Here is a 55844-nt window from a genome sequence, read left to right as displayed (position 1 = left end):
TCCTACGTCCGTGCAGCGATCCCTTCCTCGTCGATCGCTGCAGGTTGAGGAGCAGGCCGTGGCCCGCCGCGAAATCAGCCGACCTTGTGCAACCACACCACCGGCGCGTCGTCGCCGGCGTGGCGGAAAGGTTCGAGTTCCTCGTCCCATGCTGCGCCGAGCGCGACGTCGAGCTCGCGCTGCAGCTCGCGCGGATCGCCGGCGGCGACGTCCATGGCGTAGCGGATCCGGTCCTCGGCCACGACGATATTGCCCGCAGAGTCGGTCTGAGCGTAGTGGATTCCGAGGCCCGGGGTATGCAGCCAACGCCCGCCGTCGCTTCGAGGAGAGGGGTCCTCGCTCACCTCGAAGCGCAGGTGCTCCCACCCGCGGATCGCCGTCGCCAGGGCTGCGCCGGTGCCGGCGGGTCCCTCCCAGTAGTGCTCGGTGCGGCGACTGCCGGCGAGGATGGGCTGATCCGCCCACTCGAAGGAGAGTGGGCGGCCGAACACTCGGCCCACCGCCCACTCCAGGTGCGGGCACAACGCCCGCGGCGCGGAGTGGACGTAGATCACTCCGCGCGTCTGTGCTGTCGCCATCTTTGCTCCGATCGTCAGGTGCGTCTTCCCCAACGACCTGACCGGACCACGGCGTGTGCTATTCGATTCTCCCGCCATTATTACTGAGGGGTCGGGGAATCACAAGGCTGTGATTCCCCGACCCCTCAGTGCGTGACGGATCGGTGCTCAGGCCTCGCTCATCGCCTGAACCTCGGCCTTGCCCTTCGCGGCGTAGTAGGCCGCCCGCGCGGCATCGCGCCGCGCCTGCTCGGCCTGGCCGGCGTCGAGCACGTCCTGAGGGACGTCGACGTACTCGGTCGTCGGTCGCCCGTGGTACTTCTCGATGAAGGCGTCGAGCTCGGGACCCGAGGTCCACGAGGTGATCAGGCAGTAGCGGGGCTCGTCGCCGTCGTGGTGGACCGCGTGCCACAGACGCTGCGTGTCCACGATGAGCTGAGCCCCCGCAGGCAGCGCCACTCGATACTCGATGCTCGGGTCGGTGCGGTTCTCGCGCAGCACGAAGTAGCTGGTCTTGTCGTCGGTGAGGTTGAAGAAGCCTCGGACGACCCACCCCGTGCCATCGGGGTTCAGGCGGTTGTTGTCATCCTGGTGAAGGTTGTAGAGAGCATCGGCGTACGAATTGGGCTGGAGTTCGATGATCCGGCAGCGTCCGACGTTGGCGCCCGGCTCCTGCGCGCGCGCCGTCAGAGTCGGGGCCTTCTCCATCTGAGAGGGGATCCAGACCCCGTCCTTGTCGGTACGCGGCGGCGTGTGATTCCAGAAGCCGTTGCACTCGATCTCGCCCTTCGCGGATGCGATCGGCGCGAAGCGCGTGTCGCCGGAGGACTTCCAGTCCACGTACTCGACTTCCAGCCACTCTTTCGGATCGATCTCGCGATCGTAGCTGTCGAGGACGACGAAGCCGGTCTCCTCGAGAGCGGCAGACTTGATGTAACCCATGGGGTGCCTTTCGTCAGCGGGCCAGCGAAGTTTTTACAGGCCCAACTGAGGCAAGCCTACTCCGGCCGTCGTCGGGGCCTCAGGGCGGGAGGGGCGCGCCGCGTAGAATTGTGCGGGTGCGCCGAGCGGCGCCACCGGTGCGGAAAGGGTGAGATTGAGCTGATGGTGACAGCCACCAATGTCGAGGCGACCGCGGTCAACACCATCGGATGGCTCTCCTCCGGCACGCGCTCGATCGTCGTTCCCGTCTACCAGCGGCAGTACCGCTGGGACATCGGGGCGTGCGAACAGCTGCTGGGCGACATCCGAGCCGTCGCGGATCTGGACGATTCCCGGATGCACTTCCTCGGGTCGGTGCTGTCCTCGGGCGGAACCGAGGACGGTGACCTGGTCCTCATCGACGGCCAGCAGAGACTCACCACGCTCATGCTGCTCGCCGCGGCGCTGCTGCACACGGTGCGCGAAGACGACGACTCCCTGGTCGCGGCCCTGACGACCCTGCTCGTCTCACCGTCCGATGCCCGCCGCACCCGCCTGCGACCGCACCGTGCGTGGGCGGAGAAGTTCGAAGCCGTCGTGTTCGACAAGGCGGAACGCGGCGCGGACTCACGCTTCGCCGACAACTACGCCTTCTTCCGCAGTCAGATCAGTCCGACCGAGGCGCCACGCATCTGGCGAGGACTGCAGAAGCTGGAGCACGTCGCGATTACGCTCGGCCGGGGTGCGAACGCCCAGCAGATCTTCGAGAGCCTCAACTCGACCGGTGAGCCGCTCCGCGATCACGAACTCATCCACAACTACGTGCTCATGGGACTCACGCACGCCGAGCAGCGCGAGATCGAAGAGCAGTTCTGGCTCCCGATCGAGGCGAACACCGGAGAGGCGATCGCCGCGTTCTGGCGGCACTACCTCGTTCAGCGCACCGGTCGCGAGATCGCCCCGGGGCAACGCGCCGTGTACGACGTCTTCCGCCAGCTGTTCCCACGCCTCGACATCCACGCGCTTCGCGACCTCGCCGAGGAATGGCGCGTGTACTCGGAGCTCTATCGCGCGCTGCTCTCGCCGCAGACGCACGCGCGTGCACCCCTCGCCTCCCGGCTGCGGGGCCTGTCGGTCTTCGGTTCCGCTCTGCATCCTCTGCTCCTGCGGGCCCTCTACGACCACCGACGCGGGGTGACCTCCGAGGAGGATCTGAGCGACACGCTGCAGCTCGCCGAGACGCTTTCGCTCCGTCGAGCCGTCGTCGGCGTGTCGATGGATCGCATCGTCCCGCGCCTGTGTCGCGCGCGCGAGGAAGGCCACGTGGCGCTGCGCACGGCGATCGCGCGCGTCACCCCGTCGGACGAGCGGGTCCGCGTGGCGTTGAAGTTCTCGCCCCTCCCCCACGCGGCCTTCGTCCTGGGGCGACTTGCGGGCCTTACCGCCCCCGAAGGGTACGACGTCGATCACATCGCCCCTGTCGTCCCGGGCGAGGCCTGGACGGGCGGGGACGGACGCATCTGGAGCACCTTCAGCGAGGACGAGCAGAACAGCCACCGTGCTCTGTCGGAGACGCTCGGCAACCTCGTCCTGCTCGAGGAGGAGCGAGCTGCGACGGCGTTCGACGCCGCATTCCCCGTCAAGCGCGACCTCTATGCCGGCAGCGCGGTTCCGCAGACACGCGACGTCGCAGACGCGCCGGTCTGGAACACCGCCGCGGTGTCCGCGCGGTCCACGCTGCTCGCGGACGCCTTCGTCCGCACCTGGGCGCGGCCCGACCTCGGTCCGATCGACGATGACGGGCTGACACCGATCCTCGACGCGGTGCGCCGTCGCGGGTGGCCGCGAGGCTGGCAGCGGGAGTGGTCCTACGTCGAGTACCGCGGAGAGCACTGGGAGGTGCCGGACGCCCGGTACCTGTTCAATCGGATCTTCAAGCGCCTCTGGGCAGACGCGCGATCGTCGGTGGTCTCCTTCAGCGAGCGCAACGGCGGACCGGTCTACACCGAAGCCTCCTGGACCGGCGACTGGGATTCCCTGGACCAGGACCACCACCTCTACATGGGGTGGGACTACAGCTACATGCTCGGCGCGGTGCAGGGCGTCCTGGAGGAAGCCGGGTTCGCCCCCGAGGTGTTCGTGAAGTACTCCTACATCGGTGAGGCCATGCAGGAGATCGCCGGGCGGTAGGCTCGACGGTGCAGGGGGCGGTGGCCAAGCTGGTCAAGGCAGCGGGCTCATAACCCGACGATCGTGGGTTCAAGTCCCACCCGCCCTACCGATCAGGTTCGGTCGGGGTCGTCCGCGGGATCCTTCACCGGCGGCTCCGGCCACACCTTCGACACGACCTCCGTGACGCGGATGGAACCGGTCGACGGCGCCGGTTCCCCGCCGCTCCCGCGCGGGATCGGCAGCTCCTGGGAATCGCTGATGATCTGCGGATGATGGCGTGCCAGCTGGATCACGCCCCAGACGGCGACGGCCCCGACGACGCCGAACCCGATGTAGGCCCACAGAGGCGCCCCGACGGCTTCGCGGAGCACGAACAGCCCGATGAGCACCGCGACGATCGGATCGATCACGGTGAGACCCGCGATCACGAGGTCCGGTGGGCCGGAGGAGTACGCGGTCTGCACGAAGTACGCGCCCACGGCGGTGCCGATCAGAAGGGCCGCGAGCGCGGTGAAGGTCAGCCACTCGACGTTCCCGGCCTGCAGCCGCGTGATGACCGTCTTGGCGAGGGTGGCGACGAAGCCGTAGATGATGCCCGCCGCCATGATGTAGAAGAGCGCTCCGATCCGGGCGCGCAACCACACCCACAGCGCCGCGAAGACGACGGTGACGACAGCCATGATCACCAGGATCGTGACGACCTGCCCGTCCGTGACCGGCTTCTCGGTGGCGAACAGCGCGGCGATCGTGACGAAGACGAAGATGCCGCCGACACAGGCGGCGATGGCCACGAGTGAGCGCCTGGTCGGTCGGTGCCCGCTGATCTGGGCGTTCAGGAGAGTCGTGATCACCAGCGCGATCGCCCCCAGAGGCTGGACCACGATCAGCGGGGCGAAGGACAGTGCCGCCAGCTGGCACACGATGGCGAGTCCGAGCATGACGGTGCCGAGCACCCATGACGGCCGCGCAAGGAGCTTCGCGACGTGTGATCCGGACAGCCCCTGACGGGCCGCCGTCCCGCTCAGCTGTTCGACCTTGGTCACGCCGCGGTGCTGGTACTGCGCGCCGAAGGACATGAACACGGCGCCGAGGAGCGCGAGCGGGATGCCGATCAGGATGCCGGGATTCTGGAACGCACCGACGAGGGTCTCGCCGTATTCCTCGAGTTCGTTCGCCGTCCAGATCACGTAACGACATTAGCCGCGCACCCCGCTCGGTAGGCTCAAGGCGTGGCCGTTCTGCCGATTCGCATCATGGGTGACCCCGTCCTCCACGCTCCCGCCGCGCCCGTCGAGAGCATCGACGACGGCGTCCGGGCTCTCGTGACGGACATGTACGAGACGATGGACGCGGCGCCCGGGGTGGGGCTTGCGGCGCCGCAGGTCGGCGTGGGCCTGCGCATCTTCACGTACTCGTACGAGGACGATGACGGCCATCCGTGGCGCGGCGTCCTGATCAACCCCGAACTGTGGATGACGCCGACCGAGCCGGGGCATCCGGATCCGGACGACGAATCCGAGGGATGTCTGTCGTTCCCGGGCGAGCGTTTCCCCCTGCGGCGCGCCGACCGGGCCGTGGCCACGGGCATCGACCTCGAGGGTGCGCCCGTCCGCATCGAGGTCGAGGGATGGCGCGCACGGATCCTCCAGCACGAGTTCGACCATCTTAACGGTGTGCTCTACGTCGACCGGCTCGACGACGGCGATGCGCGGATCGTGGCAAAGATCGCGCGCAAGCGCGGGTGGGGCCGCCCGGGCCGATCGTGGATGCCGGGTGTCGACGACCTCGACGCCTGAGAACGAGGAAAGCCCGGGGTGGAAGCCCGGGCCTTCGATGAGAGCCACGTCAGATCAACGTGGGATTCTCGCTCCCCGGCTTGGACTCGAACCAAGAACCTATCGGTTAACAGCCGATTGCTCTGCCAATTGAGCTACCGAGGAATATGCCCGCCGCAGCAGGCAACCCGACCATCCTAGCAACACTCGGAGGGTGGTCGTGAACTCAGGGCGAAACCGGACTCCGCGTGTCGCCCTCGTCGGGCGTCCACAGCAGTCCCTCGGAGCCGTGCCCGTACGCGACGGGGTGTCCCCCGCGAAGGACCAGGACGTCCGTGTCGAGGTCCTCGATGACGTCGGCGTCGTTGGAGACGATGATCGCCGAGAGCCCGTAGTCCTTCTGCCGGTCGAGGATGGCGTCCTTGGCCGCTCGCCGGACCTCGACGTCGAGGTTGGCGAACGGCTCGTCCGCGATGAGGACCTTGGGCTGGAGCACCAGTGCCCGGGCGAAGGCCACCCGCTGACGCATTCCCGCGCTCAGCTCGTACGGATACTTCGCGGCCGCGCCCAGCGGAAGCATGAGCTCGTCCAGGAGGGCCGCGACCCGCACGGCGAGCGCGCGCTGGTTCACGCGTCGATCCCGAGAGGTGATGGGTTCGCCGATGACCTCGGAGACGGTGAGCCGCGCGGGCAGTCGGGCACCCGCCGCCTGCGGCAGATGGGCGGCGACATAGGTGAGGACGCGCCGGGAGCGGCCGGGACGGCGCACCGAGATGCCCTCCACCTCGGCATCGCCGCCGTCGATCGACAGGCCCGACGTCTCGATCCCCGAGAGCGCAGTGGCCAGGCTCGACTTCCCCGATCCCGTCGGCCCCATGACGGTGAGGGAGGCCGCCCGTGGGAGGACGAACGAGACGCCGTCCACGACGCGCTGCGAGGGCACGCCCCGGGACGATCGCGCGACGGACAGGTCGGAGCAGCGGATCGCGGTGTCGGTCTCGCGGGGTCGGGCCATCGTGCCATCATGCCCGAGGCCGGTGAACCGGCCAAAGGCGCCCGTCACTCCTCCGCCTGCATACGCTCCCGCTCGGCGTCGATCTCTCGGAGACGGATGCGGATGCTGCGGCCACCGTCGGAGTCGGGGGCGACGCGCTGGATCGCACCGAGGAGCTCGTGCTTCTCCGCTTCCAGCGCGCGCATCACCAGCCGCCTGCTGAGGTCGGTGGCCGACGCCACAGCCTCATCGTCGTTCTGAGCCGGGAAGTTCGCCGCCAGGAGTTCGGCGCCGAGCCCCCGATAGGGCTCGCGGACGTTGCCGATCGCGTCGGCGGCCCACCCGGGCCGGGAGAGGTCCTCGGCGCCCGCGACGGCCTGGCGCACCGCGTCGAGTCCCGGATGCCGGAACGGCAGGCTGATCGCGCGCGAGACGATCGCGGCATCCATGCGATGACCGAACTGCAGGACGCCCATCAGCGCGTCTCGTTCCATCGCCACATCCCGCGTCCGCGGAAGCGTCGCGAGCGTCGGTCGCAGGACGTCCCCCGTCGGCTCGCCCGCCGGCGCGGATGCGGCATCCGTGCGGGGCGGGTCGCCCGCAGCGCGCCCCGCACGCGCCACTTCTCGGCGCACGTCCTCGGTGTCCATGCCCAGGCGTCGCGCGAGGACGCGGACGTACTCGGGTTGCAGGAGCGGGTCGCGCAGATCGGCGACCACCGGGGCGGCCACGCGGAGGGCGCCCACCCGGCCCTCGACCGACGCGAGATCGAAACCGTCGATCCGCTGCCCTATCACGAACTCGACCATGGGTGCTTTGGTCGTGACCATGGCGCGGACGGCGCCGTCGCCGCGCTGGAGTCGGAGGTCGCACGGATCGAGGCCCTCGGGCCCGGTCGCAACGTAGGTCTGGGCGTTGAACCGCTTCGCATCCGCGAAGGCGCGGAGGGCGGCCTTCTGTCCGGCGGCATCCGGGTCGAAGGTGAAGATCACCTCTCCCGCGGCGGAATCGTCACCCATCACGCGTCGGAGAACCGAGATGTGGTCGGCTCCGAAGGCGGTGCCGCAGGTCGCGATCGCGGTGGTGATGCCCGCGAGGTGGCAGGCCATCACATCCGTGTAGCCCTCCACCACCACCACTCGGTGCTCGCGGGAGATGTCCCGCTTGGCGAGGTCCAGTCCGTACAGGACGTTCGCCTTGCGGTACACAGCGGTCTCAGGGGTGTTCAGGTACTTCGGGCCGTTGTCGTCGTCGTGGAGGCGTCGCGCGCCGAAGCCGATGACCTGACCCGTGACGTCGCGGATCGGCCAGACGACGCGGCCGCGGAATCGGTCGTACACGCCCCGCTGGCCCTGGGAGACCAGCCCCGCGGCGGAGAGCTCGTCATCGCGGAAGCCCTTCTCCCGCAGGGCGGTGAGGACGCCGGACCAGCCTCGCGGGGCGTACCCGACGCCGAAATGCGCGGCGGCGCCGGCATCGAAGCCCCGCTCGCCCAGAAACCGGCGGGCGATCTCCGCCTCTCCCGTGGAGAGCTGCGCTCGGAAGTACTCCGCGGCGGCGGCGTTGGCGGCGTACAGTCGCGTCCGACCGGTCGTATCGGGAGCCGCTCCCCCGTCCTCGTAGTGCAGGGCGTAGCCGATGCGGCCGGCAAGCTTCTCGACCGCTTCCGAGAAGGAGAGATGGTCCATGCGGCGGAGGAAGGAGTACACATCGCCGGACTCGCCGCATCCGAAGCAATGGTAGAAGCCCGCCTGGGGGCGGACGTTGAAGCTGGGGCTCCGCTCGTCGTGGAAGGGACACAGGCCCTTCATCGATCCGACCCCGGCCGGGCGCAGGGCGACGCGCTCGCCGATGATGTCGGCGATGTCGGTGCGCGACTTGACCTCCTCGACATCGGCCTGCCGGATGCGGCCCGCCATCACCGTCCTCCGTCGAGCGCGGGGGTCGCGAGCGGAGACCACAGGCCGACCGATGCCGGATCCACGTCGCCCACGAGACGGGTATGCCAGGCGATCGCGAGCTGGTCGGTGAGGCTCGCGACCTGGTCGACGATGACGCGGCGACGCGCGTCATCCGTCTCCGCCGCGGCGAAGTCCTCCCGATGGACGGCGTCGAGCTCTCCGGGGGCATCCCACAGAGCGCCCGCCAGACGCTTCAGGAGCCGTCGCTGTTCCTTGTAGAGCTCCTTGCGTCCGTCGATCGACACGACAAACGCCCCGATGATGCCCTTGAGGACGGCCATCTCCGCTTCGACCACGCGGGGCACCACGACGTGCGCCCGGTAGCGGGTGAGTTCGCGCTCGGGCGCGGCGGTGCGGGTCGCCGCCGTCGCGGCGCGGGCGAATCGGCCGATGAGGTCGGACGTGAGGTTCTTCAGACGTGCGGAGGAGGCCCGCGTCCCGTCGAAATCCTGGACCCACTCCGGCAGGCGCATCAGGCGGAACAGCGCGTCCTCGAGCTCGTCGCGGGCGAAGTCGTACCCGACCCAGCTCTGCACGGCCGTCAGGAGCGCCTCGTGCTCAACGGGGTCCGCGAGTCGCGCGGGATCGAGATACCCGTTGACGATCGCGTCCTCGAAGTCGTGCACCGAGTAGGCGATGTCGTCGGAGAGGTCCATCACCTCCGCCTCGATGCACCGCACACGACCGGGTGCGCCCTCGCGCATCCAGCGGAACACCTCTTCGTCCTCGGGGTAGACGCCGAACTTGAGTCGACCGCCGGGGTCGGGCAGCGGCTGGTCCACCGTCCAGGGGTACTTGCAGGCGGCGTCCAGGCTCGCCCGGGTGAGGTTCAGGCCGTGGCTGCGGCCGTCCTCGGCGATGACCTTGGGCTCCAGCCGGGTGAGGATGCGGAGCGTCTGCGCGTTGCCCTCGAACCCGCCGAAGGGCTCGGCCCAGTCGTTGAGAGCGCGCTCGCCGTTGTGACCGAACGGCGGGTGGCCGAGGTCGTGGCTGAGGCACGCGGTGTCGACCACGTCGGGCGACAGCTGCAGGGCCGTGGCCAGTTCGCGACCGACCTGCGCGACCTCCAGCGAGTGTGTGAGGCGATTGCGTGCGAAGTCCACCGGACTCGCCGGGCTGAGCACCTGGGTCTTGGCGGCGAGGCGGCGGAGAGCTGCCGAGTGCAGCACGCGCGCGCGGTCGCGGGCGAAGCCGTCGCGCTGCGAGCGATGCCGCTCCGGGTGGAATCGTTCGGCGTCCGCGGCGATGTACCCGCTCGGCGGGCCTGCCGCCGTACCCGACTGCGCGTCACCCACCGCTGTGATCCGTCTCGGCTTCGGCGAGCGCCGTGGAGGCCGCGCCGGTCAGGTCGCGCGACTCCAGCCAGCCCTCCGGGAGGGCGGGGCGCTTCGGTGTGCCCGCTCGCCCCCGCTGGCCCTCCGCGGCGGCGCCCGGGTAGGGCGCCTCCAGATCGAGCAGCGCCAGCAGTTCGTCGATCTCGTCGAGCGAAGAGACGGTCGCGAGGCGTGCGCGGACGTCTCCGCCCACCGGATACCCCTTGAAGTACCAGGCGACGTGCTTGCGGATGTCGCGGCACCCGCGCTGCTCGTCCTCGAAGAACTCCGTGAGCAGCTCCGCGTGTCGACGGAAGGCGGCGGCGACGAAGCGCAGGTTCGCGTCCACCGGCGCACCGGCATCCGGCGCCCCCAGGGCGCGCGCGAGGTCGCCGAAGAGCCAGGGGCGACCGAGGCATCCGCGCCCGACCACGACACCGTCGCACCCGGTCTCCGCCATCATCCGCACGGCATCCTCGGCCGACCAGATGTCGCCGTTCCCGAGGACGGGGACGGAGGCGACGGCGGACTTCAGTTCGCGGATGGCCGTCCAGTCGGCGTGCCCGGAGTAGAACTCGGAGGCCGTGCGTGCGTGCAGGGCGATCGACGCGACCCCCGCGCCTTCGGCGATCCGGCCCGCCTCGAGGTAGGTGAGGTGGTCGGGATCGATCCCCTTGCGCATCTTCACCGTCAGGGGAACGGCGCCGGCCGCGCGCACAGCGCGCTCGACGATCTCACGGAACAGCCCCAGCTTCCAGGGGAGCGCCGCTCCCCCGCCCTTCCGGGTGACCTTGGGCACGGGGCATCCGAAGTTCAGATCGATGTGGTCGGCGCGATCCTCTTCGACGAGCAGTCGGACGGCTGCTTCCACGGTCGCGGGGTCCACGCCGTAGAGCTGGATCGAGCGCGGGGTCTCGGACTCGTGGTGCGTGATGAGACGCATCGTGGTGGCGTTGCGTTCGACGAGAGCCCGGGAGGTGATCATCTCGCTCACATACAGACCCGCGCCGTACTCGCGGCAGAGCCGTCGGAACGCTGTGTTGGTGATCCCCGCCATCGGAGCGAGGACGACGGGCGCATCCAGGGCGATCGGCCCGATGCGCAGCGTGCTCGGGGACGCGGTCGCAATACTCACGGGCCCCATTCTCCCAGGTCGGCGGAGGGTCGCGTCACCGGCTCGCGCCCCGTGTGGACACTCTCACGGAGTCGGGACGACCTCGTCGGAACGCTCATCCCGCACCCGACGGAGGATCTGGGCGAATCCGTCCGCGGGCTGTGCTCCGGCCACGCCGTACTTCTCGTCGATCACGAAGAACGGTACGGCGGTGATCCCGTAGGCGACCGCCTGTGCCTTGTCGGCGGCGACGGCGGGCGCGAATCGACCCGAGCGGAGCGCGTCCGCTGCGGCGGAGGCGTCCAGACCCGCTTCGCCGGCGAGGGCCGCGAGCTCGTCGATGCGGCCGAGATGACGCCCCTCGGTGAAGTAGGCAGCCATGAGACGCTCGGCAACCTCCCCCTGTCGCCCCTGTTCCCGTGCGAAGTGCAGCAGCTCGTGGGCTTTGAGGGTGTTCGTGTGGCGGAGGATGTCGAAGCGGTACTCGAGTCCGGCCTCGGCCGCCATCGCGCCGACACGGTCGAGCATCTGCTGGGCCTGCTCCTCGGACACGCCGCGGTGGGCGGTCAGGTACTCGACCTCACCCCCGTCGAAGTCCTCGGGGGTATCGGGTGAGAGCTCGTACGAATGGAACACGACCTCGACCGCGGGGGCATCCTGGTCTTCCGCGACCTGGGCGATGCCGGTCTCGAGGTTGCGCTTGCCGATGTAGCACCACGGGCAGGCGATGTCGCTCCACACGTCGATTCTGATGGGTTCCGTCACCCTCGTCCGAACGTCCGGACGGCATCGGACTATTCCCCGTCGACGGATATCGCGCGCCGGGACAGCAGCGCGGCCGCGAGGAAGCACAGCGCGCCCAGGAGCGTCCCCGCGTCCGCCGCGTGCGCGTCCAGAAGGGTTCGGGTGGACGGCACGACGAACGCGCCGACGGCGGACACCGCGAAGAACACCGACCCGGCGGCGTTCAGCCAGGTGCCGTGCCACGTGCGGGCCAGCGGGTCCCACAGCTCGTGGCGGCGCGCGGCGGCGACCAGGGCCAGGGCGCTCGAGACGAGGAAGAGGACAGAGCCCCCGGCATCCGGTCGCCACCCCGCTGCCGGATCGACCGTCCCGGTTGCCGCGGCGACGAGGACGGCGGTGGTGCTGATGTTGAAGAGGATCGTGCCGACGAACTGGGTCGCCGCCGACCACCAGTCGGCGGCGGGCGCACCGTGCAGGGCTTTCTCGGGGGGACGCCTCCCGCTGAGCGCGAGCTGGATGAAGGCGGCGGCGGTGAAGAACACCGAGCCGATGACGAATGTGAGGGCGCCGCCGGTCGGCCCGACCGCCTGCGCGTAGCCGGGCACGGCGCCGATGGCGAAGAAGAGCGACCCGACGGCGAACCCCCACGCCTCGCGCCGGAGCCGCTGCGAGCGCCTTCGCGGCGGGGCGGTCACGGTGACTCGCGGCCCGGGATGGTCACAGGGCCGGCGGCTCGGGTGTGTCGACGGCGCCGCCGAAGCGGCGATCGCGGTCCAGGTACAGCTCGATCGCGCGCCACAGGTCGGTGCGGGAGAAGTCGGGCCACAGCGTGTCGAGGAAGACGAATTCCGCGTACGCGGACTCCCACAGCAGGAAGTTCGAGGTGCGCTGCTCCCCGCTGGAACGGACGAAGAGGTCGACATCGGGCATGTCGGGCAGGTACAGCCGACGCGTGATCAGCTTCTCGCTGACCGCCGACGGACGCAGCCGGCCCGCCGCGACGTCGTCGGCGATGGAGCGCATCGCGTCGACGAGCTCGATGCGCCCGCCGTAGTTGACGCACATCGTCAACGTGAGGGTGGAGTTGTCGCGCGTGAGCTCCTCGGCGTATCGGAGCTCCTTGATGACGGATCCCCACAGTCGGGGCGTGCGCCCCGCCCACCGCACGCGGACGCCCCATTCGTTCAGCTGATCGCGGCGCCGGTGCAGCACGTCGCGGTTGAATCCCATCAGGAAACGGACCTCGTCGGGTGAGCGCGACCAGTTCTCCGTCGAGAAGGCGTAGACCGAGAGGTGACGGACCCCGGCCTGGATCGCCCCCGCCACGACATCCAGGAGCGCGGCCTCGCCCGCGCGGTGGCCCTCGACACGCGTGAGGCCGCGCCGGTTCGCCCAGCGGCCGTTGCCGTCCATGACGATCGCCACGTGCTGCGGCACCCCCTTCTTCGGGAAGGACGGAGGGCGGATGCCGGTCCAGTCGATCGGACGGTACGGGACGGCGTCGCGATGCGTGTAGGGCTTGGGTGTCATGAGACCGTTCCGCGAGAGGAGACATGGGACAGCGCGCGGATGCCGCGCTCGAGGTGCCACTGCGCGTAGGCCGACACCAGACCGGACGCGGCGTGGGTCGCACCCGATGTCGCCGTGTCGACGGCATCCCAGTCTCCCGACATGAGGGCGCGGAGGACCACGGCGGTGGAGCGTTCGATGCGCGCGGAACCGGTGGGTGCGCACTGTGCGCACACCATGCCGCCGAGCTGCGCGACGAAGGCGTCGTGGGGTCCCGGCGCGCCGCAGCGGGCGCACTCGTCCAGGCCGGGCGCCCAGCCCGAGAGTGCCATCGCGCGCAGGAGATAGGAGTCGAGGATCGCCCGGGACGCATGCTCGCCGCGGGAGAGCGCGCGCAGGCCGCCGACGAGGAGGAAGTACTGCTGCGTCGTCGCGTCGGCCTCGCTCAGGCGATCGGCCGCCTCCACCATCGCGTGGGCGGACGTGTATCGGTCGTAGTGCGCGACGATGTCGGCACCGTAGGAGCCGAGGGACTCGGCCTGTTGCACGATGTCGAGCGAGCGTCCCTTGTAGAGCTGCACGTCCGCGACCATGAACGGCTCCAGGCGCGCCCCGAACCGCGAAGACGTCCGCCGCACGCCCTTCGCCACGGCGCGGACCTTGCCATGGCGGCGGGAGAGGAGCGTGAGGATGCGGTCCGCCTCACCCAGCTTGTGGGTGCGCAGGATCACCACCTCGTCGCGATACGTGGGCACTGCTCGATTATCCCTGCGACCGCGCACAATAGAGGCGTGGACGAGCCGATCTTCGTGATCCCCCTCTGGGCGGATCTGCTCGCCGTCGGTCTCGGCGGCATCCAGGGGGCCCTGTTCGCTTCGGGGTTCCGCGGAGAGCGGCGACTCGATCTGCTCGGCGTGGCCATCATCGGGATCGTGATGGGCATGGGCGGCGGCCTCATCCGCGACCTGCTGCTCAACGTCCCGCCGGTGACCCTGCAGAGCAACTGGTACCTGCTCACCGCGACGGCCGCCGCGCTGGTCGGGATGCTGCTCGCCGGAGTCTTCCGACGCCTGAACGCGCTCATCGTCGGCCTCGATGCCGTCGTGATCGGGCTGTTCGGCGCCTTCGGTACGACGAAGGCGCTGGCGCTGGGTCTCCCGCCCGTCCCCGCGGTGTTCGTGGGCGTCTGCGCGGCGGTGGGCGGCGGCATCCTGCGCGACATCATCATGGGGCTGCCCGTGGCGATCATGCATGTCGGATCGCTGTACGCGGTGGCCGCCGCCGCCGGGTGCGCCACGCTTGCCGCCACCAGTGCGCTCGGCGGGGACACCGGTATCGCGGCCATCGCAGGAGTGGTGGTCACCGCCGTCATCCGGGTGCTGGCGGTCGTGTTCGACATCTCGCTCCCCGAACAGCGCGCGCTGTACCGACGCAAGGTGGCGGTGGAGACGTCGTCGATCGCCCTCCCCAAGCCCTGATCGCTCCCGTCCCGCCCTCTTCACAGGCCGCGAGACTGCATCCTCCCGACGAAACTGCGTGCGCGGCGTGCAGTCTCGACCGGAGGATGCAGTCTCGCGGTCAGGGTGAGGTCAGACGGTGGTCAGCTCTGCGGCGTGGGTCCGGGTGCGGATGGCGCGGTTCACGCCCGAGACGATCGCCTTGAGGGATGCCGTGGAGATGTCGTTGTCGATGCCCACGCCCCACAGCCGCTCGCCGTCCACCTGGAGCTCGACATACGCGGCGGCCTGCGCGTCCCCGCCGGAGCTCAGAGCGTGCTCGACGTAGTCGTAGAGGGTGACGTCGAAGCCCTGGGCGCGGACGATCTCCAGGAAGGCCGCGACCGGGCCGTTGCCCCGACCCGACGCCTGGATGTTCTCGTCGCCGTCGCGCAGCGTCACGTCGAGCGCGACGTCCGCCGACAGGTCGCTCTGCGACCGCGTCGACAGCAGCTCGAAACGGCCCCAGCGGTGATCGTCGTGCGCGGCGGGCAGGTACTCGTCGGTGAAGATCGACCAGATCTGTTCGCTCGTGACCTCGCCGCCTTCCGCATCGGTCTTGGCCTGCACGACGCCGGAGAACTCGATCTGCAGGCGACGGGGCAGATCCAGCGCGTGGTCGCTCTTGAGCAGGTACGCCACACCGCCCTTGCCGGACTGGGAGTTCACCCGGATCACGGCCTCGTACGAACGTCCGAGGTCCTTCGGATCGACGGGCAGGTAGGGCACGGCCCACTCGATCTCGTCGACGGTGACGCCCTGCGCCGCGGCGCGGACCTCCATCGCCTCGAAGCCCTTCTTGATCGCGTCCTGGTGCGATCCGCTGAACGCCGTGAAGACCAGGTCCCCGGCCCACGGGCTCCGCTCGGGGACCGGAAGCTGGTTGCAGTACTCCGCGGTGCGCTTCACGTGGTCGATGTCGCTGAAGTCGATCTGCGGATCCACGCCCTGGGTCAGCAGGTTGATCCCCAGCGCCACCAGGTCGACGTTGCCGGTGCGCTCGCCGTTGCCGAACAGGCAGCCTTCGATGCGATCCGCCCCGGCCATGTACCCGAGCTCGGCGGCGGCGATGGCGGTTCCCCGGTCGTTGTGCGGGTGCAGCGACAGGATGACGTTCTCCCGGTGCGCGAGATGACGGCTCATCCACTCGATCGAGTCGGCGTACACATTCGGGGTGGCCATCTCGACGGTCGCCGGCAGGTTGATGATGACCTTGCGATCGGGCGTCGGCTCGAAGATCTCGATCACCTGGTTGCAGACGTCTACCGCGAACTCCAGCTCGGTGCCGGTGTAGCTCTCCGGCGAGTACTCGTAGAAGACCTTCGTGTCGGGAATCCGCTTCTCGAACTCCCGGCAGAGCCGTGCGCCTTCGAGTGCGATGTCGATGATCCCCTGCTTGTCGGTGCGGAAGACTACGTCGCGCTGCAGCACGCTCGTCGAGTTGTAGAGGTGGACGATGGCCTGCTTCGCGCCGGCGATCGCCTCGTACGTGCGCTCGATCAGATGCTCACGCGCCTGCGTCAGGACCTGGATGGTGACGTCGGCGGGTATCGCGTCGTCCTCGATGAGGTGACGGACGAAGTCGAAGTCCGTCTGGCTCGCCGAGGGGAAGCCGACCTCGATCTCCTTGTACCCCATGCCCACGAGCAGGTCGAACATGATCCGCTTCCGCTCAGGGCTCATCGGGTCGATCAGGGCCTGATTTCCGTCGCGGAGGTCGACCGCGCACCACCGCGGCGCAGAGGTGATCCGGCGGTCCGGCCACGTACGATCGGGCAGCTCCACCCGGATCTGCTCGTGGTACGGACGGTACTTGTGAATGGGCATGCCCGAGGGGCGCTGGGTGTTTTCCATGATTCGTCGCTTCAGATCGTGGGCCCGAGAGGGGGCCGGCTGGATGCCGATGGGTGCGGACCGACGACAAGCTCCGCGACGAGGAGGGTCCTAGAACGAGGACTCGTCGCGGCGACTAAGAAGGAGAAGCCCGCCGAAGCGCATGCGTCGATGGTAGCAGGATCCGTCGGTCAGAACCCGAGGCGTCCGAGCTGCTTGGGATCGCGCTGCCAATCCTTCGCGACACGCACGTGCAGCTTCAGGAAGACCCGCGTACCCACGAGCGGTTCGATCTGCGCGCGGGCACGGGCGCCGACATCGCGCAGGCGCGAGCCCTTGTGCCCGATGATGATCGCCTTCTGGCTGTCCCGCTCGACGATGACATTGGCATGGATGTCGGTCATGTCGCCGGTGTCGCGGCGTGCGATGTCCTCGATGGTGACCGCGATGGAGTGGGGCAGCTCGTCGCGGACGCCGTCGAGTGCGGACTCCCGGATGATCTCCGCGATCCGATCCTCGCGCGATTCGTCGGTGACCACGTCCTCGGGGTAGAGGGCGGGACCGGCCGGCATCATGGCCAGAAGTTCGTCGGCGAGGACGTCGAGCTGGTCGCGCGTGAGGGACGACAGCGGGATGACGGCGTCCCAGTCCTCGCGCAGCGCATCCACCTCCACCAGGCGATCCGTGATCTGCTCGCGCGAGGCCGCGTCCGTCTTGGTCACGATCGCGACCTTCCGGGCTCGGGGGTACCCGGAGAGGGATTCGGCGATGCGGCGGTCGCCGGGACCGACCTTCTCGGTGGCGGGGACGCAGAAGCCGATCACGTCGACGTCGCCGAGCACCGACTCGACCAGATCGTTCAGTCGCTGACCGAGCAGTGTGCGGGGTTTGTGGAGCCCCGGCGTGTCGACGATGACGAGCTGGCCGTCGGGCCGCGTGACGATGCCGCGGATGGCGCGCCGCGTCGTCTGCGGCTTGTCGCTGATGATGGCGACCTTCTCCCCCACGAGGGCGTTCGTCAGCGTGGACTTGCCGACGTTCGGGCGCCCCACGAAGGTCACGAATCCGGAACGGAACATCTCGGTGGTCATGTCAGCTCTTCCCTTCGCGCGCGGCATCGCCGGCGGCCGTGGTACCAGAAGGGACCGTGCGCAGTTCTCCGGTGCGCGGATGCCGGTCGCCCGAGGCATCGGGGGCGGGCGCGGGTGCGCGCTCGACGAAGACGGTGGCGATCCCGCGGCCGCGACCGCGGGAGGCGCCGCCGATCATGACGAGGCCCGCGTACTCCGCGGTCGCGCCGGCCTGGGGGACGCGCCCGAGCGCCTTGCCGAGGAGCCCGCCGATGGAGTCGACGTCCTCGTCGTCGATGTCGATGCCGAACAGGTCGCCGACCTCGTCCACGCCGAGACGCGCGCTGACCCGGAAGCGTCCGGGCTCGATCTCGTCGATCTCGTCGGCGCGGGGGTCGTACTCGTCGGCGATCTCGCCCACGAGCTCCTCGATGAGGTCCTCCAGGGTCACCAGGCCCGAGACGCCGCCGTATTCGTCGACGACGAGACAGACGTGCACGGCGTCGCGCTTCATCTGCTGGAGGAGGGTCTCCGCCCGCATCGACTCGGGGATGAAGACCGCGGGGCGGGCCACGCGGGCCGCCGGGGCGTCGCGCCAGCCGACCTCGTCGCGGAACCCGAACTGGACGAGGTCCTTGAGATAGAGGACCCCCACGACGTCGTCGGCCTCATCGTCGACGATGGGGACGCGCGAGACCCCGTTGTCGAGGAAGATCGCCATCGCCTCGCGGGTCGAGGCTGCGGCATCCACCGTCACCATGTCGGTGCGCGGCACCATGACGGCTCGGACGTAGGTCTCGGTGAAGTCGAAGACCGAGTGGATGAGCTCACGGTCGTCCTCCTCGATGAGCTCGTTCTCCGCGGCCTCGTCGATGATGCTGAGCAGCTGCTCCTCGGAGGCGAACGAGCCCGATCGTGCGCGTCCGGGCGCGACCCGCGTGCCGATGGCGGCGAGGCCGTGGGCGAGCGGGCCGAGGAGGATGCGGACTCCGCGGACGACGGGCGCCGCGGCGCGCAGCAGCCCCCGGGCGTGCTGCCTCCCGACGCTGCGCGGGCTCGCGCCGACGACGATGTACGAGATGCCGGTCATGAGCACGGCGGCGGCGAGCATCGCCCACCAGATGTTCTCGAACAGCAGGGTGAGGGCGACCGTGACCAGCACCGCTGCGGTCGTCTCGGCGAGCACCCGGATGAAGATGACGGCGTTGGTGTGCGCCTCGGGATCGATCGCGATCCGGCGGAGGGACTCGGCGTTGCGCCCGTCCGCGCCGAGCTCGGCGAGGTCCGCACGCGAGGTCACCCCGAGCGCGGCATCCAGCGCCACCATCAGGAAGCCGAACGCGAGCAGGAGAGCGGCGCCGACGAGCAGGAGGGCTTCGGTCATGCGCGAGGCCGACGACGCTCGGCCGCGTGGAAGCTCGCGATCAGCTCGCGCTGCAGGCCGAACATCTCCCGCTCCTCCTCCGGCTCGGCGTGATCGAAGCCGAGGAGGTGGAGCAGACCGTGTGTGGTGAGGAGGATGAGTTCGTCCGTCGTGGAATGGCGCGCCGCAGCAGCCTGCGCCTCCGCGACCTGCGGGCACAGCACGATGTCGCCGAGCAGACCCGGAGGGGTGGGCATGTCCTCGGTGCCGGGGCGGAGCTCGTCCATCGGGAAGCTCAGCACGTCGGTCGGCCCCGGCTCGTCCATCCACTGGACGTGGAGCGACTCCATCGCGCCCTCATCGACGAGGAGGATCGCGACGTCGGCGTCCGCGCTGACCTTCAGCTCGCCCAGGTTGTGCTCCGTGAGTCGCAGCAGGACCGTCTCGTCGACATCGATGCCCGACTCGTTGCTGATCTCGATCGTCATGAGCGCCCCCTCTTGCCCAGGCGGTCCCGCGGACCCCCGCTGCGCGGCCCACCGCGCCGATCCGCGCGGTTGGCGAACTCGCTGGCCTCGTCGCGCTCGCGGCGATCCGCCATTCGCCGCTCGTCGTACTCGCTGTAGGCGTCGACGATGCGTCCGACCAGGGTGTGACGGACGACGTCCTCCGAGGTCAGGTGCGCGAAGTGGATGTCGTCGATACCCGAGAGGACGCGGGTCACCAGTCGGAGACCGGATGCGCCCTGGGGGAGGTCGATCTGCGTGACGTCGCCGGTGACGACCATGCGCGTGCCGAACCCGAGCCGCGTGAGGAACATCTTCATCTGTTCCGGCGTCGTGTTCTGCGCCTCGTCGAGGACGACGAAGGAATCGTTCAGCGTGCGGCCGCGCATGTAGGCCAGCGGCGCGACCTCGATCGTGCCGGTCGCCATGAGCTTGGGCACGAGCTCCGGATCCATCATCTCGTTGAGCGCGTCGTACAGCGGTCGCAGGTAGGGGTCGATCTTGTCCGTGAGCGTCCCGGGGAGGAACCCCAGTCGCTCCCCCGCCTCCACCGCCGGCCGGGTGAGGATGATGCGGTTGACCTCCTTGCGCTGAAGGGCCTGCACCGCCTTCGCCATCGCGAGATAGGTCTTGCCCGTTCCGGCGGGGCCGATCCCGAACACGATCGTGTGGTCTTCGATCGCATCGACATAGGCCTTCTGCCCCGCCGTCTTGGGCCTGATGACCTTGCCGCGGGAGGACAGGATCGCTTCGCCCAGGACTTCGGAAGGGCGGGGACCGCCATCGGTGCGGAGGATGCGATTGGAGGAGGAGACGTCGGAGGGCGCGAGATCATGGCCCGCGCGCGTCATCTCCAGAAGCTCGTCCACGAGGCGCTTCGCCGCGGCCACATCGCTGCTCGGTCCGGACAGGGTGATCTCGTTCCCTCGGACGAGGACGTCGACGGCAGGATGCTCCCGCTCGACGACACGCAGGAGGCGGTCCTGCGGGCCGAGGAGCTGGACCATCGCCACCCCGTCGGCGTAGATGCGTTCGGTCGAGGTGTCGTCAGCCACCGAGGCTCTTCTCCCCCAGCCCACCGGCCAGGACGTGCGCGTGAACATGGAAGACGGTCTGGCCGGCGTCGGCGCCGGTGTTGAAGACCAATCGGAAGTCGCCGCCGGCGTGCTCCGCCGCCAGCGAGGAGGCGACGCCGATCATCTCGGCGAGGATGTCGGGGGCGCCGGCGGCGAGCTCGACGACGTTGCGGTAGTCCTCGGACTTGGGGACCACCAGGAGGTGCACCGGCGCCTGAGGCGCGATGTCGCGGATGGCGAAGACGTTCTCGGTCTCGGCGATGATCTCCGCGGGGATGTCGCCGCGGAGGATGCGGGTGAAGATCGACGGCTCTGCCATAGGGGCCAGTCTATCCGCGCGTGTCGTCGCGACCGGCGGGGTCACCAGCGACGGAGGGTCGTGCTCAGGACGGCGAGGGCGGCGGGACCCGCCGTCGATGTGCGAAGCACGGTGGCGCCGAGGCGGGCGATCGTCGCGCCGTGCTCGTCGAAAGTCCGGAGCTCCGCGTCGGAGATCCCTCCTTCGGGGCCGACGACGAGGACGATGTCCCGTCCGTCGGCGAGCGCCAGTGCGCTCAGTCGTTCCGTCCCCGCGGGATCGAGAACCAGGATCCGGCTCTCGGCGTACCGGCTGCAGATCTCGCCGGCGGTCGCGAGCGGTGACACGTCGGGGATCCAGGCGCGGTGGGCCTGCTTGGCCGCCTCCCGCACGATCGTCGTCCAGCGGGTGCGTCCCTTCTCCGCTTTGGCCGCGTCCCAGCGCGACACGCTGCGCTCCGCCTGCCACGGCACGATCTCATCCACGCCGAGCTCCGTCGACGCCTGGATCGCGAGCTCGTCGCGGTCTCCCTTAGCGAGAGCCTGCACCAGCACGATGCGCGGGCTCGGCGCGCGGACCTCGGAGCGCGCGGTCACGTCCACGACGACGCGACCGGGGCCGGCCTCCGTGCACGTGCCCTCCGCCCACACCCCGCGTCCGTCGCCCACCGTGACCGCTTCGCCCGGGCGCACGCGGCGGACCGTCGCGGCGTGATGCGCTTCGGAGCCGGTGAGCACCAGCTCCTCGCCGACGGCGACGTCGGAAACGGCATCCGTCACGAAATGCAGCGCCATGTCAGTGGCGGAACCGATCGCGGAGCTTCGCGAACAGGCCCTGGTGGAACTCCGACAGTCGCGGCGCGGGGGCCTTCGTGCGACGCGCGAAGTCCTCGATCAGCGCACGCTCCTTGGCATCCAGGCGCGTCGGAGTGACCACGTGCACCCCCACGCGGAGATCACCGCGCTGGGAACCGCGAAGCGGCGTGATACCCCGCCCCTTGATCGTCAGGACGTCGCCCGCCTGCACCCCCGGCCGGATCTCGAGATCGACCGGACCGTCGAGGGACGTGATGGTCGTCGTCGTCCCGAGGATGGCGTCGGGCATCGACACTTCGAGGGTCGCGAGGAGGTCGTCCCCCTCGCGGCTGAACGCGTCGTGCGGGGCGACGGAGATCTCGATGTACAGGTCACCGTTCGGTCCGCCGGCGGGCCCGACCTCGCCCGAACCGGGGAGCTGGAGGCGGAGTCCGGTCTCGACCCCGGCCGGGATGTCGAGGGAGACCGTGCGACGGGAGCGCACCCGACCCTGGCCCTGGCAGGTGGCGCAGGGATAGGGGATGGTCGTGCCGTACCCCTGGCACACCGAGCACGGCTGGCTGGTGACGACGTTCCCGAGAAGGCTCCGCACCTGCCGCTGCACGTGGCCCGATCCGTGGCAGATGTCGCACGTCACCGGGGCGGTCCCCGGCTGGCAGCAGGATCCCTCGCAGGTCTCGCATCCCACGGCCGTGTCGACCTCGATGTCGCGGTGGACGCCGAAGACGACGTCGCCGAGCTCGAGTGACACCTTCACCAGAGCGTCCTGACCGCGCTCTCGGCGGGAACGGGGCCGTCCCGCGCGGGCACCGCCTCCGCCTCCGAAGAAGGTCTCGAAGATGTCGCCGAAGCCGCCGAACCCGCCGCCGCCGAGTCCCCCGCCGTCACCGCCCATGTCATAGCGGGCTCGCTGATCGGGGTCGCTCAGGACGTCGTACGCGTGGGTGACGAGCTTGAACCGCTCGGCCGCGTCGTCTCCCGGATTCACATCCGGGTGCAGCTGGCGGGCCAGGCGCCGGTACGCCTTCTTGATGTCATCCGGACTGGCGTCGCGCGCAACGCCGAGGACCTCGTAGTGGTCAGTCACGGTGGCCTTTCTGCCCGCGGGGAATGCGGGGTCGGGTGAGCGGCGTCAGCGGCCGCTCTCGTCTTCTTCGAGTATCCGCGTCAGGTAACGGGCCACGGCCCTCACCGCCGCGAGGTTGGTCGGGTAGTCCATCCGCGTGGGGCCGAGGAGACCGACCCTCGCGCGGGTGCGCGCACCCGTCACGTCGTAGTCGCTGGCGAGGACGGATGCCTCGCCCAGGCCGAACGGCTCGTTCTCCCGCCCGATGCTCGCCGCGAGGCCCTGGTCGTCGGCGACCATCTCCCCCATCAGGCGGAGGATGGTCACCTGCTCCTCGATCGCCTCGAGCAGCGGATAGATGCTGCCGCGGAAGTCCGCCTCGCTGCGCGCGAGGTTCGCGCTGCCGGCCATCACCAGGCGGTCCTGGCGGAAGTGCTCCAGTTCCTCCGCGACGGCCTTCGCGATCACGATGGTGGCCTTCTCGCGGGCGATCGCGTGCTCATCGGGTGCCGCGATCCGCGAGGCGATGCGCTCGAGACCGTCGCGGACGGGGCGTCCGACAAGAAGGGTCCCGAGCTCCGCCCGGATCCGCGCCAGCTCGCTGTCGTCGAACTCGTCGCGCACGTAGGCCACGCGCTGCGAGACGCGTCCGGTGTCGGTGACGACGATCACCAGCATCCGTCCGCCACCGAGCTGCACGAGCTCGACGTGGGTGACCCGTGCCCGGGCGAACGAGGGGTACTGCACGATCGCGACCTGCCCGGTGAGGCTCGTCAGCGCCCGCACGGTGCGCGTGAGCACGTCGTCGAGATCACCGGAGCCCTCGAGGAAGGAGGAGATGGCGCTCCGCTGCGCGGCGCTCAGCGGACGGAGCTCCGCCAGATGGTCGACGAAGACGCGGTACCCCTTGTCGGTCGGCACGCGACCGGAGGACGTGTGGGGAGCGGCGATGAGCTCTTCGTCCTCGAGCTGCGCCATGTCGTTGCGGATCGTCGCCGCGGACACGCCGAACGCATGACGGTCGACGATCGCCTTGCTGCCGACGGGTTCGCGCGTGTCGACATAGTCCTGGACGATGGCGCGCAGCACCTGGAGCCCTCGCTCGCTGACCATGCCACCTCCTGGGACGTTCGTTGGCACTCACCGGAATCGAGTGCCAATTCTACTCGATGGGGTCCGCCGGGGTCGGGAGGCGCTCAGGAGGTGAGGGCGCGGGCCACGGTGTCGCCGAGAAGCCGACCGCGGAGGGTCAGCACGACGCGGCCGTGGACCGCCGCGGCGCCGTCGACCAGGCCGTCGGCGATGAGGGCCGCGAGGGCGCGGCGTCCGGACGCGGGCAGTCGGTCGAGAGGGAGGCCGTCGCGGATGCGGGTGCGCAGCAGCACCTCCTCCCAGAGCCGCGCGGTGGGGTCCGGCGTCTCCCGGCCGGCGGCCGGCGACTCCCCCGCGCCCAGGCGCGCGGCGTAGGCCGCCGGATGGCGCACGTTCCAGAATCGGGTGCCCGCGACGTGGCTGTGCGCCCCGGGACCGTAGCCCCACCAGTCCGCACCCTCCCAGTAGGCGAGATTGTGGCGCGACCGGCTCTCGTGCGTGCGGGCCCAGTTGGACACCTCGTACCAGGCGAACCCCGCGGCGCCGAGGAGCTCGTCCGCCAGTTCGTACATGTCCGCCTGAAGGTCGTCGTCGGGAGCGGCGACCTCCCCGCGGCGGATCTGCCGTGCGAGCTTGGTTCCGTCCTCGACGATGAGCGCATACGCGGAGATGTGATCGGGTTCGAGCGCCAGGGCCTCCTCCAGGGAACGGCGCCAATCCGCCAGGGACTCGCCCGGCGCGCCGTAGATCACGTCGACGCTCACCTGCAGGCCCGCCGCTCGCGCGGAGTCGACGGCGCTGCGGACGTTCTCGGGGCGATGCGTGCGATCGAGGCTGGCCAGGACATGCGGGACCGCGGACTGCATGCCGACGGACATGCGGGTCACCCCCGCGGCGGCGAGGGTCGTCGCGGTCTCGGGACGCACCGTGTCCGGATTGGCCTCGACGGTCACCTCGGCACCGTGTGCGATGCCGAACGCCTCGTCGATGCCGCGCAGCATCCGACCGAGGTCGCCCGCCGGCAGGAGCGTGGGTGTCCCGCCGCCGAAGAACACCGTGCTCGCCGGGCGGAGGGGTCCGCGCGCGGCGAGCTGCGCGACGGACAGGTCGATCTCGCGGCGCACGGTGTCGGCGTAGGCGTCCTGAGGAGCACCGTGGAGCTCCTGCGCGGTGTACGTGTTGAAGTCGCAGTATCCGCATCGGACACGGCAGAACGGCACGTGCAGGTACACGCTGAACGGCGCATCCGCCGCCCAGGTGCCGGTCTCCTCGAGCGGACCGGACGCGGGGATCGGATCGCCGAGGGGGAGCGCCGCTCCCACCGTCAGGCCGGCGTCGCGTAGAGGGGCGAGATCGCGCGGAGGTATCCCGAGAACAGGGCCCGGCGCCGGCGACGCGTCAGCGCGGGAACGAGGCGGTAGAACGGCGCCTTCGGCGCGTCGAAGGCGCGCACGGTGAACCAGACCTCGTCGTTGTCGTGCCAGTCGAGCATGAGCGATTCCTCGCCGCTCACCACCGAATCCCCCACGGTGCCGAGCGCGAAGCCGATCCGACGCGGCTCGTCGACGGCGAAGATGACCCGGAGTTCGGCATCGGCCCGCATGCCGCCCACGCGACCGCTCACTCGGACGGTCGTGCCGCCGGCGACGTACGGGGTGCCGTCGGCGTCGTAGCGCACTTCGGACTCGCTGCGGCTCGGCGCGACCGGCACGCCCTCAGGATCGAAGCTGACACCGGCGTACGTGGGTCCCGCCGCCGGACGCACGTCGCTCAGCGCGAGTCCCGCCCCGCGCTGCGCGGTCCACGACAGCAGCGCCTCCCCCGCGGAGCGGAATCGGGACTCGCCGCTGCCGATGCGCCACGACTGCTCCGCCGGGATGCTCCGCTCGGGCGGATACTGCATGAGGTCGGGGGCCTGTGTGGCTCCGACGGCGGCGTAGTCGACGGTGTCGTCCCGGAAGTTTCCTCGACGCATGGGGGCCAGCCTACTTCGCGGCCTCATTGGCGCCGCTCACGCCCAGACTCATGCGCTGTCACCCCGAGGCTTGCGTGCAGTGCTTGTGTTGTCGCCCTTAGGTTCACGCATGGCGAGCCAGCTGCGATACATGGGGTGTACCTGAAAACGCGAGATGCTCCCGAGATTGAGGCTCCCTGCCTGATAGGGGCCGAGGTACGTACTTCCACTTCGGGCTCGCCCTTTGATGCCTCCAACCGCTTGTGCCTTGAGGAATCCCACGCGCCAGAGTACCTCGATGAGATGCTCGGGATCGTATCCGTCCATCCAACGATGGTCCACGGACGACGGCTTATCCTCCACCAGAATTTCAAGACAAAGATCTTCCAACTCATCTCGATCGAACGTGAAGGTTCGCCCTCGGAAAGCCTCGAAGACCGCCAAGAGATCCGCAAACTGAAAGCGGTACTCAGCCGCGATGTCTTGCGCACGCTCTTCGGAGTAACTGTGCTCCGCGACGACGATGCTCGCGTAGTCCAACGGTGCGCCCCGAGCCTCTGTCAAGGCTTGTTCCACGATCTGAGTTGCAAATTGGATTATCTCGCGAGGGCGATAGAGGGTGCGGTCGATCAAGTAGTTGAATGAATTGCTCTGTCGGTAGGTGAGGGTCTCAGAGAAGATCAGACTCCACATTAGTTCGTCAGGCAGTGCCTGGAGTTCGGGTTGAGCGTGGCCATGCAAACTCTCGGAAAGCGTAAATCGAATTCGTTGGTTCATAAGCCTCTGAAGTCCGACTTCGTCCCATTTGACGTACTCTGTAAGGTCTCGAACCTTCTGCGCGTCGTCATATATTGCAGGAATGTTTTCGTACAGCTCCTGCCTCAGGCTCATGTAAAGACGCAAATTTGGATGCAGCGAGTTGAGCGTTATGCACGCTTGAAAGAGACCAGCGACAAAAGCCTTTGCGTCCTCGCTTTCGTCCCAACCACGATCGAGCTCGTCAACAAATATCACGACCCGATGCCGGTCGAGCACGTCGCGTAGGTTAGGAATCAGGTCCGTGACCTCCTCCAGCTTGTATAGCTTCTGGAGTTCACGAACCTTCATGCCGGCCTCGTACGGACCGACCTTCACGCCCTCGAGTCTCTTAAGATAGGAGATAAGCGCTGAGAATTTGTCGTTTTGCCCGCCCGCGTGATTGTCGCGCACGTAACGGGCTATCTTGCCGAGAGAAGAACTTTTGCTGCCGCGATCTCCGTCGCGGGTTAGAGCCTTCATCACCAGAACATAAATCAGGTACTTCCAAGCAGCGGCGTACGCGCTTTCCTTACGCCAGGAGCCGTCGAGCTCCGAAACCATCGTCTCCTTCAGAAGCTCGTATGAGTAATCCTCTGGGGAAAGCTCGATCACCGATGTGTTCGACTGTCTTCTCTCTCTGCTGGCCATTACCTGGAAGATTGCGCTCTTGCCCGCTCCCCGGTTGCCAATCACGATCCTCTTCGTTCCCTCTGCGACGCGTCGGTAGGCGTCGCTCTCGACGAAGTACTCGTATAGACCAGGATCTCGTTCGGCAGCGGGCGAGCCGAAACGTACCTTTTTCAGGTCTATAAAATCTCGAACTTCCATGGCCCCCCCCGGGTATCTTGCCCGATACTACTGCGGAGCCAGCCTACTTCGCGGACTTGCCCTCGACGTCCCCGGAGAGCGCGGCGATGAACGCCTCCTGGGGCACCTCGACGCGGCCGACCATCTTCATGCGCTTCTTGCCCTCCTTCTGCTTCTCCAGCAGCTTGCGCTTGCGGGTGATGTCACCGCCGTAGCACTTCGCCAGGACGTCCTTGCGGATGGCGCGGATGTTCTCGCGGGCGATGATGCGCGCGCCGATGGCGGCCTGGATGGGGACCTCGAACTGCTGACGCGGGATGAGCTTGCGCAGCCGCTCGGTCATCAGCGTCCCGTAGGCGTACGCCTTCTCGCGGTGCACGATCGAGCTGAAGGCGTCGACCTTGTCGCCCTGGAGCAGGATGTCGACCTTGACCAGGTCCGCCTCCTGCTGTCCGCTCGGCTCGTAGTCGAGGCTCGCGTAGCCCTGCGTCTTCGACTTCAGCTGGTCGAAGAAGTCGAACACGATCTCGCCGAGCGGCATGTCGTAGCGCAGCTCGACGCGGTCCTCGCTCAGATAGTCCATTCCCAGCAGGCTGCCGCGGCGGGTCTGGCACAGCTCCATGACGGTCCCGACGTAGTCCTTCGGCAGCAGGATGCCGACCTTGACCATCGGCTCGGAGACCGAGGCGACACGCCCGTCCGGGTACTCGCTCGGGTTGGTCACCGTCACCGTCTCACCGGTATCGGTGGTCACCTCATAGGTCACCGAGGGGGCGGTGGTGATCAGGTCCAGGCCGAACTCGCGCGAGAGACGCTCGGTGATGATCTCGAGGTGCAGGAGGCCGAGGAACCCGCATCGGAAGCCGAAGCCCAGCGCGACCGAGGTCTCGGGCTCGTACTGCAGGGAGGCGTCCGACAGCTTCAGCTTGTCCAGCGCCTCGCGGAGATCGCCGTAGTCGCTACCGTCGATCGGGTAGATGCCGGAGAAGACCATGGGCTTCGGATCGGTGTAGCCCGGAAGCGCCTCGCTCGCGGGGACGCGGTGGTGCGTGATGGTGTCGCCGACCTTGGACTGGCGGACGTCCTTCACCCCGGTGATCAGGTACCCCACTTCGCCCACGCCCAGACCCCGGGTCGGTGTGGGTTCGGGACTGGACACCCCGATCTCGAGGAGTTCGTGCGTCGCGCGAGTGGACATCATCTGGATGCGCTCGCGGGGCGAGAGCTGACCGTCGACCATCCGTACGTATGTCACGACGCCGCGGTAGGCGTCGTACACGGAATCGAAGATCATCGCGCGTGCCGGCGCATCGGCGTCGCCCGTCGGCGCCGGGATCTGCTCGACGATGCGGTCGAGCAGTGCCTCGACCCCCATCCCGGTCTTGCCCGACACCCGGAGCACGTCGGCCGGGTCGCCGCCGATGAGGCCCGCGAGCTCGGCGGCGAACTTGTCGGGATCAGCGGCGGGAAGGTCGATCTTGTTGAGGACCGGGATGATGTGCAGGTCGTTCTCGAGGGCGAGATAGAGGTTCGCGAGCGTCTGGGCCTCGATGCCCTGCGCAGCGTCGACGAGGAGGATGGCCCCCTCGCACGCCGCGAGGGACCGGCTCACCTCGTAGGTGAAGTCGACGTGGCCGGGCGTGTCGATCATGTTCAGGGCGTACGCCGACTCGTCCCGCTGCCACGGCATCCGCACCGCCTGCGACTTGATCGTGATGCCGCGCTCACGCTCGATGTCCATGCGGTCCAGGTACTGGGCGCGCATGTCGCGGTCGGCGACCACGCCCGTGATCTGCAGCATCCGATCGGCCAGGGTGGACTTGCCGTGGTCGATGTGGGCGATGATGCAGAAATTGCGGATGAGCTCCGGCGGCGTGGCGGAGGGCTCGAGGGGCTTCAGGGCGCGAGGTGACATGTCTCGTCGATTCTACGGGGGCGGTGGCTTACCCTGACGGCATGGTCGTCCAGGTGGTGATGGTGCACGGCATCCGAACGTCCGCGACGATGTGGCGGGCGCAGGTCGCGCACCTCCAGGACCGCGGGGTCGAGGCGGTCGCCGTGGACCTCCCCGGTCACGGAGCACGGATGTCGGAGGAGTTCTCCGTCGCGGGCGCGTTCGAGACAATCGACGCCGCCGTGCGGGATGCGGCCGCGCGCGGGCCGGTCATCCTCGTCGGTCACTCGATGGGGGGACTCCTGTGCATCGAGTACGCCGGCGGTGAGAAGCGGCCGCCGCTCGCCGCCTTCGTCGCGGCATCCTGCACAGCGGTTCCGCGGGGACCGGGGCTCGCGGCGTACCGCTTCCTCGCGCGCCGGTTCGACGCTCTCCCGGATCGGGGGATGTGGCTGACGGATCGGGTGCTCGACTGGACCCTGCCCGGTGAGACCCGCGCCGACTTCGGGGCGGGTGGCTACGCCTTCGACACCCAGGATCTCGCCCTCCGCAGCCTGTCGGTGCTCGACCTCCTGACTGCTCTGGCGCGGATCGACGTGCCGATGTGGTTCGTCAACGGGCAGTTCGACCAGCTCCGCGTGAACGAGCGACTGTTCACCCGCGTGGCGGCGGATGCCGAGCTCATCGTCGTCCCACGTACGAGTCACCTGGTGACCGCGATGCGCCCGCGCGTGTTCAACGCCGTGCTGGACCTCGCGATCGCGACAGTCGAACAGACCTGATAGAATCCTTGTTTGGCTTGCGTGTGGGTCCACCGCACGACCGCCGAGGCGCCCCTCTCGCGTCGCCGGCACTCCACCACCACTCCGAGCGAAGGAACGTCCACACGTGGCGAACATCAAGTCGCAGATCAAGCGCAACAAGACCAACGAGAAGGCCCGCGAGCGCAACAAGGCGGTCAAGAGCGAGCTGAAGACCGAGGTGCGTCGCACCCGCGAGGCCGTCGCCTCCGGCGACAAGGCAGCCGCGGAGACCGCGCTGCGCAAGGCCAACAAGAAGCTCGACAAGGCTGTGAGCAAGGGCGTGATCCACGCCAACCAGGCCGCCAACCGCAAGTCGGCGATCGCCAAGCAGGTCGCGTCGCTCTGAGGCGTACCTGCGACGACGAAGGCCCGCTCCCCCAGGGAGCGGGCCTTCGTCGTTCGCGAGGGCGACGTGTCAGTGGCCGAACGGCGTCCGGGTCGCGATGACGGTCACGAGGCGTTCCACCGCGAAGACAGGGTCGCGCGAGGCGCCCTTCACCTCGGAATCGGCGCGCGCAGCGGCCTGGATGGCCATTCCGAGCGTCGCCTCGTTCCAGCCGCTGAGATCGCGTCGCGCGCGATCGACCTGCCAGTCTTTCAATCCGAGCCGTGCCGCCAGGGCGCTCGAGGACTCCCTGTGCCCGGCGACACGCGCCATCGTCCGCAGCTTGGACGCGATCGCGGCGACGAGAGGAACCGGATCCGCCCCGGAGGCGAGGGCATGCCGCAGGGCGACGAGGGCGTCGCCGTAGCGACCGGCGATGGCGGTGTCGGCCACGACGAAGGCCGACGTCTCGACGCGACCCCCGTAGTAGCGCTCGACCACCTGGTCGGTGATGTCGCCCGGGACGTCGGAGATCAGCTGCTGGCACGCGGCCGCGAGTTCGGTCAGATCGTCGGCGAACGCGGAGACGAGAGCACGGAGGGCGCCGGGCGCGATGCGCTTCTGCGCCGAGCGGAACTCGTCCGCAGCGAAGTCGAAGCGGTCCGAGTCCCGCTTCACCGCCGGGCAGGAGATCTCGATGCCCCCGCCGCGGCCGCTGCGCACCGCATCGAGCAGCTTCTTCCCGCGCACGGTCGCACCGGTGTGGCGCAGGACGACGGTGGCCCCCTCCTGCGGCGCGTCGAGATAGCCGAGCGCCTCGGTCAGGAAGGCGTCGCTGCACTTCTCCACGCCGCTCACGCGGAGGAGGCGGGGTTCGCCGAAGAGAGACGGGGAGGACAGCGAGAGCAGGGTCCCCGGGGCGTAGTCGTCGGCGCGGACATCCGAGACCTCGAGGCTCGCATCCTCGGCCCGCAGGGCGTCGCGGACACCCGCGATCGCGCGCTCGGCGCAGACCTCCTCGGGTCCGGAGACGAGGACGACGGGAGCCGGCTGAGGTCGTCGCCACGAGACCTGGGGGATGGCGCTCTTCGGCCCTCGGGCGGCGGGACGACGTGGGGCGGGCATGGGGTTCAGCCTACAAGCGACCCCTGACGCCCGACTCCGTCAGCCGGGTGCCCGCTCGGTCCAGATCCGCCAGCCCGGGGCGGTGGGGCTGATCGCCACCATGCCCGCCTCATCGGTTCGGGAAACCTCCGCGCCGAGCTCCGCGAGGATGCCGAGGATCTCCGGACGCGGGTGTCCATGGGTGTTCTCGGCGCCGACGGGGATGAGCGCGATCGCCGGGGCGGCGAGGGCGTAGAGACCGGCATCCTGGTCCGCGCTGCCATGGTGCGCGACCTTGACCAGCGCGTACGGCGGATCGAGCGCGCCTGAGGCCTGCAGCACACGCTGCGTCATCGCGGAGAGGTCTCCGAGCCAGAGCGAATCCGGCACTCCCCCGCCGGAGATCTCCAGGACCACGCTCGCATCGTTCCCGGGCTCACCGGCGCCGGCGCCGGCGCCCGGCCAGACGGTGCGCCAGCGCGCGGCCCCCAAGAGACCCGAATCCCCCCTCCCGGTGCGGGTCACCTGGGCCCCGGCGGCTTCCAGTGCTGCGAGCGTCGTCGCGTCGGTCGGATCCACCGGGCCGTGCAGCACACGCCCCACTCGGCCCCGCACGGCGTCGACGCCCCCGCTGTGGTCGATGTCGAAGTGCGTGAGCACGAGCAGGTCGATCCGGGCGACGCCCGCCCGTGTGAGGCAGCGCGAGAGCAGATCCGGGTCGGGGCCGGTGTCGATGAGGGCGACGGCGCCCGCCGAGCGGATCAGGACCGCATCGCCCTGACCCACGTCGCACGCGAGGACGGTCCAGTCTCGAGGCAGGGTCCAGGGACCCGCCACCGAGTCGAGGGCGACCCGGCCGCCCACGAGCCCCACCACGACGGCGACGACGACCGTGCTGACCAGTCGCACGAGGCGCGCACGCCGGGTCCTTCCTCGAGACCCCGCGACGATCACGCCGACGCAGGCTCCCACGAGGCCCAGCGATACAGCACCGAGGATCCCTTCGTGCCATCCCACCGTGCCGAACGGCAGCGTCGCCACGACCGTGGCCGTGCCGGCGATCCAGGATGCGGGCAGCCACGCGATCGACGTCAGCAGGCTCTGCAGGGCCGGCCACGGGAAGGCGAGGCAGGCGAGGAGGCCGACGACCGTGGCGACGGGAGCGGCCGGGGCCGCAAGCAGGTTCGCGGGCACTCCCCAGAGCGGGATCTCGGGGACGATCAGGATCAGGAGGGGGCCGCACGCGAGCTGTGCCGCGAGCGGCACGGCGAGAGCGAGAGCGAGGAAGCGGGGCAGGACGCGCGACAGCCCTTCGGCGAGCGGCCGCGCGAACAGCAGAAGGGCGCCGGTCGCGGCGGCGGAGAGGGCGAAGCCGAGCGAGGCGGACAGCCACGGATCGACGACGAGGAGCACCCCGACGGTCAGCGTGAGGATGCCGATGCCGGCTGCCGGACGGCCGAGGAGGAGCGCGAGCATCGACACCGCGGCCATGCTGGCGGCCCGGACGACGCTCGGCTCGGGCGTGACCAGCAGGACGAACCCGGCCAGGACCGCCAGGCCGACGACGACGCGGGTGCGGCGTGAGGCGCCGAGCGCCGCGGAGGCGACGAAGGCGATCCCCACGACGATCGCGCAGTTGGCGCCGGAGACCGCGGTGAGGTGCGAGAGGGAGGTCGCCTTCATCGCCTCGTCGAGTTCGAGCGAGACCGCGGACGTGTCGCCGACCGCGAGGCCCGCGATGAGGCCGGCCCCCGGGGCGGGGAGCGGCGCGCTCGCCCGGACGAGCCCGTGCCGGAGCGCGGACGCGACGGCGAAGGCGCCGCCGGGCTCCCGCAGGACCTCGGGTACTTCGAGGGCGCGCAGGCGCACGACGGCTCGCTCTCCCGCGCGCGCCGGTGCCGCGGCACCGATGACACGGACCGTGGCGCCGACATCCAGCCGGGGGCCGATCGCCGCACGGTCGTCGTGGCTCAGGGCGACGACGACGTCGGTCGCGAGGGTCCGCGTCTCGTCGGAGGCGGTCACGGATTCGGCGCGGGCGACGAAGGAGGCGCCCTGGGCCGACGGCTCGACCTTGCCCACCACCGTCGCGGTGATCTCGACGCGCCCGGGCGCGTCGAGGAGGAGCCGAGCCGAATCGACGCGATGTGGCTCGGCGAGCGCCACATGGGTCGCCGCCGCCGCGGCGAGGGCCAGGGAGAACACGAGGACGAGCGGCAGCGCCCCGATCCTCCGCGAGGGCCGCACCAGGACCCCGACGGCGACCACCGTGAGAGCGCACGCCCAGAGGAGGACGGATGCCGCGGCGGCGGCCTGCGGGTGGTGCACGAGGATGGCGGCACTCACCCAGGCCGATACCGCAGCCGGGACGATGCGGAGCCGCCGGAGTCCCCGCGTCGGTCGCGGAGCGGTGACCGGGACGCTCACACCCGCACACGATCTCGGAGTCCCGCCAGGAGCTTCTCGCCGATCCCCGGAACGGCGAGCAGGTCCTCCACGCTGGTGAAGGGCCCGTTCTGCTCCCGCCAGTCGATGATCCGCTGCGCGATGGCGGGCCCGATGCGGGGCAGGGTGTCCAGTGCGGCGGCGTCCGCGGCATTCAGGTCCACCGCTCCGGAGCCGACCGCTCCCCCGCCGGCTGCGCCCTCGCCGGCTGCGCCCGCGGATGGGGCCTCCCCCGGCGCGGGGATGTGCACCTGTTCGCCGTCGATGATCGGTCGGGCGAGATTCACCGCGGAGGGATCCGCCTCGTCGGAGAACCCTCCCGCGGCAGAGATCGCGTCCACGACGCGTGAGCCCGCGGAGAGAACGTAGAGCCCCGGCTGCCTCACCCGTCCGGAGACGTGCACGAAGACATCCTCCACCGGTGCCGCCGGTCCCGCGTCGGCGATCGCTTCCGACATCTGCGCCGAGGCCGACGGTTCGACCGGCACCACCACGGTCGGGCTGCCGGCCGACCGCACGATCCCGATCCCGATCGTCACCACGAGCACGACGAGGACGAGCGACACCGCCGCCCCCCACCCCCACCGCCGCGCTGCCGACCGCGCAGCCGGCGGGAGCGCGGCAGGAGAGGGGGCGGACACGCCTCCACGCTAGGCGGGCATCGTGCCGGCATCCGGCTATCTCACCCGTCCGTGGACGGCTGCGCTCCGATCGCCCGCTGGGGAGGAGGGTCAGCGCGTGCTGAAGCTGACCACCTTCGGCGGACGCACCACGGCGCGGACGACCTCGCGCTCGCCGAGCGCCTTGACGATGCGCGCGTCGGCGCGCGCGAACCGCTCGAGCTCTGCCGAGTCGATCCGCGCCGAGACGTCGAGCGTCGCCCGCACCTTGCCGTCGATCTGGACGACGGCCGTGACACTGTCCTCCACGAGGAGCATCGGGTCCGCCTGACGCCACGTGACGAGGCCGACGAAGCCGTCGTAGCCGAGGACCTCCCACATCTCTTCCGCGACGTGTGGTGCGAACAGGTCCAGCACCATCGCCGTGGCCTCCGTGGCTTCACGGACGGCGGGATCGGCCGCGCCCGCACCGGAGTCGATCGCCTTCCGTGTGGCGTTGACGAGCTCCATGAGTCGGGCGACGACCACGTTGAACTTCGTCTGCTCGATCAGGCCCGGGGCATCGGCGAGGAGACGATGCGTGACCCGGCGGAGCGATGCGTCGCCCTCGGCCCAGACGACGTCGGGATCGCTGGACACGTCGTGCGCGACGCGCAGCGCGCGGGAGAGGAACTTCGTCGCGCCCGTGGTCGAGACGTCCGCCCAGTCCTTGTCGTCCTCGACCGGCCCGGCGAAGGCGAGCGCGACGCGCAGGGCGTCCGCACCGTGGGAATCGAGCTCCTCCTGGAACAGAACGAGGTTTCCCTTGCTCTTGGACATCTTCGCGCCGTTGAGGATCACCATCCCCTGATTGATGAGGCTCGAGAACGGCTCCGTGAAGTCCAGGTGGCCCATGTCGTAGAGGGCCTTGGTGATGAAGCGTGCGTAGAGCAGATGCAGGATGGCGTGCTCCACTCCGCCGATGTAGAAGTCCACGGGAGCCCACCGGGCCGCCTGCGCGGGGTCGAACGCCTGGGTGGCGTCGCCCGGCGAGAGGAAGCGCAGGAAGTACCAGGAGCTGTCGACGAACGTGTCCATCGTGTCGGGGTCGCGCTGGGCGTCTTCGCCGGTCGCGGGATCCTGCGTCCGCATCCACTCGGATGCCGCGCCGAGGGGGGACGCGCCCTTCGGTGTGAGATCGATCCCGCGGGCGTCGGGCAGGGTGAGCGGCAGCTGCTCCTCCGGGACCGGGACGATGCCCCCGTCCTCGGTGTGGATCATCGGAATCGGGGTGCCCCAGAAGCGCTGGCGCGAGATCAGCCAGTCACGCAGGCGGTAGGACTTCGCGGCGCGGCCGGTCCCGGCCGCGCTCAGCTCCTCGACGATCCGGGCGATGGCGTGGCGCTTGGACAGCCCGTTCAGCGACCCCGAATTGATCAGGCGCCCCTCCCCCGTCAGTGCGATCCCGGTGCGCGCGGGGTCGAGGTCGTCGAGGGACGGGTCGTCCAGCGTCGGGTCGATCGGGTCGCCGTTCTCGTCGAGCTCGATGACCGGGATGGCCCCGGTGATCGGCGCGGTCGTGTCGACGACGACCTTCACGGGGAGGTCGAAGGCGCGGGCGAAGTCGAGGTCGCGCTGGTCGTGGGCAGGCACCGCCATCACCGCGCCGTGGCCGTAGTCCGCCAAGACGTAGTCGGCGGCCCAGATCGGCAGACGCTCGCCGTTGACCGGGTTGATCGCGAAACGATCGAGGAAGACGCCCGTCTTCGGTCGATCCGTGCTCTGTCGTTCGATGTCGGTCTCGCGCTGTACGCGCTCGAGGTAGTCCTGGAACCGCATCCGCACCTCCGGCGTGGATCCGGACGCCAGCTCCGCCGCGAGGTCGCTGTCGGGGGCGACGACCATGAAGGTGGCGCCGTGCAGCGTGTCCGGGCGCGTGGAGAAGACGGTGACCTTCTCGGTGCGCCCCTCGATCTGGAAGTCGATGTCGGCGCCGACGGAACGGCCGATCCAGTTGCGCTGCATCCGCAGGACCTTCGACGGCCAGAAGCCCTCGAGCTGGTTGAGGTCATCCAGCAGACGGTCCGCGTACTCGGTGATCTTGAAGTACCACTGAGTGAGCTTCTTCTTCACGACCTCGTGGCCGCAGCGTTCGCAGTGACCGTCGATGACCTGCTCGTTCGCCAGCACCGTCTGGTCGTTCGGGCACCAGTTGACGGGGCTCGCCTTGCGGTACGCCAGACCGCGCTCGTACAGCTTCTGGAACAGCCACTGGTTCCAGCGGTAATAGTCGGGATCGCTGGTGTGCAGCACCCGGTTCCAGTCGAAGGAGACCCCGTACTGCCGGAATCCCGCCTTCTGCTGATCGATGTTGGCGTACGTCCACTCCTTCGGGTCGGCTCCCCGCTTGATCGCGGCGTTCTCCGCCGGGAGCCCGAAGGAGTCCCACCCGATGGGGTTCAGGACGTTGTAGCCGCGGTGGCGCCAGAATCGCGCGACGATGTCGGAGTAGAGGTAGTTCTCCGCGTGGCCCATGTGCAGATCGCCGGACGGGTACGGGAACATCGCCAGGACGTACTTGCGCGGGCGGGTGTCCTCCGGCCCACCGGCGCGGAAGGGGTCGGCGGCCTCCCATCGCTGCTGCCACTTCGTCTGGACGGCGTGCGCGTCGTAGCCCCCGCCGTCGGCGGCGGGCAGCGGTGCGGAGCTCTGAGACACAGAAAAACCAATCGTGGGGGTGCCGGGTGTCGCGCGAGAGCGCAACGACCAGGCTAGCGGAACGGGCCGTTCACCAGCCCGCGGGGAGGGTCGCGCCGAGCGCCGCGAGGGGGCCGCGCGCCTTGATGCCGACTTCGGCGACTTCGGCATCCGCACGGGATCGCCAGGTGATCCCTCCGCCCGCCCCGACGTAGGCACAGGTTCCGGTGAGGACGATCGAGCGGATCGTCATGGCGAGGTCGAGGGATCCGTCGGCGCCGACCCACCCGAACGCGCCGGAGTACACGCCGCGGGGAGCGCCCTCCAGAGCGTGGAGGAGGGTCATCGCGGAAAGCTTCGGCGCGCCGGTCATGCTGCCGGCGGGGAAGGTCGCGGCCCAGAGGTCGCCGACCGTGACGGCGGGCCGGAGGCGTCCCGACACGGTGCTGACCAGCTGATGCACCGTGGAGTACGTCTCGACGTCGAGCAGGTGCTCGACGACGACCGAGCCGGGCTCGCACACGCGCGACAGGTCGTTGCGCATGAGATCCACGATCATCACGTTCTCCGCCCGTTCTTTCGTATCGGCGGCGAGCTCGGCGGCGAGCGTGCGGTCCGCGAGGGGCGTGGCGCCGCGCGGGCGGGTCCCCTTGATCGGGCGCGTGCGCACGCGGCCGCCCGCGACGCCCAGGAACTGCTCGGGGCTGGCGCTGAGAAGGCTCGTCCCGCCGATCCTGACGAAACCGCCGTGGTGGACGGGCGCGCTCGAACGCAGACGACGGTAGACGGATGCCGCGTCCTCGACGTCGTCGACCTCGAACCGCGTCGTGAGGCAGAGCTGGTACGCATCGCCCTCCCGGATCGCGTCCCGGCAGGCCTCGATCAGCTGCCGGTAGCGCTCCGGTGTGTGGCGGGCACGGGCGCGGGAGGGTGGTGCGGGCCGCGGCGGGGCGGGTTGAGAAGCGCGGTGCAGCGTGTCCGCGAGCACGTCGACGTCGTCGGGGGCCGCCCGTATCCAGACGCGACGCGCGGCGTGGTCGAAGCCGACAGCGGACTCGACGCTCATCCACCGTCCCTCGGCGAGGCCCGGTTCTTCCCGCGCCGGTGCTCCCGCGCGTGCCGCAGCCTGGTCGTACGGCATCCAGCCGACCCATCCGCCCGCGAGCGGACCCGCGAACGCCGCGGTCGTGGCTCCTCCCCCGGCGGTCCGTCCGGCGACGACGTCGACGGACGTGACGGCCCCCGTGCCGATCCAGCTCCACCCGGCGGTCGCGTGGGGACCGGCATCCAGCCAGAAGATGTCCTGCGCAGAGCGCTCCCACGCGACGAAGACCGCCTCGGGGTCGACCCACTCCGGGTTCTCCACCGTTGCCGACGCTGTCACGCTCACCAGGCTAGAGGGGGTCGGCGGCGTTCTAGGCTCGAAGATGTGAATGAGGTGTTGACGTGGCTGCTGGACACGGTGCAGTCCGTCGATCCGATCATCCGCACGATCGTCGCCGGTGTCGCGATCATGCTGGAGACGAGCGTGCTCGTCGGTCTCGTCGTCCCCGGTGACACGATCGTGATCGTGGCGGGCACCGCGGTCGCGACGGTCGCCGAGGGGGTCGTGCTCGGGATCGTGGTGATCGTCGGGGCGCTCGCGGGAGAGACCATCGGGTTCTTCCTCGGCCGCTGGCTCGGCCCGGCGATCCGACGGTCACGGCTCGGTCGTCGCATCGGCGAGGAGAACTGGGTCCGATCGGAACGCTACCTGCGGCGTCGCGGGGGTCCCGCGATCTTCCTGTCGCGGTTTCTTCCGGTCCTCCACTCGCTGGTCCCCCTCACCGTGGGGATGAGCGGATATCCCTACCGTCGTTTCCTCGCATGGACGGTGCCCGCGTGCACGATCTGGGCATTCCTCTACGTCGGCGTCGCTGCCGCCGCCGCGGGGACGTACCGGGAGCTCGCCGACCGCATCCACTTCGCGGGGTACCTCTTCGTCGGCGTGATCCTGGTCTTCCTCGTCCTGGTGTTCGTGTCCAAGAAGATCATCGAGCGGGTCGAACGCAAGCACCTCGTCGCGGACGACGAGGCCACGGGGCCTGCCGCGGCCCCGCGCGAGGACATGGAAGACTGAACCGATGGCTTCGCGCGCCCCCCGCCCCGATCGTCCCAAGGTCCTCTGGCTCGCCCGATGGGAGTACCGCTTCCACGCGTGGCGTGAGCGCCGCGCGCGTGCGCGGGGACTCACCCCCACGGTGACGCCCTTCCCCGGATACGGGGGCGCGGACTGGGTGCGCGTGCTCGGGCGCGTCCTCATCGTGCCGCCCCGGGCGGGGGGGCGCAGTCGGCGGTCGGGCGGCTGGGAGAGCGTCCGCGGATGGCGGAGTTTCGTGGCCGTGCCGGTCGGCTACGCCCAGGTGACCGTCCGCATCGGCGACCGCACGCACGAGGTGGTCGCAGACCGCGGTGGCGTCATCGACACGCGCCTTCCCGCCTCTCTTCCCGCCGGGTGGCAGACCGTCGAGGTCACGGTCGAGGGGGGAGAGCCCGTTGCCCTCCGCGTCTTCGTCGTGAGCGCGGACACGCGCTTCGGCGTCGTGTCCGACGTGGACGACACCGTGATGGTCACGGCGCTTCCTCGCCCCTTCGTGGCGGCGTGGAACTCCTTCGTCCTGGATGAGCACGCCCGACAGCCCGTGCCGGGAATGGCGGTGATGATGGAGCGGGTCGTCCGCGAGCACCCCGGGTGCCCGGTCATCTACCTGTCCACAGGGGCGTGGAACGTCGCCCCGACCCTGAATCGCTTCCTCCGTCGTCACCTCTTCCCGCCGGGGTCGTTGCTGCTGACCGACTGGGGACCGACGCACGACCGATGGTTCCGCAGCGGGATGGCCCACAAGCTCGCCAATCTCCGGCGGCTCGCGGAGGAGTTCCCCGATGTGCGCTGGCTTCTGGTCGGCGACGACGGGCAGCACGACGACGAGATCTACACGACGTTCACCGACGAGCACCCGAACAACGTCGCGGCCGTCGCGATCCGCAAGCTCTCTCCGGCCGAAGCGGTCCTCGCGGGAGGCCGCACCGCCGTGAACGACCACGCCGCCGCGGAGGTTCCGTGGGTGAGCGAGTCCGATGGCGCGGGACTCCTCGACCGCCTGCGCGAGGTGGGACTCCTCTCCCGCTGACCGGCGTCGGCGCTCGCGCGTAGGCTTTCGGGCATGTGCGGTCGTTTCGTCGTCGCCCGAGCGGGTGAAGAGCTGGTGTCGGTGCTGCGTGCGGATGTGATCTCCGACGACCTTCCCGCACCGTCGTTCAACATCGCCCCCACCGACCGCGCGACCATCGTGCTCGACTCGATCAAGTCCGAGCCGCCGCTCCGTCGGGTCGAAGCGGCACGGTGGGGCCTGGTGCCCGGCTGGGCCAAGGACCTCTCCGTCGGCGCGCGTGCGTTCAATGCGCGGGCCGAGGAGCTCGAGCAGAAGCCCATGTTCCGGAACGCCCTGATCTCGCGCCGCGCCATCGTGCCGTGCTCCGGCTGGTATGAGTGGAAGAGCGGGCCTGCGGGGAAGGTGCCGCACTACCTGCACGCCGCCGACGATGCTCCGATCTTCCTCGCCGGGCTGTACGAATGGTGGCGGGATCCGGCCCGCGCCGACGATGATCCGGCCCGGTGGGTGCTGAGCTTCACGATCCTCACCCGCTCCTCCACCGGCGCGCTCACCGACATCCACGATCGGATGCCGCTGATGGTCGATGCCGATCACGCTGACGCCTGGCTGGATCCGTCCACGGAGAACGTCGGCGACATCCTCGACGCGGCGATGGATGCCGCTCCCGGCATGGTCCAGACCCTCGATGACCGTGTGGTCGGGACCGCGGTCGGCAACGTCCGCAATAACGGCCCCCAGCTCATCGAGCCGGCACCGGACGCCGGATGACCGTCGTCATCGTCGAGGAGACCGCCTCGGCATCCCTCGCTGCCGAGGAGTGGCGGTGCCTCGAGAGCCGACATCAGCACCGTGCGGATGACATGACTCGCGCGCACCGCGACCGCGCGACCCGCGGGGAGCGGCATCCGGTGGAGGACTTCCTCTTCCGGTACTACAGCTACAAGCCTGCTCTTCTTCGTCGCTGGCATCCGGGTGAGGGTGTCGTCCTCGAGAGCGCCGGCGACACCGAGCGCGCATCGTGGCGGTGGTACCGCCGCGCGGGATCGCCCCACGACCTCCGCGTGGACGCGGAGGCCCTGCGGACCGAGAAGGGCGCCCTCATCGGCGGCATCCACGCGCTCCTCGTCGCCACGTCGCGACGGCGAGCGCGATTCGGGTGTTTCGGCCTGCATGAGTGGGCGATGGTCTACCGCTCCCCCCAGATCCGCCATGATGTCCCCCTGCGGCTCGGCTCCGACGCCACCGATGCGGTCGTCGAATCGAGCGAGCTGGCGTGCACGCACTTCGACGCCTACCGTTTCTTCACGCCGGCGGCGGTGCCCCGGAATCCCCTCCCCCTCACGCGCGCCACCCAGATCGAGACCGAACAACCCGGGTGCCTCCACGCCGGGATGGACCTCTACAAGTGGGCCGTCAAACTCGGCCCCCTGGTCCCGGGCGATCTTCTCCTCGACTGCTTCGAGCTGGCACGCGACATCCGCCAGGTCGACATGCGGGCGTCCCCCTACGATCTGACCGACTGGGGATACACGGCGATCGCCATCGAGACCCCCGCGGGCAAAGCAGAGTACGGCCGACTTCAGAAGATCTTCTCGGAGCGCGGAGCGGATCTGAGACGACGCCTGATCGGCATCGCCGCGCCTCGAGCGTCGACGGACTCCTAGGGGATGTCGGCGCATTCCCCGCAGGGCATGAACGTGTCCCCCTGCGCGGCGACGGACAGACGCAGAGTCGTCACGCGAGTGGCGGCCTCCTCGAGCCGCTCGGCGGGCAGGGTGCCCGCCTCGACGGCCGAGGTGATCCCGGCCACCATCGCCGGAGCGGTGTCGGCGGTGGTGAACATCACCGACAGGACCATGTCGTTGCCCGCCCGGAGCGCCGTCACCGCGTTGGCGATCGGATCGTCATAGGCAGGGATGCCGGAGGCCTGCAGCATCCCGAGATCGTCGGTGATGGCGACGCCGGTGAAGCCGAGATCCTCACGCAGGACGTCGTGCCACGCGGTGGAGAGGGAGGCGGGCACCACGTCGACGTCGGTGTAGGCCAGGTGGCCGAGCATCACGAGCGGGACTCCGGCCTCGATCGCCGCCCGGAACGGGGCACCGTCACGAGCTTCCCACTCGCTGCGGGTCATGGCCGTCGTCGGGATGCCCTGGTGCGAGTCGCCGGGTGCTGCACCGTGGCCCGGGAAGTGCTTGACGGTGGAGAGGACGAGGCCGGCCTCGCCCCGGACAGCCGCGACGACGTGATCCGCAGCGGACTGCGGCGTCGTGCCGAGGGCGCGCGGATAGATGAACATGCCGGAATCGTCCGTCACGTCCGCGACCACCCCGAAGTTCACCGTCGCGCCCGCGCGGGCGACGAGCGCCGCGCGCGCGGCGAATGCCGTCGCCGCCTCCTCGACCGGGGCGTTCTTCAGCGTGCGGGCCCCGGCGTTGTCGTCCCACGGCAGGCGGGAGACGTCGCCGCCCTCCTGGTCGATGCCGATGAGCGGAGGAAGGTCCGGATCCGCCTGCAGTGCCGAGGTCACAGCGCGGAGCTGGTCTTCGGAACCGGGCACATTCGCGCCCATGAGGATGAACCCGCCGATCCCGGTATCGCGCATGTACTGGGCGAGGACGGTCGGGTCCGTGCTCGGAAGATGCCCCATCACCACCGCCGCTGCGCGCTCGGCCGTGTCCATCCCGGCCACGATCTCCTGGGCGCGTGCGGTCAGCTCGCCCGGGCCCGCGGCCGTGGCGGCACCCCGCGCGCTCGACTCCGATGCCGCGTCGCCCTCCGCGTGCGCGGGGGTGAGACCGGCTCCCGCGACGGCGCCGGCGAGGAGGACGCCGACAGCGGCCGCGCGTCGGAGCGTGATCATCCCTCCAGGGTACGCGCGGTCTCTCAGGTGCGCTCGGAGTCGATCGCGGTCGCTGTCGCGATCGCGATCTGCTCCTCCGGATTCAGAGGTGCCCGGGTCACGAGGTCGTGGATGAACGCGAGCTTCCGGCGGACCGGGGCGACGAGGGTGAACGGGTAGAGGTCGCCGTGCCCCATGGAGCGGTTCGTCCGGTTGAAGGCCTGCGCCATCCATTCCCAGTCGTCAAGAAGCCGCTGGATCGACTCCTCCCGGTACGAGGCGAGGGGGATGACGTCCGTGTCGCGGAAGGCCGTCGCCCCGGCATCCAGATGGATGCCGACGCTCGCAGCCGTCTGCAGAGTCCCGGTGATGTGCAGGTAATGCGCGAAGGTCTCTGCGAAGTCCTCCCAGGGATGCATCGTCGCGTACTCCGAGATGAACGACTCGTGCCAGTTCGCGGGAGCACCGAGACGGTAATGCCGGTTCAGAGCGTCGCGGTAGCTCGATCGCTCGTCGCCGAAGAGATCACGACAGGCCCACCAGGCACCGTCGTCGGTGAGGAGGACGTTCTGGTAATAGTGCCCGGACTCGTGCCGGAGGTGTCCGAGCATCGTCCGGTACGGCTCGCCCAGACGGATCCGCAGCGCCTCTCGCCGATCATCGAGACTCTCGGCGAGATCCAGCGTGATGATGCCGTTCGCGTGCCCGATCGTCACCGGCGTGCCGTCGGTCATGCTCGAGAGCAGATCGAACCCGAGCCCGCCCTCCTTCGCGTGCCACGGCGCGATCGGGAGCCCCAGGTCGGAAAGTTGGAGCAGAAGCCTGCGCTTGGCCTCTTCCGTGCGGGCGAGCTTGTCCAGCGCCACGGTGTCGTCGGCCTCCGGGCGTCGCCGGGTCAGGCGACACGACAGGCACCGTCCGGCCGGCGCGTCCTCGCTCACCAGCCAGTTGCAGGCCCACTCGCGGTTCGAGCATGCGTACCACTGTGTGCCGTCGATGACCACGCGTCCGTGACGGATGCCGTGGAACTGCCGTGTGAGGACGTGGTAGCCGAGTTCCCCTTCGCAGCGCGGGCAGTTAAGGGTGTCGAGATAGACGAACCCGCGACAGTGCGGGCAGCGCGGCTGCGTGGTGATCACGTGCTCACCGTAGTGGAGGCGGCGATGCAGGCCGCACCGAAAGACGAAATCCCCCCGAGTCTTACGGGGGGATTGTTGGTGGACCTGAGGGGACTCGAACCCCTGACCCCCTGCATGCCATGCAGGTGCGCTACCAGCTGCGCCACAGGCCCTGACGTCTTCCCGGAGCTCCCGGGGCAACTCCCCCAGCTTACAACATCCGGAGCGTCCCGACGAACCGAGCTCAGTCCGCGGTCGTCGGGGCGGGGAGCTCGATGGGCACCACCGGGCAGTCCTTCCAGAGGCGCTCGAGGCCGTAGTACATGCGCTCCTCCTCGTGGAAGACGTGCACCACGAGGTCGCCGAAGTCGAGGAGGATCCAGCGCGACTCTTGACGGCCCTCGCGGCGCAGGCGCTTGAAGCCGTGCTCCAGAAGTCGGTCCTCGATCTCATCGGCGATGGCGGCGACGTTGCGCTCATTGCGACCGGTGACGAGAAGGAAGATGTCGACGAGCGGCAGAGGCCCTGAGACGTCGAGCGCGACGAGGTCCTCGCCGCCCTTGGAGTCGGCGGCGGCGGCGGCGAGGGCGAGCATCTCTCGGGGTGCGGTGCGGTCGGTCATGCGAAGACTCCTGTGACGAATGCGAGGATGAGGACGCCCACGAGAGCCAGGGCGAGTGCTCCCGCCGTGATGGCCAGGGTCATCATGAGGCGGCTCCCCTTCTCGGGGGCCGGCGGGGTGATGATCTCTCCGGGCGTCTTGACGGTGCTGACCGCCGCGCTGGCCGCGATCGGTGTGGGCGAGGAGTGCGCCGGCAGCTCGCCGTCGACAAGGACGGCGTCGACGTCCTTGCCGTCGGCGGTCCCGAGCGCATGGCCGGTGGAGCCGAGGCCCTCGGGCAGGTTGAAGGTGCCGGTGATGAGGACCTCGCCGGTGGCGGTCACCGGGGCCACGAGCGCGGACACCTCCGGCGTCTGCGTCATGATGAGCGCGTTGGAAGCTGTGGCGGAACCGCTGGAAGAGCGTGCGAGAAGCTGGTCGAACGACGGCGGCAGTTCGACCGGGGGGGTCTCCCCAGCGAGCAGATCCGCCCCGAAGGCGGCGCCGACGACGGGGCGTTCCTCGGCGTCGGGCACCTCGTCCGCGTCGCTCAGCTTCTGGCCGAAGGCGTCACGCTGATCGGCGTCGTGCTGCGAAGACGGCTCGTCGGCGCGGTCGGACGATCGCTCGGTTTCGGCGCGCGCAGCGGAGCCGGCGAGCGACGCGGCAGCGATCTCGGGCGTGATGACGGGGACGGATGCCGTGCGGATGCGCTCTTGCTGCCGAGCCTGGCGGCGGGTCAGCGGCGCCGCGCCGAGATCGACCGACGAGTCGGGTACGGGCGGCTCGGCGATCTTCGGCTCCGCCGCTGCGCGCGGCAGCGGCGCGGGGATGGCCTCGATCATGGGGACGGCGACGGATGCCGGAGCGTCCTCGGCGTGTGCGTCGGGCTCGCTCGCCATCGCATCGGCTTCGGCCGGCGCCGCGGTGTCTGCGGGTGCCGCGATGTCCTCCGCCGGCGCGGGGGCCGTCTCGGCCTCGACGGCGGCGGCTGCGTGGGCGTCGGCATCCGCGGGAAGGATCACCGGGGTCGCACCGGTGTTGCGGATCTCGCGCAGCTGCTTGCGGGTGAGGGGCGGGGTGGCCGGTTGCTCGGGCGTGTTCATTCCTTGCTCCGGTAGAGGTGGTGCTTGGCAATGTATTGGACGACGCCGTCGGGCACGAGGTACCACACGGGGTGTCCGCGTTCGACGCGATCACGGCAGTCGGTCGACGAGATGGAGAGAGCGGGGATCTCCAACTGGCTCACGTCGTCGCTGGGGAGCCCCGAGGTGTTCAGGACGTGCCCGGGGCGGGAGACCGCGACGAAGTGGGCGAGTGCCCACAGTTCATCGTGGTTCCGCCAGCTGAAGATCTGCGCCACCGCGTCCGCACCGGTGATGAAGAACAGCTCTGCACCCGGTCGTTGCGCCGCGAGGTCGCGCAACGTGTCGATGGTGTACGTCGGCCCCGCCCGATCGATGTCCACGCGGCTGACGGTGAATCGGGGGTTCGAAGCGGTGGCGATCACCGTCATGAGATACCGATGCTCGCTGGGCGACACCTCGGTCTTCTGCCAGGGCTCACCCGTCGGGACGAATACCACCTCGTCCAGGTCGAACGACTGGGCGACTTCGGACGCCGCGACGAGGTGACCGTGGTGGATGGGGTCGAAGGTGCCGCCCATCACCCCGATCCGCGGGGCCCGTGTCGTCGTCATGCGGTGGGCTTAGTGCCCGTGTCCTGCCCGCTGGATGTCGTTGGCGTGGGCCTTGGCATAGGCCTCCGCCTTGTGGGAGTGGCGGTTGGCGACGTTGCGGTACGACACGGTCACGAGCGCGAGCGCACCGAAGACGACGAGCGCGACGATGCCGTATCCGACGGTCTCCAGCGCGACGTTGCCGTGTTCGGCTTCCTCCGCAGCGAGGGTGAGGATCGTGGCGAGTGTCATTCGTGCTCCGTTCGAGTGTCGGCCGCGGGGCGCAGTCGATTCCAGTTTAGGCCGTCAGGCCCGGACGTGCCCGGCGCCTCGCGCAAGCCACTTCACGCTCGTCAGCTCGGGGAGGCCCATCGGCCCGCGCGCATGCAGCTTCTGCGTCGAGATCCCCACCTCGGCGCCGAACCCGAACTCGCCCCCGTCGGTGAACCGGGTGGAGGCGTTCACGACCACGACGGCGGCGTCGACCTCGGCGAGGAAACGCTCGGCGCTTCCGGCGTCCTCGGTGACGATCGCCTCGGTGTGCTGGGTCGAGAAACGCCGGATGTGCGTCAGCGCGTCGTCGAGGTCGTCGACGACGCGCATGGCCACGTCCAGGCTCAGGTACTCCTGCGCCCAGTCCGCATCGGTGGCCGGTACGACGCCCGTGGCTCGCGTAGCGACCTCGGGGTCTCCGTGGACGGTGACGCCCCTCGCCTGGAGGTCGGTCACGACACCCGGCACGAGTCGGTCGGCGGCATCACGGTGGATGAGGATCGTCTCGACCGCGTTGCAGACGCTCGGTCGCTGGACCTTCGCGTTCACGACGATCTCGCGCGCCCAGTCCTCGCGCGCGGACGCGTCGAGCAGGATGTGGACGACACCCGCACCGGTCTCGATGACGGGCACCAGGGATTCGGTGACGACGGTCTCGATCAGCTGCGCGCTCCCCCGCGGGACCAGGACGTCGACGAGTCCGCGTGCCTGCATCAGATCCCGTGCACCGTCGCGGCCGAGGTCGTCGAGCGTCTGGATCGCCTCGGGATCCAGACGCTGTGCGCGCAACGCGTCCCTCATCGCCGCGACCAGGGCGGCATTGGTCCGCTCGGCCGCGGTTCCACCCCGCAGCACGACGGCGTTCCCCGACCGCAGGGCGAGGGCGGCGATGTCGACCGTCACATTGGGACGGGCTTCGTAGATGGAGCCCACGACCCCGAACGGCACGCTGACCTTGCTCAGGTGCACGCCGCCGCCGATGGTGCGCTCGTCCAGGACTCGGCCGACCGGGTCGGGGAGCTGGGCGACGTCGCGGACCGCCGCGGCGAGGGCTGCGACGCGCGATGCGTCCAGGCGCAGGCGATCCTGCAGCCCTTCGCTGAGGCCGTTCGCGCGGCCTCGCGACAGATCCTCGGCGTTCTCCCGGACGATCTCGTCGGTGCGGTCGACGATCGACTCCGCCAGCGCGAGCAGGATGTCGCGCTTGCGCTCATCCGACAGGAGCGCGACCTCACGCGAGGCAGCCTTGGCCAGCTCCATCCGTTCGCGGGCGGTGGTGACGGTGGCGGTCATCCCTTGAGCCTATCGACGGCTCGGACCGAACCCGTCATGGACGCAGGACGCGGCGCGGGATCCGGGTGGAACCACGTACCCACCGGTGCGCCCTCGAGAGCGGGCCCGACGAGGTCGGCGCTCGTGACGAGCACGCCGACACCGGCGGCGGCGGCGAGACGTGCCGCGGATGCCTTGGTGGCCGCGCCGCCGGTTCCGACGCTGTTGACGACCACCGAGCCGAACTCGTAGCCGCGCAGGTCATCGCCGACCTCGACGTCCGTGATGGGACGCGCCCCCGGCTCGCCCGGCGGGCGGGTGTACAGGCACTCGATGTCGCTGAGGAGGACGAGGGCGTCGGCGCCGATCAGCTGTGCGACGAGCGCCGCGAGACGGTCGTTGTCGCCGAAGCGGATCTCGTGGGTGGCGACGGTGTCGTTCTCGTTCACGATCGGGAGGATGCGAAGGCCCAGCAGTCGCTCCATGGCGCGTCGCGCGTTGGAGCGGTGGGTGGAGTTCTCCAGGTCGCCCGCGGTCAGGAGGACCTGTCCTGCGACGATCCCGTACGGACGAAGCGACTCCTGGTAGCGGTAGATGAGCATGTTCTGCCCGACCGCGGCGGCGGCCTGCTGGGTGGCGAGATCGCTCGGTCGCTCCTCGAGCGCGAGGAACGGCATCCCCGTGGCGATCGCACCGGAGGAGACCAGCACGACCTCGGTTCCCCGCGCGTGCGCCACGGACAGGGCCTCGACGATAGGGCCGATCTTGTGCGCGTTCTCACCGCTGATCGAGGAGGACCCGACCTTCACCACGACCCGACGCGCGCCGGGGATGTCGGTCCGGACGAGGGCGCTCACGCGTCCTCCTCCACATCCCACCCGTGCTGCTCGGCGCGGCGCTCGGCCTCCAGCTCCGCGCGCGCCTGCGCCTTCGCGTCCATCTGCTCGTGATACTTCTCGCGACGTTCGCTCGTCGTGCGGCGTCCGCCCTGGTAGAGGCGCGGATCGGTGCCGCGCGGGGCGGTCATCAGTTCGGCGGCCGAGCTCAGCGCGGGTTGCCAGTCGAAGATGACGCCGTCTCCGGCGCCGATCACCACTGTCGCCCCCGGCGTGGCGCCCGCGCGGTAGAGCGCATCGTCGACGCCGAGGCGGTCCAGACGATCGGCGAGATAGCCGACCGCCTCGTCATTGGTGAAGTCCGTCTGCTGGACCCAGCGTTCGGGCTTCTCTCCGATGATCCGGTAGATGTCGCCCCATGTTCCGCCCTCGACGCGGACGTCGAAGGCCTTGTCCGCCCCGGTGGGGCGGATCACGATGCGTTCCGGTGCGGGGGCCGCGGCCTGCGCTGCGCGGTGCGCGGCGACGAGCTCGCCCAGGGCGAACGACAGCGGCCGGAGGCCTTCGCGGCTCACGGTCGAGATCTCGAAGACGCGGTACCCTCTCGCCTCGAGATCCGGGCGGACGAGATCGGCAAGGTCCCGCGCCTCCGGGACGTCGACCTTGTTCAGGACGACGACCTGCGGCCGGTCGAGCAGCGGCGTCTGTCCGTCGGGGACGGGGTAGGCGGCGAGCTCGGCGACGATGACGTCGAGGTCGCTCAGCGGGTCGCGCCCGGGGTCGAGCGTCGCACAGTCGAGGACGTGGACGAGGACGCTGCATCGTTCGACGTGACGGAGGAACTCGAGACCGAGCCCGCGGCCCTCGCTCGCGCCCTCGATCAGACCGGGGACATCGGCCACGGTGAAGCGCACGTCTCCGGCCTCCACGACACCGAGGTTCGGGTGCAGCGTCGTGAACGGATAGTCCGCGATCTTGGGGCGGGCGGCGGAGACGGCGGCGATGAGGCTGGACTTGCCGGCCGACGGGAACCCGACCAGAGCCACATCGGCGACGGTCTTCAGCTCGAGGAGGACATCGCCCTCCCACCCGGGCGTACCGAGGAGAGCGAACCCGGGGGCCTTGCGCTTCGGACTCGCCAGTGCGGCGTTGCCGAGTCCCCCGCGGCCGCCGGGCGCGACGATGAACCGGGTTCCCGGCTCGACGAGATCGACCAGAGGGGTACCGTCGACGTCCTTCACCACGGTGCCGACCGGCACCAGCAGTTCGAGGTGCTCGCCGGCGGCGCCCGACCGGTTGTCGCCCATGCCGAATCCGCCGTTGCCCGCGGAACGGTGGGGTGAGTGGTGATAGGACAGCAGCGTGGTGACCTGGGGGTCGGCGACGAGCACGACGTCCCCGCCGTTGCCGCCGTTGCCGCCGTCGGGTCCCGCGAGGGGCTTGAACTTCTCTCGACGCACCGACACGCAGCCGTTGCCGCCCTTGCCCGCGCGCAGATGCAGGGTCACACGGTCGACGAAGGTGACCATGGCATCTCCTTCCTGTTGCGCTCGAGGCCGAGCCGCTGTCTGTATGGAAAAAGCGAGGGGCGAGCCGAAGCCCGCCCCTCGCCGAAGTGGTTCGTGGAACCTCGGATCACTCCGCGGCTGCGACGATGTTGACGACCTTCCGGCCGCCCTTGTTGCCGAACTCGACCGCGCCGGCCGAGAGGGCGAACAGCGTGTCATCGCCACCGCGACCGACGTTCGCGCCGGGGTGGAAGTGGGTGCCGCGCTGACGGACGAGGATCTCGCCGGCGCTGACCACCTGGCCGCCGAAGCGCTTCACGCCCAGACGTTGTGCGTTAGAGTCGCGACCGTTGCGGGTAGAGCTCGCGCCCTTTTTGTGTGCCATCTCTGCGTCTCCTCGCGCTTACTTGATGCCGGTGATCTTGACGCGCGTGAGGTCCTGACGGTGCCCCTGGCGCTTCTTGTAGCCGGTCTTGTTCTTGAACTTCTGGATCACGATCTTCGGCCCGCGCTCTTCACGGAGGACCTCCGCGGTGACGGACACCTTCGCGAGCTTGTCCGCGTCGGTCGTGACGGCGTCACCGTCGACGAGCAGCACCGCGGGCAACTGGATCTCATCGCCGATCGAAGCGGCCTGACGGTCGAGCACGACGATGGTGCCCACTTCGACCTTCTCCTGCCGGCCGCCGGCGCGCACAACTGCGTAAACCACTTCACACCTGTTTCGTCTTGGGAGCGCACGGCTCCGGTTGTCTTTGTGAGACTGGGAAGTCACTGGTGCGGAAGCATTGCTCTCTTCGCCCGACGGTGAGGTCGGAACGGGACGCACCAAGGGTCTAGGTTACCGGATGCTGGGCCGAGCCGCAAAAGCCGATGATCGCGTGTCGTCACGGAGTGCTCGATGCATCCGACTGGATACGATCTGGCCATGGCGATCCTGATCGACGACCCGATGTGGCCCGCACACGGTCGGCTGTGGGCTCACCTGGTCAGCGACGCGGATCTGGAGGAACTGCACGCCTTCGCGGAGCGCAACGGCATCCCCCGCCGCGGTTTCGATCGGGACCACTACGACGTCCCCGCCGACGCCCATGACCGCCTTGTCGCCGCGGGGGCGCAGCATGTCGGCGGCCGTGAGCTGGTGCGCCGTCTCATCGCGTCAGGACTGCGGGTGACGGCGCGCCAGCGACGATCGCTCTAGCTTCGGTCCTCCGACGCTGCCGAGGGGTCGTGGACCACCGGCGTGCCGGTGAGAGCCGCCGTGGTGACCCGGCGTCGTCCGCGTCCCTGCCCGGGCGCCTTCGGCTCGGGAAGGGCGCTGAGGACCGAGTCCAGCAGCAGGTCCTTCTCCGTCTTGGGTGCACCTCCGGACTCGGACCGCTTCTTGCGGGCCTTCTTGGGGCGCTCGGACGGCGCGGCTTCGGTGCGCGGCTCCTCCGCCGCGGCCGGCAGGATCGCCGCGCTGTCCGTGGACGCCCCGGCCGCAGCCGCGTCGTCGGGGTGGTGGATCGTGGACGCCGCGATCTGGGCGAGCGCCGACTTCACGCCTTCGGTGATCACATGCGTGCCGTGCGAGGCCTGCGACCCGCCGTTCGACGCCGCGCCGTTGTTCCCGCGGGACCGTCGATTCGAGGAGGTTCCGTTCGACGCGGCGGCGCGGTGCTTCACGACGGGATCGTGGTGGACGATCACACCGCGGCCGGCGCACACGTCACACGCCTCGCTGAACGTCTCCAGGAGCCCCAGGCCGAGCTTCTTGCGGGTCATCTGGACGAGGCCCAGCGACGTGACCTCAGCGACCTGGTGTTTCGTGCGATCGCGACTCAGGCACTCGACGAGGCGGCGCAGGACCAGATCGCGATTGGACTCGAGCACCATGTCGATGAAGTCGACGACGATGATCCCGCCGATGTCGCGCAGGCGCAGCTGGCGGACGATCTCCTCGGCCGCCTCGAGGTTGTTCTTCGTGACGGTCTCTTCGAGGTTGCCCCCGGAGCCGACGAACTTCCCGGTGTTCACGTCGACGACGGTCATGGCTTCGGTGCGGTCGATGACCAGCGAGCCTCCCGAGGGCAGCCAGACCTTCCGGTCGAGCGCCTTCTCGATCTGCTCGGTGACCCGGTACTCATCGAAGGGATCGCGGTCGCCCTCGTACGCGACGACGCGCTCCAGGAGGTCGGGGGCCACCGATTCCAGGTAGCGGCTGATGGTCTGAAGAGCCTCGTCCCCCTGGATGAGCATGCGAGTGAAGTCCTCGTTGAAGACGTCCCGCACGATCTTGACCAGGAGATCGGGCTCGGAATGGAGCAGTGCCGGGGCCGAGATCGACTGGACCTGGCTGCTGATGTGCTCCCACTGGGTGGTGAGTCGCTGCACGTCGCGCGTGAGCTGGTCCTCGGTCGCTCCCTCGGCCGCGGTGCGCACGATCACGCCCGAGGACTCCGGGAGCACCTCCTTGAGGATCTTCTTCAGGCGCGCGCGTTCGGTGTCGGGGAGCTTGCGCGAGATGCCGTTCATCGCTCCGCCGGGGACGTACACCAGGTACCGGCCCGGAAGCGAGATCTGGCTCGTGAGCCGTGCGCCCTTGTGCCCCACGGGGTCCTTCGTCACCTGGACGAGGACGCGGTCGCCCGACTTGAGGGCGAGCTCGATGCGCCGGGGCTGATTGCCCGTCTCGACCGCATCCCAGTCGACCTCGCCGGAGTACAACACCGCATTGCGTCCCCGCCCGATGTCGACGAACGCGGCCTCCATGCTGGGGAGGACGTTCTGCACGCGACCGAGATAGACGTTGCCGATGAGGGAGGCATCCTGGTTCCGCGCCACGTAATGCTCGACGAGGACGTTGTCCTCGAGCACGGCGATCTGGATGCGCCCGCTCTTGGAGCGCACGATCATCTCCCGGTCGACGGCCTCACGACGCGCGAGGAACTCCGCCTCGGTCACGACCGCGCGGCGACGGCCGGCTTCGCGCCCGTCCCGGCGACGCTGCTTCTTGGCCTCCAGGCGGGTCGACCCCTTGATCCGCTGCGGCTCGGTGATGAGCTCCACCGCCCGCTGACGCGCCGGCGGGGAGGCGGGGCGCTCGTCCGGGGATTCCGCGCCGCCCCGGCGACGACTGCGCCGGCGGTTGGAGGAACGCGGTTCCTCGTCGGGTTCGGGGTTCTCCTCCGGCAGAGCGGGCAGGACCTCGATCGCGGGCGCGTAGAAGTGCAGCTGCGTGCTGACGGCCGACACGAAGGTCTCCGGCAGGAGCCCGAGGCTCACCGCGGTCGGCGGTCCGGTCGGAGCGGACGCCGCTTCTTCGGGCTCCGCCGACCCGGCCGGGGAGCGCTCGGCGGCGTCGTCCTCGGAAGCCGGGGACTCCGCGTCTTCGGCAGGCTCCGGTGCGCCGGATGCCGCGTCCTCCGCACCGGCGTCGTCCGTTGTCGCGCCCTCCGCGCTCGCGACGCGCGGGCCGTCATCCGTGGTGACGGTCTCGTTCACCGTGCCGTCCGCATCCGTGGACACCGGGGAACTTAGTCCCTCCGCGGGCGCTGGCGCAGTGCTCCCCGTGTCGGAACGGTTGTCGGTCTCGTCGTGTGTGCCATCGGCCATCGCTGCCGTACTCCCAGCGGGGCGACACCGCGCGTCGCCCGGCGAAATCTCGTGCGGTGCCGCACCTGCGGTGCCGCGAACTCACTCGGTCTACAACGGGATCCCGGCTGTGGCGGCGGGACCTGCCGTTGCGAAGGGCGTTCATCGCCCTGAAGTCTTCGGTGATGCACGACGCGGCGCGGCCGCGGTGCATCGGGAGCCATTATCGCACTATCCCGCACTGATTGCCCACACGCGGCATGGGCGGGTCGGCTGCGACGAGCCGGTCGCGGAGGATTCTCACGGCCGGCCGAGAGGAGACGCGCGGCCCACGGTGGAATAATCCGGGGATGCCCGACTCCCCCCGCTCCCGCCCCACGGTCCTCGCGGTCTGGCTCATCGTCGCCGGTGTGGTCGGCTGGTGGGCGGCGTTCCAGCTGACGCTCGAGAAGCTGCACGCCCTGACGAATCCGGGCGAGGGGGCATCGTGCGACTTCAGCGTCCTCGTGCAGTGCTCGGCGAACCTCGACTCATGGCAGGGCAGCGTGTTCGGATTCCCGAATCCGCTGCTCGGTCTCAGCGGATGGATCGCGCCGATCGTCGTCGGCGCCGCCCTCCTCGCCGGTGCGCGGTTCTCGCGCTGGTTCTGGATCGCGTTCACCGGCGGGCTCACGTTCGCGTTCGGCTTCGTCCTCTGGCTGATCGGGCAGAGCATCTACGAGCTGAACACGCTCTGCCCGTGGTGCATGGTCACATGGGCGGTGACGATCCCCACGTTCTACGCGGTCGTCCTGCACCTCTTCGCCGGCGGGGTGTTGCCGGTGTCGGCGCGCGCCCGCCGCACCGCTCGGGGTCTCGGGGTGTGGATCCCCCTGGCCGCGATCATCAGCTACGCGGTGATCCTCCTGCTGGCGCAGCTGGAGATGAACGCGATCCCGAACATCCTGCAGACCCTGTTCGGGTGACGCCGCTCAGCCGAACCAGATACCGAGTTCGCGTGCGGCGGATTCCGGGCTGTCCGAGCCGTGCACCAGGTTCTGCTGCACCTTCAGCCCCCAGTCCCGTCCGAGGTCTCCTCGGATCGTGCCGGGGGCGGCCGTCGTCGGGTCCGTGGTTCCGGCCAGCGATCGGAAGCCCTCGATGACGCGGTTGCCGGCCAGACGGATCGCGACGGAAGGGCCCGACATCATGAACTCGAGGAGCGGCTCGTAGAACGGCTTCCCCTCGTGCTCGGCGTAGTGCCGCTCGAGGCGCTCGCGCTCGGGTTCGACGAGACGGAGGTCGACGAGCGCGTATCCCTTCGCCTCGATGCGGGCGAGGATCGCGCCGGTGAGGCCGCGCGCGACGCCGTCCGGCTTGATGAGGACGAGGGTCTCTTCGGTGGTCATCGCTCTGTGTTCTCCTGGGGTGCGTCGTCGTCGAGGGTGGTGGCGAGCCGGGCGTTGCGCCTGTCGAGCGCGCCTCCCTTGATCGTCGCATACGCGTACATGCCGCCGAAAATGAGGGCGACGAGGGCGAGTGCCGGCACCAGGAACGCTCCCAGGGCCACGAGCACCTGTAGCGCCCACCCGAGGGCGATCCCCCATCGATGGCGCACCAGCCGCGCGGTGACGATCATGAGCGTCGCCACCACCGACCCCGCGACGATCCCCCACCATGCCGGGACCGGCTCGGGAAGGGCGCGCAGGCCGTAGATCGTCAAGCCGCCGAGGAACGCGATGATCGCCTCGAACGACAGCACGATCGACGCAAGCGACTCCTGCGCCCCGCGCGGACGCCGGATCCTCGGTGTCCTCTCACGCGCCATCGACGGCTCCCTTCCATGCCTGCGCCTCGGCCAGCGCGAGCGCTTCGCCGGCCAGGATGACCGACCCCGCCACGACC

At 69.6% G+C, this 55844-nt stretch carries 55 protein-coding genes and 3 tRNA genes (1 of these 58 cut by a window edge); 12 read left to right on the top strand and 46 right to left on the bottom strand.

Annotated elements, in window-relative coordinates; translation table 11 throughout:
- Positions 1–74: 74 nt before the first annotated feature.
- Entirely contained in the window at positions 75–578 is a 504-nt protein-coding gene (locus ABXJ56_RS13595; RefSeq protein ID WP_354000270.1) for a DUF3145 domain-containing protein, read from the bottom strand.
- A gap of 147 nt (positions 579–725) precedes the next feature.
- Positions 726–1499, bottom strand: a complete 774-nt coding sequence (locus tag ABXJ56_RS13590) for a hypothetical protein (protein WP_354000269.1) — start codon at positions 1497–1499, stop codon at positions 726–728.
- 162 nt (positions 1500–1661) lie between these two features.
- Between ABXJ56_RS13590 and ABXJ56_RS13585 the strand changes: the two genes are divergently transcribed.
- Entirely contained in the window at positions 1662–3668 is a 2007-nt protein-coding gene (locus tag ABXJ56_RS13585) for a DUF262 domain-containing protein (RefSeq protein WP_354000268.1), read from the top strand.
- A gap of 14 nt (positions 3669–3682) precedes the next feature.
- A tRNA-Ile gene (locus tag ABXJ56_RS13580) sits at positions 3683–3756 on the top strand.
- 4 nt (positions 3757–3760) lie between these two features.
- On the opposite strand, the gene ABXJ56_RS13575 is transcribed toward ABXJ56_RS13580, so the two are convergent.
- Complete coding sequence (locus ABXJ56_RS13575; RefSeq protein WP_354000267.1) at positions 3761–4837, bottom strand: DMT family transporter; 1077 nt, start codon at positions 4835–4837, stop codon at positions 3761–3763.
- Between the two features lie 42 nt (positions 4838–4879).
- On the opposite strand from ABXJ56_RS13575, the gene def reads away from it, so the two are divergent.
- On the top strand, positions 4880–5446 hold the full coding sequence (gene def, locus ABXJ56_RS13570; protein ID WP_354000266.1) for a peptide deformylase: 567 nt from the start codon (positions 4880–4882) through the stop codon (positions 5444–5446).
- Between the two features lie 71 nt (positions 5447–5517).
- Here the strand turns inward: def and ABXJ56_RS13565 are convergent.
- The 9 genes from ABXJ56_RS13565 to recO all read right to left on the bottom strand — a co-directional run bounded on the left by ABXJ56_RS13565 (position 5518) and on the right by recO (position 13815).
- Positions 5518–5590: transfer RNA gene (locus ABXJ56_RS13565), tRNA-Asn, on the bottom strand.
- A gap of 61 nt (positions 5591–5651) precedes the next feature.
- Complete coding sequence (locus tag ABXJ56_RS13560; RefSeq protein WP_354000265.1) at positions 5652–6440, bottom strand: ATP-binding cassette domain-containing protein; 789 nt, start codon at positions 6438–6440, stop codon at positions 5652–5654.
- A 44-nt stretch (positions 6441–6484) separates the two neighbouring features.
- Entirely contained in the window at positions 6485–8338 is a 1854-nt protein-coding gene (dnaG, locus tag ABXJ56_RS13555) for a DNA primase (RefSeq protein ID WP_354000264.1), read from the bottom strand.
- Positions 8338–9675, bottom strand: coding sequence for a deoxyguanosinetriphosphate triphosphohydrolase (locus tag ABXJ56_RS13550; protein WP_354000263.1), 1338 nt, complete (start codon positions 9673–9675; stop codon positions 8338–8340). Before ABXJ56_RS13550 ends, dnaG begins: the two co-directional genes overlap by 1 nt.
- Positions 9668–10837, bottom strand: a complete 1170-nt coding sequence (gene dusB, locus ABXJ56_RS13545; RefSeq protein ID WP_354000262.1) for a tRNA dihydrouridine synthase DusB — start codon at positions 10835–10837, stop codon at positions 9668–9670. The genes ABXJ56_RS13550 and dusB overlap by 8 nt, the downstream gene beginning before the upstream one ends.
- Positions 10838–10891: 54 nt before the next feature.
- The gene (locus tag ABXJ56_RS13540) at positions 10892–11572 is read right to left on the bottom strand and encodes a DsbA family oxidoreductase (protein ID WP_354000261.1); all 681 of its coding nucleotides are present in this window, start codon (positions 11570–11572) and stop codon (positions 10892–10894) included.
- Positions 11573–11601: 29 nt separating this feature from the next.
- Positions 11602–12246, bottom strand: a complete 645-nt coding sequence (locus ABXJ56_RS13535; protein ID WP_354000260.1) for a hypothetical protein — start codon at positions 12244–12246, stop codon at positions 11602–11604.
- Between the two features lie 22 nt (positions 12247–12268).
- Entirely contained in the window at positions 12269–13081 is an 813-nt protein-coding gene (locus ABXJ56_RS13530) for an isoprenyl transferase (RefSeq protein WP_354000259.1), read from the bottom strand.
- Positions 13078–13815 carry a DNA repair protein RecO gene (gene recO, locus ABXJ56_RS13525; protein ID WP_354000258.1) on the bottom strand — a complete coding sequence of 246 codons (738 nt, stop codon included), beginning with the start codon at positions 13813–13815 and terminating at the stop codon, positions 13078–13080. The genes ABXJ56_RS13530 and recO overlap by 4 nt, the downstream gene beginning before the upstream one ends.
- 36 nt (positions 13816–13851) lie before the next feature.
- On the opposite strand from recO, the gene ABXJ56_RS13520 reads away from it, so the two are divergent.
- Positions 13852–14538, top strand: coding sequence for a trimeric intracellular cation channel family protein (locus ABXJ56_RS13520; protein ID WP_354000257.1), 687 nt, complete (start codon positions 13852–13854; stop codon positions 14536–14538).
- 111 nt (positions 14539–14649) lie between these two features.
- Here the strand turns inward: ABXJ56_RS13520 and leuA are convergent, their stop codons facing one another.
- The 13 genes from leuA to lepA form a co-directional block, all read right to left on the bottom strand.
- Positions 14650–16410, bottom strand: coding sequence for a 2-isopropylmalate synthase (gene leuA / locus ABXJ56_RS13515; RefSeq protein ID WP_354000256.1), 1761 nt, complete (start codon positions 16408–16410; stop codon positions 14650–14652).
- Positions 16411–16580: 170 nt separating this feature from the next.
- Positions 16581–17480, bottom strand: a complete 900-nt coding sequence (era, locus tag ABXJ56_RS13510; RefSeq protein WP_354000255.1) for a GTPase Era — start codon at positions 17478–17480, stop codon at positions 16581–16583.
- A gap of 1 nt (position 17481) precedes the next feature.
- Positions 17482–18843, bottom strand: coding sequence for a hemolysin family protein (locus ABXJ56_RS13505; protein WP_354000254.1), 1362 nt, complete (start codon positions 18841–18843; stop codon positions 17482–17484).
- Positions 18840–19310: an rRNA maturation RNase YbeY gene (gene ybeY, locus ABXJ56_RS13500; protein WP_354000253.1), complete on the bottom strand. Its 471-nt coding sequence runs from the start codon at positions 19308–19310 to the stop codon at positions 18840–18842. The genes ABXJ56_RS13505 and ybeY overlap by 4 nt, the downstream gene beginning before the upstream one ends.
- Positions 19307–20335 (bottom strand): PhoH family protein, encoded by a 1029-nt coding sequence (locus tag ABXJ56_RS13495; RefSeq protein WP_354000593.1) that lies wholly within the window; start codon positions 20333–20335, stop codon positions 19307–19309. The genes ybeY and ABXJ56_RS13495 overlap by 4 nt, the downstream gene beginning before the upstream one ends.
- A 40-nt stretch (positions 20336–20375) precedes the next feature.
- Positions 20376–20723: an HIT domain-containing protein gene (locus ABXJ56_RS13490; protein WP_354000252.1), complete on the bottom strand. Its 348-nt coding sequence runs from the start codon at positions 20721–20723 to the stop codon at positions 20376–20378.
- Between the two features lie 41 nt (positions 20724–20764).
- Positions 20765–21496, bottom strand: a complete 732-nt coding sequence (locus ABXJ56_RS13485) for a 16S rRNA (uracil(1498)-N(3))-methyltransferase (protein ID WP_354000251.1) — start codon at positions 21494–21496, stop codon at positions 20765–20767.
- 1 nt (position 21497) lies between these two features.
- A complete protein-coding gene (gene dnaJ, locus ABXJ56_RS13480; RefSeq protein WP_354000250.1) occupies positions 21498–22604 on the bottom strand; it encodes a molecular chaperone DnaJ in 1107 nt (368 codons plus the stop codon).
- Positions 22605–22649: 45 nt separating this feature from the next.
- Positions 22650–23696 (bottom strand): heat-inducible transcriptional repressor HrcA, encoded by a 1047-nt coding sequence (hrcA, locus tag ABXJ56_RS13475; protein ID WP_354000249.1) that lies wholly within the window; start codon positions 23694–23696, stop codon positions 22650–22652.
- A gap of 83 nt (positions 23697–23779) precedes the next feature.
- Positions 23780–24997, bottom strand: coding sequence for a radical SAM family heme chaperone HemW (hemW, locus tag ABXJ56_RS13470; RefSeq protein WP_354000248.1), 1218 nt, complete (start codon positions 24995–24997; stop codon positions 23780–23782).
- Between the two features lie 2 nt (positions 24998–24999).
- Positions 25000–25650: a DUF1990 family protein gene (locus ABXJ56_RS13465; RefSeq protein WP_354000247.1), complete on the bottom strand. Its 651-nt coding sequence runs from the start codon at positions 25648–25650 to the stop codon at positions 25000–25002.
- A 48-nt stretch (positions 25651–25698) separates the two neighbouring features.
- The gene (locus tag ABXJ56_RS13460) at positions 25699–27255 is read right to left on the bottom strand and encodes a P-loop ATPase, Sll1717 family (RefSeq protein WP_354000246.1); all 1557 of its coding nucleotides are present in this window, start codon (positions 27253–27255) and stop codon (positions 25699–25701) included.
- A gap of 43 nt (positions 27256–27298) precedes the next feature.
- On the bottom strand, positions 27299–29149 hold the full coding sequence (gene lepA, locus ABXJ56_RS13455; protein WP_354000245.1) for a translation elongation factor 4: 1851 nt from the start codon (positions 29147–29149) through the stop codon (positions 27299–27301).
- Between the two features lie 41 nt (positions 29150–29190).
- Here lepA and ABXJ56_RS13450 point away from each other — a divergent pair, with 41 nt between their 5' ends.
- Both ABXJ56_RS13450 and rpsT read left to right on the top strand, forming a co-directional pair.
- A complete protein-coding gene (locus ABXJ56_RS13450; RefSeq protein ID WP_354000592.1) occupies positions 29191–29910 on the top strand; it encodes an alpha/beta fold hydrolase in 720 nt (239 codons plus the stop codon).
- A gap of 106 nt (positions 29911–30016) precedes the next feature.
- A complete protein-coding gene (gene rpsT / locus ABXJ56_RS13445; RefSeq protein ID WP_354000244.1) occupies positions 30017–30277 on the top strand; it encodes a 30S ribosomal protein S20 in 261 nt (86 codons plus the stop codon).
- A 69-nt stretch (positions 30278–30346) separates the two neighbouring features.
- Here rpsT and holA read toward each other — a convergent pair whose 3' ends face one another.
- The 5 genes from holA to pabB all read right to left on the bottom strand — a co-directional run bounded on the left by holA (position 30347) and on the right by pabB (position 38485).
- Positions 30347–31381: a DNA polymerase III subunit delta gene (gene holA, locus ABXJ56_RS13440; RefSeq protein WP_354000243.1), complete on the bottom strand. Its 1035-nt coding sequence runs from the start codon at positions 31379–31381 to the stop codon at positions 30347–30349.
- Between the two features lie 39 nt (positions 31382–31420).
- Entirely contained in the window at positions 31421–33706 is a 2286-nt protein-coding gene (locus tag ABXJ56_RS13435) for a ComEC/Rec2 family competence protein (RefSeq protein WP_354000242.1), read from the bottom strand.
- Positions 33707–33783: 77 nt separating this feature from the next.
- A complete protein-coding gene (locus tag ABXJ56_RS13430; protein ID WP_354000241.1) occupies positions 33784–34446 on the bottom strand; it encodes a ComEA family DNA-binding protein in 663 nt (220 codons plus the stop codon).
- 90 nt (positions 34447–34536) lie between these two features.
- Positions 34537–37122 carry a leucine--tRNA ligase gene (gene leuS / locus ABXJ56_RS13425; protein WP_354000240.1) on the bottom strand — a complete coding sequence of 862 codons (2586 nt, stop codon included), beginning with the start codon at positions 37120–37122 and terminating at the stop codon, positions 34537–34539.
- Positions 37123–37192: 70 nt separating this feature from the next.
- Positions 37193–38485: an aminodeoxychorismate synthase component I gene (gene pabB, locus ABXJ56_RS13420; RefSeq protein WP_354000239.1), complete on the bottom strand. Its 1293-nt coding sequence runs from the start codon at positions 38483–38485 to the stop codon at positions 37193–37195.
- Between the two features lie 45 nt (positions 38486–38530).
- Between pabB and ABXJ56_RS13415 the strand changes: the two genes are divergently transcribed.
- Genes ABXJ56_RS13415 through ABXJ56_RS13400 form a run of 4 tightly spaced genes read left to right on the top strand, consistent with a single transcriptional unit; the run spans position 38531 to position 41920 of the window.
- Positions 38531–39220, top strand: a complete 690-nt coding sequence (locus tag ABXJ56_RS13415) for a DedA family protein (protein ID WP_354000238.1) — start codon at positions 38531–38533, stop codon at positions 39218–39220.
- A gap of 4 nt (positions 39221–39224) precedes the next feature.
- Positions 39225–40271 (top strand): App1 family protein, encoded by a 1047-nt coding sequence (locus tag ABXJ56_RS13410; protein WP_354000237.1) that lies wholly within the window; start codon positions 39225–39227, stop codon positions 40269–40271.
- A 33-nt stretch (positions 40272–40304) separates the two neighbouring features.
- Positions 40305–41024, top strand: coding sequence for an SOS response-associated peptidase (locus ABXJ56_RS13405; RefSeq protein WP_354000236.1), 720 nt, complete (start codon positions 40305–40307; stop codon positions 41022–41024).
- Complete coding sequence (locus ABXJ56_RS13400; RefSeq protein WP_435405002.1) at positions 41021–41920, top strand: 3-methyladenine DNA glycosylase; 900 nt, start codon at positions 41021–41023, stop codon at positions 41918–41920. Before ABXJ56_RS13405 ends, ABXJ56_RS13400 begins: the two co-directional genes overlap by 4 nt.
- On the opposite strand, the gene ABXJ56_RS13395 is transcribed toward ABXJ56_RS13400, so the two are convergent.
- The 12 genes from ABXJ56_RS13395 to rplU all read right to left on the bottom strand — a co-directional run bounded on the left by ABXJ56_RS13395 (position 41917) and on the right by rplU (position 51096).
- Entirely contained in the window at positions 41917–43119 is a 1203-nt protein-coding gene (locus ABXJ56_RS13395; RefSeq protein WP_354000235.1) for a glycoside hydrolase family 3 N-terminal domain-containing protein, read from the bottom strand. The genes ABXJ56_RS13400 and ABXJ56_RS13395 overlap by 4 nt on opposite strands.
- Before the next feature lie 23 nt (positions 43120–43142).
- Positions 43143–44237: a zinc-binding metallopeptidase family protein gene (locus ABXJ56_RS13390; RefSeq protein WP_354000234.1), complete on the bottom strand. Its 1095-nt coding sequence runs from the start codon at positions 44235–44237 to the stop codon at positions 43143–43145.
- 76 nt (positions 44238–44313) lie between these two features.
- A tRNA-Ala gene (locus ABXJ56_RS13385) sits at positions 44314–44389 on the bottom strand.
- 71 nt (positions 44390–44460) lie between these two features.
- The gene (gene rsfS, locus ABXJ56_RS13380) at positions 44461–44838 is read right to left on the bottom strand and encodes a ribosome silencing factor (RefSeq protein ID WP_354000233.1); all 378 of its coding nucleotides are present in this window, start codon (positions 44836–44838) and stop codon (positions 44461–44463) included.
- On the bottom strand, positions 44835–45923 hold the full coding sequence (locus tag ABXJ56_RS13375) for a hypothetical protein (protein ID WP_354000232.1): 1089 nt from the start codon (positions 45921–45923) through the stop codon (positions 44835–44837). Before ABXJ56_RS13375 ends, rsfS begins: the two co-directional genes overlap by 4 nt.
- Positions 45920–46516 (bottom strand): nicotinate-nucleotide adenylyltransferase, encoded by a 597-nt coding sequence (gene nadD / locus ABXJ56_RS13370; protein WP_354000231.1) that lies wholly within the window; start codon positions 46514–46516, stop codon positions 45920–45922. Before nadD ends, ABXJ56_RS13375 begins: the two co-directional genes overlap by 4 nt.
- A 9-nt stretch (positions 46517–46525) precedes the next feature.
- Entirely contained in the window at positions 46526–46747 is a 222-nt protein-coding gene (locus ABXJ56_RS13365; RefSeq protein WP_053548264.1) for a hypothetical protein, read from the bottom strand.
- A gap of 54 nt (positions 46748–46801) precedes the next feature.
- On the bottom strand, positions 46802–48061 hold the full coding sequence (locus tag ABXJ56_RS13360; RefSeq protein ID WP_354000230.1) for a glutamate-5-semialdehyde dehydrogenase: 1260 nt from the start codon (positions 48059–48061) through the stop codon (positions 46802–46804).
- Positions 48058–48897 carry a glutamate 5-kinase gene (gene proB, locus ABXJ56_RS13355; protein ID WP_354000229.1) on the bottom strand — a complete coding sequence of 280 codons (840 nt, stop codon included), beginning with the start codon at positions 48895–48897 and terminating at the stop codon, positions 48058–48060. Before proB ends, ABXJ56_RS13360 begins: the two co-directional genes overlap by 4 nt.
- Entirely contained in the window at positions 48894–50405 is a 1512-nt protein-coding gene (obgE, locus tag ABXJ56_RS13350) for a GTPase ObgE (RefSeq protein ID WP_354000228.1), read from the bottom strand. The genes proB and obgE overlap by 4 nt, the downstream gene beginning before the upstream one ends.
- 106 nt (positions 50406–50511) lie before the next feature.
- Complete coding sequence (gene rpmA, locus ABXJ56_RS13345; protein ID WP_053548268.1) at positions 50512–50769, bottom strand: 50S ribosomal protein L27; 258 nt, start codon at positions 50767–50769, stop codon at positions 50512–50514.
- Positions 50770–50787: 18 nt separating this feature from the next.
- A complete protein-coding gene (rplU, locus tag ABXJ56_RS13340; RefSeq protein ID WP_354000227.1) occupies positions 50788–51096 on the bottom strand; it encodes a 50S ribosomal protein L21 in 309 nt (102 codons plus the stop codon).
- A gap of 216 nt (positions 51097–51312) precedes the next feature.
- On the opposite strand from rplU, the gene ABXJ56_RS13335 reads away from it, so the two are divergent.
- Complete coding sequence (locus ABXJ56_RS13335) at positions 51313–51585, top strand: DUF4031 domain-containing protein (RefSeq protein ID WP_354000226.1); 273 nt, start codon at positions 51313–51315, stop codon at positions 51583–51585.
- Here the strand turns inward: ABXJ56_RS13335 and ABXJ56_RS13330 are convergent.
- Positions 51582–53981: an Rne/Rng family ribonuclease gene (locus tag ABXJ56_RS13330; protein ID WP_354000225.1), complete on the bottom strand. Its 2400-nt coding sequence runs from the start codon at positions 53979–53981 to the stop codon at positions 51582–51584. The genes ABXJ56_RS13335 and ABXJ56_RS13330 overlap by 4 nt on opposite strands.
- 329 nt (positions 53982–54310) lie before the next feature.
- Between ABXJ56_RS13330 and ABXJ56_RS13325 the strand changes: the two genes are divergently transcribed.
- Positions 54311–54925, top strand: a complete 615-nt coding sequence (locus ABXJ56_RS13325) for a vitamin K epoxide reductase family protein (RefSeq protein WP_354000224.1) — start codon at positions 54311–54313, stop codon at positions 54923–54925.
- Positions 54926–54931: 6 nt separating this feature from the next.
- Here ABXJ56_RS13325 and ndk read toward each other — a convergent pair whose 3' ends face one another.
- The 3 genes in view from ndk to ABXJ56_RS13310 are tightly spaced (each overlapping or abutting the next) and all read right to left on the bottom strand, a layout consistent with a single transcriptional unit that may run on beyond the window.
- The gene (ndk, locus tag ABXJ56_RS13320; RefSeq protein WP_354000223.1) at positions 54932–55348 is read right to left on the bottom strand and encodes a nucleoside-diphosphate kinase; all 417 of its coding nucleotides are present in this window, start codon (positions 55346–55348) and stop codon (positions 54932–54934) included.
- Positions 55345–55767, bottom strand: coding sequence for a DUF4233 domain-containing protein (locus ABXJ56_RS13315; protein ID WP_354000222.1), 423 nt, complete (start codon positions 55765–55767; stop codon positions 55345–55347). Before ABXJ56_RS13315 ends, ndk begins: the two co-directional genes overlap by 4 nt.
- On the bottom strand, positions 55757–55844 hold the 3' end of the coding sequence (locus tag ABXJ56_RS13310; protein WP_354000221.1) for a bifunctional folylpolyglutamate synthase/dihydrofolate synthase. The gene runs 1268 nt beyond the window's last position; only the last 88 of its 1356 coding nucleotides appear in the window; its start codon lies beyond the right edge, outside the window — the gene reads right to left on this strand; it ends in the stop codon at positions 55757–55759. The genes ABXJ56_RS13315 and ABXJ56_RS13310 overlap by 11 nt, the downstream gene beginning before the upstream one ends.

It is taken from the genome of Microbacterium aurantiacum, assembly GCF_040532595.1.
Taxonomy (GTDB): Bacteria; Actinomycetota; Actinomycetes; order Actinomycetales; family Microbacteriaceae; genus Microbacterium; species Microbacterium chocolatum_B.
This window is presented reverse-complemented; position numbering and strand designations above follow the sequence as displayed.

Bases quoted from the DNA above. Each gene is read 5' to 3' on its own strand.
- ABXJ56_RS13595 (WP_354000270.1), bottom strand. From the start codon at position 578: ATGGCGACAGCACAGACGCGCGGAGTGATCTACGTCCACTCCGCGCCG.
- ABXJ56_RS13590 (WP_354000269.1), bottom strand. From the start codon at position 1,499: ATGGGTTACATCAAGTCTGCCGCTCTCGAGGAGACCGGCTTCGTCGTC.
- ABXJ56_RS13585 (WP_354000268.1), top strand. From the start codon at position 1,662: ATGGTGACAGCCACCAATGTCGAGGCGACCGCGGTCAACACCATCGGA.
- ABXJ56_RS13560 (WP_354000265.1), bottom strand. From the start codon at position 6,440: ATGGCCCGACCCCGCGAGACCGACACCGCGATCCGCTGCTCCGACCTG.
- dnaG (WP_354000264.1), bottom strand. From the start codon at position 8,338: ATGGCGGGCCGCATCCGGCAGGCCGATGTCGAGGAGGTCAAGTCGCGC.
- dusB (WP_354000262.1), bottom strand. From the start codon at position 10,837: ATGGGGCCCGTGAGTATTGCGACCGCGTCCCCGAGCACGCTGCGCATC.
- ABXJ56_RS13530 (WP_354000259.1), bottom strand. From the start codon at position 13,081: ATGACACCCAAGCCCTACACGCATCGCGACGCCGTCCCGTACCGTCCG.
- leuA (WP_354000256.1), bottom strand. From the start codon at position 16,410: ATGGAAAACACCCAGCGCCCCTCGGGCATGCCCATTCACAAGTACCGT.
- era (WP_354000255.1), bottom strand. From the start codon at position 17,480: ATGACCACCGAGATGTTCCGTTCCGGATTCGTGACCTTCGTGGGGCGC.
- ABXJ56_RS13505 (WP_354000254.1), bottom strand. From the start codon at position 18,843: ATGACCGAAGCCCTCCTGCTCGTCGGCGCCGCTCTCCTGCTCGCGTTC.
- ybeY (WP_354000253.1), bottom strand. From the start codon at position 19,310: ATGACGATCGAGATCAGCAACGAGTCGGGCATCGATGTCGACGAGACG.
- ABXJ56_RS13495 (WP_354000593.1), bottom strand. From the start codon at position 20,335: ATGGTCCAGCTCCTCGGCCCGCAGGACCGCCTCCTGCGTGTCGTCGAG.
- ABXJ56_RS13490 (WP_354000252.1), bottom strand. From the start codon at position 20,723: ATGGCAGAGCCGTCGATCTTCACCCGCATCCTCCGCGGCGACATCCCC.
- ABXJ56_RS13485 (WP_354000251.1), bottom strand. From the start codon at position 21,496: ATGGCGCTGCATTTCGTGACGGATGCCGTTTCCGACGTCGCCGTCGGC.
- hrcA (WP_354000249.1), bottom strand. From the start codon at position 23,696: ATGGTCAGCGAGCGAGGGCTCCAGGTGCTGCGCGCCATCGTCCAGGAC.
- ABXJ56_RS13465 (WP_354000247.1), bottom strand. From the start codon at position 25,650: ATGCGTCGAGGAAACTTCCGGGACGACACCGTCGACTACGCCGCCGTC.
- ABXJ56_RS13460 (WP_354000246.1), bottom strand. From the start codon at position 27,255: ATGGAAGTTCGAGATTTTATAGACCTGAAAAAGGTACGTTTCGGCTCG.
- lepA (WP_354000245.1), bottom strand. From the start codon at position 29,149: ATGTCACCTCGCGCCCTGAAGCCCCTCGAGCCCTCCGCCACGCCGCCG.
- ABXJ56_RS13450 (WP_354000592.1), top strand. From the start codon at position 29,191: ATGGTCGTCCAGGTGGTGATGGTGCACGGCATCCGAACGTCCGCGACG.
- holA (WP_354000243.1), bottom strand. From the start codon at position 31,381: ATGCCCGCCCCACGTCGTCCCGCCGCCCGAGGGCCGAAGAGCGCCATC.
- ABXJ56_RS13410 (WP_354000237.1), top strand. From the start codon at position 39,225: ATGGCTTCGCGCGCCCCCCGCCCCGATCGTCCCAAGGTCCTCTGGCTC.
- ABXJ56_RS13405 (WP_354000236.1), top strand. From the start codon at position 40,305: ATGTGCGGTCGTTTCGTCGTCGCCCGAGCGGGTGAAGAGCTGGTGTCG.
- ABXJ56_RS13400 (WP_435405002.1), top strand. From the start codon at position 41,021: ATGACCGTCGTCATCGTCGAGGAGACCGCCTCGGCATCCCTCGCTGCC.
- ABXJ56_RS13395 (WP_354000235.1), bottom strand. From the start codon at position 43,119: ATGATCACGCTCCGACGCGCGGCCGCTGTCGGCGTCCTCCTCGCCGGC.
- rsfS (WP_354000233.1), bottom strand. From the start codon at position 44,838: ATGACCGACCGCACCGCACCCCGAGAGATGCTCGCCCTCGCCGCCGCC.
- ABXJ56_RS13375 (WP_354000232.1), bottom strand. From the start codon at position 45,923: ATGAACACGCCCGAGCAACCGGCCACCCCGCCCCTCACCCGCAAGCAG.
- nadD (WP_354000231.1), bottom strand. From the start codon at position 46,516: ATGACGACGACACGGGCCCCGCGGATCGGGGTGATGGGCGGCACCTTC.
- ABXJ56_RS13365 (WP_053548264.1), bottom strand. From the start codon at position 46,747: ATGACACTCGCCACGATCCTCACCCTCGCTGCGGAGGAAGCCGAACAC.
- ABXJ56_RS13360 (WP_354000230.1), bottom strand. From the start codon at position 48,061: ATGACCGCCACCGTCACCACCGCCCGCGAACGGATGGAGCTGGCCAAG.
- obgE (WP_354000228.1), bottom strand. From the start codon at position 50,405: ATGGTCACCTTCGTCGACCGTGTGACCCTGCATCTGCGCGCGGGCAAG.
- rpmA (WP_053548268.1), bottom strand. From the start codon at position 50,769: ATGGCACACAAAAAGGGCGCGAGCTCTACCCGCAACGGTCGCGACTCT.
- ABXJ56_RS13335 (WP_354000226.1), top strand. From the start codon at position 51,313: ATGGCGATCCTGATCGACGACCCGATGTGGCCCGCACACGGTCGGCTG.
- ABXJ56_RS13330 (WP_354000225.1), bottom strand. From the start codon at position 53,981: ATGGCCGATGGCACACACGACGAGACCGACAACCGTTCCGACACGGGG.
- ABXJ56_RS13325 (WP_354000224.1), top strand. From the start codon at position 54,311: ATGCCCGACTCCCCCCGCTCCCGCCCCACGGTCCTCGCGGTCTGGCTC.
- ndk (WP_354000223.1), bottom strand. From the start codon at position 55,348: ATGACCACCGAAGAGACCCTCGTCCTCATCAAGCCGGACGGCGTCGCG.
- ABXJ56_RS13315 (WP_354000222.1), bottom strand. From the start codon at position 55,767: ATGGCGCGTGAGAGGACACCGAGGATCCGGCGTCCGCGCGGGGCGCAG.